General features: G+C 63.6%; 49 protein-coding genes and 7 pseudogenes (2 of these 56 cut by a window edge). 19 read left to right on the forward strand and 37 right to left on the reverse strand.

Features of this window, described 5'->3' with window-relative positions; all coding sequences use genetic code 11:
* The 4 genes from gmhB to ACHMW6_RS29995 all read left to right on the forward strand — a co-directional run.
* Positions 1-102 carry the final stretch of a D-glycero-beta-D-manno-heptose 1,7-bisphosphate 7-phosphatase gene (gene gmhB / locus ACHMW6_RS29980; RefSeq protein WP_395402508.1) on the forward strand. It extends 468 nt beyond the left edge of the window, so 102 of the gene's 570 nt are visible here — the last part of the coding sequence; its start codon lies beyond the left edge, outside the window; it ends in the stop codon at positions 100-102.
* A gap of 17 nt (positions 103-119) precedes the next feature.
* The gene (locus ACHMW6_RS29985; protein WP_395402510.1) at positions 120-848 is read left to right on the forward strand and encodes a lysophospholipid acyltransferase family protein; all 729 of its coding nucleotides are present in this window, start codon (positions 120-122) and stop codon (positions 846-848) included.
* 86 nt (positions 849-934) lie between these two features.
* On the forward strand, positions 935-1,378 hold the full coding sequence (locus ACHMW6_RS29990) for a YgjP-like metallopeptidase domain-containing protein (RefSeq protein WP_395402512.1): 444 nt from the start codon (positions 935-937) through the stop codon (positions 1,376-1,378).
* Positions 1,273-1,767, forward strand: a complete 495-nt coding sequence (locus ACHMW6_RS29995) for a M48 family metallopeptidase (protein WP_395402514.1) — start codon at positions 1,273-1,275, stop codon at positions 1,765-1,767. The genes ACHMW6_RS29990 and ACHMW6_RS29995 overlap by 106 nt, the downstream gene beginning before the upstream one ends.
* Positions 1,768-1,869: 102 nt before the next feature.
* Here the strand turns inward: ACHMW6_RS29995 and ACHMW6_RS30000 are convergent, their stop codons facing one another.
* The 10 genes and pseudogenes from ACHMW6_RS30000 to rfbB form a co-directional block, all read right to left on the reverse strand.
* Complete coding sequence (locus ACHMW6_RS30000) at positions 1,870-3,699, reverse strand: CIA30 family protein (protein ID WP_395402516.1); 1,830 nt, start codon at positions 3,697-3,699, stop codon at positions 1,870-1,872.
* A gap of 247 nt (positions 3,700-3,946) precedes the next feature.
* Positions 3,947-5,230, reverse strand: a complete 1,284-nt coding sequence (gene waaA / locus ACHMW6_RS30005; RefSeq protein ID WP_395402518.1) for a lipid IV(A) 3-deoxy-D-manno-octulosonic acid transferase — start codon at positions 5,228-5,230, stop codon at positions 3,947-3,949.
* Between the two features lie 3 nt (positions 5,231-5,233).
* Positions 5,234-6,199, reverse strand: a complete 966-nt coding sequence (waaC, locus tag ACHMW6_RS30010) for a lipopolysaccharide heptosyltransferase I (protein ID WP_395402520.1) — start codon at positions 6,197-6,199, stop codon at positions 5,234-5,236.
* A gap of 13 nt (positions 6,200-6,212) precedes the next feature.
* Positions 6,213-7,592, reverse strand: a complete 1,380-nt coding sequence (locus ACHMW6_RS30015) for a phosphomannomutase/phosphoglucomutase (protein ID WP_395402522.1) — start codon at positions 7,590-7,592, stop codon at positions 6,213-6,215.
* A 101-nt stretch (positions 7,593-7,693) separates the two neighbouring features.
* Positions 7,694-7,741: pseudogene (locus ACHMW6_RS30020) on the reverse strand (hypothetical protein); the annotation flags it as partial.
* A gap of 329 nt (positions 7,742-8,070) precedes the next feature.
* Positions 8,071-9,164, reverse strand: a pseudogene (locus ACHMW6_RS30025) (glycosyltransferase family 4 protein).
* 252 nt (positions 9,165-9,416) lie between these two features.
* Positions 9,417-10,268, reverse strand: a complete 852-nt coding sequence (gene rfbD / locus ACHMW6_RS30030) for a dTDP-4-dehydrorhamnose reductase (RefSeq protein ID WP_395402524.1) — start codon at positions 10,266-10,268, stop codon at positions 9,417-9,419.
* Complete coding sequence (gene rfbC / locus ACHMW6_RS30035; protein ID WP_395402526.1) at positions 10,265-10,810, reverse strand: dTDP-4-dehydrorhamnose 3,5-epimerase; 546 nt, start codon at positions 10,808-10,810, stop codon at positions 10,265-10,267. Before rfbC ends, rfbD begins: the two co-directional genes overlap by 4 nt.
* Positions 10,807-11,706 carry a glucose-1-phosphate thymidylyltransferase RfbA gene (gene rfbA, locus ACHMW6_RS30040; RefSeq protein ID WP_395402528.1) on the reverse strand — a complete coding sequence of 300 codons (900 nt, stop codon included), beginning with the start codon at positions 11,704-11,706 and terminating at the stop codon, positions 10,807-10,809. The genes rfbC and rfbA overlap by 4 nt, the downstream gene beginning before the upstream one ends.
* Positions 11,706-12,773, reverse strand: a complete 1,068-nt coding sequence (gene rfbB / locus ACHMW6_RS30045; RefSeq protein ID WP_395402530.1) for a dTDP-glucose 4,6-dehydratase — start codon at positions 12,771-12,773, stop codon at positions 11,706-11,708. The genes rfbA and rfbB overlap by 1 nt, the downstream gene beginning before the upstream one ends.
* Before the next feature lie 94 nt (positions 12,774-12,867).
* On the opposite strand from rfbB, the pseudogene ACHMW6_RS30050 reads away from it, so the two are divergent.
* A pseudogene (locus tag ACHMW6_RS30050) lies at positions 12,868-13,726 on the forward strand (symmetrical bis(5'-nucleosyl)-tetraphosphatase).
* Between the two features lie 296 nt (positions 13,727-14,022).
* Here the strand turns inward: ACHMW6_RS30050 and ACHMW6_RS30055 are convergent.
* Genes ACHMW6_RS30055 through ACHMW6_RS30080 form a run of 6 tightly spaced genes read right to left on the reverse strand, consistent with a single transcriptional unit; the run spans position 14,023 to position 18,680 of the window.
* Entirely contained in the window at positions 14,023-14,868 is an 846-nt protein-coding gene (locus ACHMW6_RS30055) for a lysophospholipid acyltransferase family protein (RefSeq protein WP_395402532.1), read from the reverse strand.
* A complete protein-coding gene (locus tag ACHMW6_RS30060) occupies positions 14,849-16,150 on the reverse strand; it encodes a dihydroorotase (protein ID WP_395402534.1) in 1,302 nt (433 codons plus the stop codon). The genes ACHMW6_RS30055 and ACHMW6_RS30060 overlap by 20 nt, the downstream gene beginning before the upstream one ends.
* A gap of 10 nt (positions 16,151-16,160) precedes the next feature.
* A complete protein-coding gene (locus tag ACHMW6_RS30065) occupies positions 16,161-17,126 on the reverse strand; it encodes an aspartate carbamoyltransferase catalytic subunit (protein WP_395402536.1) in 966 nt (321 codons plus the stop codon).
* A 4-nt stretch (positions 17,127-17,130) separates the two neighbouring features.
* A complete protein-coding gene (gene pyrR, locus ACHMW6_RS30070) occupies positions 17,131-17,643 on the reverse strand; it encodes a bifunctional pyr operon transcriptional regulator/uracil phosphoribosyltransferase PyrR (protein WP_395402538.1) in 513 nt (170 codons plus the stop codon).
* Positions 17,630-18,028, reverse strand: coding sequence for a Holliday junction resolvase RuvX (gene ruvX, locus ACHMW6_RS30075; protein ID WP_395402540.1), 399 nt, complete (start codon positions 18,026-18,028; stop codon positions 17,630-17,632). The genes pyrR and ruvX overlap by 14 nt, the downstream gene beginning before the upstream one ends.
* On the reverse strand, positions 18,021-18,680 hold the full coding sequence (locus ACHMW6_RS30080; protein WP_395402542.1) for a YqgE/AlgH family protein: 660 nt from the start codon (positions 18,678-18,680) through the stop codon (positions 18,021-18,023). Before ACHMW6_RS30080 ends, ruvX begins: the two co-directional genes overlap by 8 nt.
* Positions 18,681-18,816: 136 nt before the next feature.
* Here ACHMW6_RS30080 and ACHMW6_RS30085 point away from each other — a divergent pair, with 136 nt between their 5' ends.
* The gene (locus tag ACHMW6_RS30085) at positions 18,817-20,247 is read left to right on the forward strand and encodes a cryptochrome/photolyase family protein (RefSeq protein ID WP_395402544.1); all 1,431 of its coding nucleotides are present in this window, start codon (positions 18,817-18,819) and stop codon (positions 20,245-20,247) included.
* On the opposite strand, the gene ACHMW6_RS30090 is transcribed toward ACHMW6_RS30085, so the two are convergent.
* From ACHMW6_RS30090 to ACHMW6_RS30115, 6 genes are all read right to left on the reverse strand, one after another.
* Positions 20,219-26,323: an Hpt domain-containing protein gene (locus ACHMW6_RS30090; protein ID WP_395402546.1), complete on the reverse strand. Its 6,105-nt coding sequence runs from the start codon at positions 26,321-26,323 to the stop codon at positions 20,219-20,221. The two genes, ACHMW6_RS30085 and ACHMW6_RS30090, sit on opposite strands and share 29 nt — an antisense overlap.
* 7 nt (positions 26,324-26,330) lie before the next feature.
* On the reverse strand, positions 26,331-28,628 hold the full coding sequence (locus ACHMW6_RS30095) for a methyl-accepting chemotaxis protein (RefSeq protein ID WP_395402548.1): 2,298 nt from the start codon (positions 28,626-28,628) through the stop codon (positions 26,331-26,333).
* A 52-nt stretch (positions 28,629-28,680) separates the two neighbouring features.
* Positions 28,681-29,232, reverse strand: a complete 552-nt coding sequence (locus tag ACHMW6_RS30100; protein ID WP_395402550.1) for a chemotaxis protein CheW — start codon at positions 29,230-29,232, stop codon at positions 28,681-28,683.
* A gap of 3 nt (positions 29,233-29,235) precedes the next feature.
* Positions 29,236-29,601, reverse strand: a complete 366-nt coding sequence (locus ACHMW6_RS30105) for a response regulator transcription factor (RefSeq protein WP_395402552.1) — start codon at positions 29,599-29,601, stop codon at positions 29,236-29,238.
* Positions 29,602-29,606: 5 nt separating this feature from the next.
* On the reverse strand, positions 29,607-30,005 hold the full coding sequence (locus tag ACHMW6_RS30110; protein ID WP_395402554.1) for a PleD family two-component system response regulator: 399 nt from the start codon (positions 30,003-30,005) through the stop codon (positions 29,607-29,609).
* A 148-nt stretch (positions 30,006-30,153) separates the two neighbouring features.
* Positions 30,154-30,306, reverse strand: a complete 153-nt coding sequence (locus ACHMW6_RS30115) for a rubredoxin (protein ID WP_028104578.1) — start codon at positions 30,304-30,306, stop codon at positions 30,154-30,156.
* 95 nt (positions 30,307-30,401) lie between these two features.
* Between ACHMW6_RS30115 and ACHMW6_RS30120 the strand changes: the two genes are divergently transcribed.
* Positions 30,402-31,217: a hydroxymethylpyrimidine/phosphomethylpyrimidine kinase gene (locus tag ACHMW6_RS30120; protein ID WP_395402556.1), complete on the forward strand. Its 816-nt coding sequence runs from the start codon at positions 30,402-30,404 to the stop codon at positions 31,215-31,217.
* Positions 31,218-31,224: 7 nt separating this feature from the next.
* Entirely contained in the window at positions 31,225-32,511 is a 1,287-nt protein-coding gene (gene hemL, locus ACHMW6_RS30125) for a glutamate-1-semialdehyde 2,1-aminomutase (RefSeq protein ID WP_395402558.1), read from the forward strand.
* Positions 32,512-32,533: 22 nt separating this feature from the next.
* On the opposite strand, the gene ACHMW6_RS30130 is transcribed toward hemL, so the two are convergent.
* The 11 genes and pseudogenes from ACHMW6_RS30130 to mpl form a co-directional block, all read right to left on the reverse strand.
* A complete protein-coding gene (locus ACHMW6_RS30130) occupies positions 32,534-33,088 on the reverse strand; it encodes a sensor histidine kinase (RefSeq protein ID WP_395402560.1) in 555 nt (184 codons plus the stop codon).
* A 13-nt stretch (positions 33,089-33,101) separates the two neighbouring features.
* The gene (locus ACHMW6_RS30135; RefSeq protein WP_395402562.1) at positions 33,102-33,626 is read right to left on the reverse strand and encodes a hypothetical protein; all 525 of its coding nucleotides are present in this window, start codon (positions 33,624-33,626) and stop codon (positions 33,102-33,104) included.
* A 100-nt stretch (positions 33,627-33,726) separates the two neighbouring features.
* Complete coding sequence (gene corA / locus ACHMW6_RS30140; protein WP_395402564.1) at positions 33,727-34,692, reverse strand: magnesium/cobalt transporter CorA; 966 nt, start codon at positions 34,690-34,692, stop codon at positions 33,727-33,729.
* Between the two features lie 105 nt (positions 34,693-34,797).
* The gene (locus tag ACHMW6_RS30145) at positions 34,798-35,148 is read right to left on the reverse strand and encodes a DUF4124 domain-containing protein (protein WP_395402566.1); all 351 of its coding nucleotides are present in this window, start codon (positions 35,146-35,148) and stop codon (positions 34,798-34,800) included.
* A gap of 9 nt (positions 35,149-35,157) precedes the next feature.
* Positions 35,158-35,867: pseudogene (gene mtgA, locus ACHMW6_RS30150) on the reverse strand (monofunctional biosynthetic peptidoglycan transglycosylase).
* Positions 35,864-36,682: pseudogene (gene aroE / locus ACHMW6_RS30155) on the reverse strand (shikimate dehydrogenase). Before aroE ends, mtgA begins: the two co-directional pseudogenes overlap by 4 nt.
* Positions 36,682-37,563 carry a TonB family protein gene (locus tag ACHMW6_RS30160; protein ID WP_395402568.1) on the reverse strand — a complete coding sequence of 294 codons (882 nt, stop codon included), beginning with the start codon at positions 37,561-37,563 and terminating at the stop codon, positions 36,682-36,684. Before ACHMW6_RS30160 ends, aroE begins: the two are co-directional and overlap by 1 nt.
* 102 nt (positions 37,564-37,665) lie before the next feature.
* Positions 37,666-39,674, reverse strand: a pseudogene (locus ACHMW6_RS30165) (ribonuclease catalytic domain-containing protein).
* A gap of 3 nt (positions 39,675-39,677) precedes the next feature.
* The gene (locus ACHMW6_RS30170; protein WP_395402570.1) at positions 39,678-40,340 is read right to left on the reverse strand and encodes a chorismate--pyruvate lyase family protein; all 663 of its coding nucleotides are present in this window, start codon (positions 40,338-40,340) and stop codon (positions 39,678-39,680) included.
* A complete protein-coding gene (locus ACHMW6_RS30175; RefSeq protein ID WP_395402572.1) occupies positions 40,337-40,915 on the reverse strand; it encodes a YqiA/YcfP family alpha/beta fold hydrolase in 579 nt (192 codons plus the stop codon). Before ACHMW6_RS30175 ends, ACHMW6_RS30170 begins: the two co-directional genes overlap by 4 nt.
* Positions 40,916-42,292, reverse strand: a pseudogene (gene mpl / locus ACHMW6_RS30180) (UDP-N-acetylmuramate:L-alanyl-gamma-D-glutamyl-meso-diaminopimelate ligase). It lies immediately after the preceding gene.
* Between the two features lie 153 nt (positions 42,293-42,445).
* Between mpl and ACHMW6_RS30185 the strand changes: the two are divergent.
* From ACHMW6_RS30185 to ACHMW6_RS30230, 10 genes are all read left to right on the forward strand, one after another.
* Positions 42,446-43,060, forward strand: coding sequence for a hypothetical protein (locus ACHMW6_RS30185; RefSeq protein ID WP_395402574.1), 615 nt, complete (start codon positions 42,446-42,448; stop codon positions 43,058-43,060).
* Positions 43,057-43,230, forward strand: a complete 174-nt coding sequence (locus ACHMW6_RS30190) for a hypothetical protein (RefSeq protein WP_395402576.1) — start codon at positions 43,057-43,059, stop codon at positions 43,228-43,230. Before ACHMW6_RS30185 ends, ACHMW6_RS30190 begins: the two co-directional genes overlap by 4 nt.
* Positions 43,202-43,606 (forward strand): TlpA family protein disulfide reductase, encoded by a 405-nt coding sequence (locus ACHMW6_RS30195; RefSeq protein ID WP_395402577.1) that lies wholly within the window; start codon positions 43,202-43,204, stop codon positions 43,604-43,606. Before ACHMW6_RS30190 ends, ACHMW6_RS30195 begins: the two co-directional genes overlap by 29 nt.
* An 85-nt stretch (positions 43,607-43,691) precedes the next feature.
* Entirely contained in the window at positions 43,692-44,129 is a 438-nt protein-coding gene (aroQ, locus tag ACHMW6_RS30200) for a type II 3-dehydroquinate dehydratase (protein WP_395402579.1), read from the forward strand.
* 94 nt (positions 44,130-44,223) lie between these two features.
* Entirely contained in the window at positions 44,224-44,700 is a 477-nt protein-coding gene (accB, locus tag ACHMW6_RS30205) for an acetyl-CoA carboxylase biotin carboxyl carrier protein (protein WP_395402581.1), read from the forward strand.
* 96 nt (positions 44,701-44,796) lie between these two features.
* On the forward strand, positions 44,797-46,155 hold the full coding sequence (gene accC / locus ACHMW6_RS30210) for an acetyl-CoA carboxylase biotin carboxylase subunit (protein ID WP_395402583.1): 1,359 nt from the start codon (positions 44,797-44,799) through the stop codon (positions 46,153-46,155).
* Between the two features lie 2 nt (positions 46,156-46,157).
* Complete coding sequence (prmA, locus tag ACHMW6_RS30215) at positions 46,158-47,093, forward strand: 50S ribosomal protein L11 methyltransferase (RefSeq protein ID WP_395402585.1); 936 nt, start codon at positions 46,158-46,160, stop codon at positions 47,091-47,093.
* An 18-nt stretch (positions 47,094-47,111) separates the two neighbouring features.
* A complete protein-coding gene (locus ACHMW6_RS30220) occupies positions 47,112-47,561 on the forward strand; it encodes a zinc-ribbon domain-containing protein (protein WP_395402587.1) in 450 nt (149 codons plus the stop codon).
* 82 nt (positions 47,562-47,643) lie between these two features.
* The gene (locus ACHMW6_RS30225; RefSeq protein ID WP_395402589.1) at positions 47,644-48,738 is read left to right on the forward strand and encodes a DUF3426 domain-containing protein; all 1,095 of its coding nucleotides are present in this window, start codon (positions 47,644-47,646) and stop codon (positions 48,736-48,738) included.
* A gap of 7 nt (positions 48,739-48,745) precedes the next feature.
* On the forward strand, positions 48,746-49,690 hold the full coding sequence (locus ACHMW6_RS30230) for a carbohydrate kinase family protein (RefSeq protein ID WP_395402591.1): 945 nt from the start codon (positions 48,746-48,748) through the stop codon (positions 49,688-49,690).
* Positions 49,691-49,753: 63 nt separating this feature from the next.
* Here the strand turns inward: ACHMW6_RS30230 and ACHMW6_RS30235 are convergent, their stop codons facing one another.
* Positions 49,754-50,266, reverse strand: a complete 513-nt coding sequence (locus tag ACHMW6_RS30235; RefSeq protein ID WP_395408750.1) for a YggT family protein — start codon at positions 50,264-50,266, stop codon at positions 49,754-49,756.
* A 210-nt stretch (positions 50,267-50,476) separates the two neighbouring features.
* Here ACHMW6_RS30235 and ACHMW6_RS30240 point away from each other — a divergent pair, with 210 nt between their 5' ends.
* Complete coding sequence (locus tag ACHMW6_RS30240) at positions 50,477-51,331, forward strand: hypothetical protein (RefSeq protein WP_395402593.1); 855 nt, start codon at positions 50,477-50,479, stop codon at positions 51,329-51,331.
* 887 nt (positions 51,332-52,218) lie between these two features.
* Here ACHMW6_RS30240 and ACHMW6_RS30245 read toward each other — a convergent pair.
* The 3 genes from ACHMW6_RS30245 to ACHMW6_RS30255 all read right to left on the reverse strand — a co-directional run.
* Positions 52,219-53,700, reverse strand: a complete 1,482-nt coding sequence (locus ACHMW6_RS30245) for a chemotaxis protein CheW (RefSeq protein ID WP_395402595.1) — start codon at positions 53,698-53,700, stop codon at positions 52,219-52,221.
* Positions 53,701-53,702: 2 nt separating this feature from the next.
* Positions 53,703-55,403 carry a methyl-accepting chemotaxis protein gene (locus ACHMW6_RS30250; protein ID WP_395402597.1) on the reverse strand — a complete coding sequence of 567 codons (1,701 nt, stop codon included), beginning with the start codon at positions 55,401-55,403 and terminating at the stop codon, positions 53,703-53,705.
* A gap of 292 nt (positions 55,404-55,695) precedes the next feature.
* On the reverse strand, positions 55,696-56,680 hold the 3' portion of the coding sequence (locus ACHMW6_RS30255) for an IS110 family transposase (RefSeq protein ID WP_395402598.1). It continues 239 nt past the right edge of the window; 985 of the gene's 1,224 nt are visible here — the last part of the coding sequence; its start codon lies beyond the right edge, outside the window — the gene reads right to left on this strand; its stop codon occupies positions 55,696-55,698.

Genomic DNA, 56,680 nt, shown 5'->3' on the forward strand with positions numbered 1-56,680 from the left:
AAGACCAATGCCACCGGCGGCCTGCCGCCCGGCACGATGGTGTTCCCGGATCTGGCCGGCGCCGTGACCCATATCCTGAAATCGGCGTCCCACGCCGCCTGACCGGAGATTTCTGATCAATGCTGTTCCTGCGTTCGCTGCTGTTCACGCTGATGATGGTGGTTGCCACCGTCATCTGGTCTGGGGTCTGCATCCTGGCCGCCCCGCTGCCTTATAACAAACGCTATTTCGTCACTTCGCGCTGGAACGTGTTCGTGATCTGGGCCGCGCGTGTGGTCTGTGGCATCGAGTACGAAATCAAGGGCCACGAGAACCTGCCGGATAGTCCTGTCATCCTGCTGTCGAAGCACCAGTCGGCGTGGGAGACCATCTTCCTGTTGGCGAATATGCCACGCCCCCTGGTCTTCGTGTTCAAGAAGGAGATCCTGTACATCCCCTTCTTCGGCTGGGGCATCGCCCTGCTGCGCATGATCCCGATCGATCGCAAACAGGGCAAGAATGCATTCAAGTCCGTTGTAATGCATGGTAAGCGGCGACTCAAGGACGGCCAATGGATTATCATGTTCCCTGAAGGGACCCGTACGCAGGTCGGCTCCCAGGGCAAGTACAAGAGCGGCGGCACGCGCCTGGCGGTGGAAACCGAAACGCCGGTGGTGCCGATAGCACTGAATTCCGGCGAATGCTGGCCAAAGAATTCCTTTATCAAGAAACCGGGGAAAATCACGGTTTCGATAGGCAAACCGATTTCGTCCGAGGGGCAGACGCCCGACGGCTTGATGGAGCAGGTGGAACAGTGGATCGAATCAGAAATGCGCGTCATTTCGCCCCACGCTTACAGCGCTGGCTAGCCGACCAGGCCAGCTCAAGGCAGTCAGCGGACCCCGGGGGCGGCAACGAGTCTTCCGCCGCGTGCGACAGCGCGGCGGTTCAGAGTATGCCTTCCTTCCCGATTCCCGCTCCTGCGGCAGTCAACCTGCTGCGGCCTCCGGTGCAATTGCGCCGCCCCGAACTTCCACCCATCACACCTACCGCCGGTCACGACAAGCGGCAACTACTGGTAGGCGAATACATCCTCGAATATGTGCTGCGCCGTTCCACGCGGCGCTCGATCGGCTTCACCGTCGATGACGACGGCCTGCACGTGACCGCGCCGCGCCGCTGCTCGTATGGCGATATTGAAAACGCGATCCGCGCCAAGCAGCACTGGATCCTGACCAAGCTCGATGAACGCCGTCAGCGCCGCGCCGCGCGCCTGGAAAAGCCGCCTGTCGTGTGGACGACGGCGCCCGCCTGCCCTATCTCGGTGGCGAGGTCACGCTGCGCCTGTACCACGCGCCGCGCAACCGCACGGACTTCGATCCGGAGACCATGGAGCTGAGCATGGGACTGGTGCAGGGGGCGACCGAGCACCTGCTGAAGGAGCGTGTGAAGAACTGGTTCAAGCAGCAGGCGGAGGGCCTGTTTGCGCAACGCCTGGACCTGTATGCGACGCGGCTGGGGGTGCAGTATTCGTCGTTCTCGCTGTCCAATGCGGATACGCGCTGGGGGTCATGCACGGTGCAGCGCGTGATCCGGCTGAACTGGAAGCTGATGCATTTCTCGCTACCACTGATCGATTATGTGGTGGCGCACGAGCTGGCGCATATCCTGGAGATGAACCACAGCCCGCGCTTCTGGGCGCATGTGGGGCGGATCTATCCTCAGTACGACGAGGCCAAGAACCTTTTGCGCCGCAGGGCACAGGAACTGACGCCGCTGTTCAATTAGCGGCGGATCAATGATCCGCCCTACGCACCCGGGCGGATCGACAATCGATGGCGTGTAGGGCGGATCATTGATCCGCCGTGCAAACCGGCCGGCGGCGCGCAACTACTCCGCCGTAATCAACCGCACATCGGCCAACTGGAACTGGTACTCGCCGGTCTTCGGCCCCGCGTTGAACCCGATCATGGTGATCGCGCTGGCGTCCACGCCCTTGAAACTATCGAGCGGCAAATTCACCTCGCGCCATTCGCCGTCTGCTGCGAACGACTGGCTGACCGGAATCGAGCCGCCCGTGGACATGATCGCCACCTGATACCGCTGCCCGTCGCCCTTCACGCGGAAGCGCAGGGACCTGGCGGCGCTCAGGTTGGCCGCGGCCATCGGCTGCACGCCCGGCATGAAGGCGATGCCCGCCCACGGGAAGGGGAAGCCCGCCTGCACGCTGGCCTTGACCTGCACCGCGTGCATGACGTCATCCTGATAATCCAGCTGCACGGACGATTTCCCGCCCAGGAAGGCATCATTGGACGGCATCCAGCCCGCGCCGAAGGGGCTGGCCAGCTTGTCGCGCGAGAACAGGCTGATACGGCCATCGGCAGGCAGCGCGAGCGGCGCATCCTTCGGCGCCGCCAGCTCCTGCGCCACGCGCTCCTGCTGCAGCTTGCGCTGCGGGGACACGGGCGCACCATCCTTCCACACTTCGATGATGCGGCGGGTCGCCAGGATGTCGCGTGTCGGGTCGCCTTCGACCAGCACCATGTCCGCCTTGAAGCCCTTGCCGATGCGGCCGCGGTTCGGCAGTTTGAAGGCGCGCGCCGGCGCCGTGGTGGCCGCGGTCAGAGCTTCTGCCGGCGTCAGGCCTGCCTTCGTCAGCGACAGCAATTCATGATGCAGGCTCACGCCATATTGCGTGCCGCTGTTGCCGGCGTCGGTGCCGGCCAGGATAGGCACGCCCGCCTTCTTCAGCGCAGAGACAACGGCGTTCGGCGCGGCCAGGCGGGCCGGTTTGGCCTCCTTGCCGTAGCTGGTCTTCAACGGCTCCAGCTGGTCCTTCGTCAGCAGCGCCGTCATCGCCTTATCGGACAGCACATCCTCTTCCTTCACGCCGGCGATGCTTTCCATCACGCTGAAAGTCGGGATGATGAAGGCCTTGCGCTCCTTCGCCAGCTTGACGAAGGCTTGCAGCTCCGCGTCGCTGATCGACTCGCCCGTGAACAGGTGCACCAGGCCGTCCGCCCCCAGTTCCAGCGCGGTGCGCGCGTCGGCGAAATTCGAGATATGGACCACGGCCAGCTTGCTGCGCTTGTGCGCGGCTTCGATCAGGGCCTTCACGGTCGACTTGTCCAGGCTGGGCATCTGGTGGCCGGGCCAGCCGGGCTCCATCACGATCTTGATGAAATGCGAACCTTCGGCGATGCGCGCATCCACCCAGCGCTGGGCTTCTTCCGGCTTGGTCAGCGTGGGGACAGGCAGGCCGTATTCGGTGCCGTGCCCGCCCGGCGCGGTGGCCAGGGTGCCGGCGGAAAAGATGTCCGGCCGGTCGCTGTTTTCATTGCGCTGCATGCGCGCGTTCATTTCCTGCATCAGCGGCACGGCGGTGAACATATCCAGCTCCGAGGTCACGCCGAACAGCAGCGGCAGCGACAGGTGCCGGTAGCTGTGGACGTGCGCGTCGATCAGGCCGGGGATCAGCGTCTGTCCATGCCCCTCGATGACCACCGTGTTTGCCGGCACACTGCCCTGGTACTCCATCGATTCGATGATGCCGTTGCGGACCAGCACACTGCGGTTCTGCAGCAGCTTCTGCCCGTCGAACACGCGCACGTTGCGGATCAGGTAGGGGTCGGGTTCGTTGACGCGGTCGGCGGCCATTGCGGGCATTGCTGCCACGAGTCCAGCTGCCAGCAGCGCGCTGGCGATAAGGCGGTTCGGCATCGTTGTCTCCATTGTAGATAGAAATAATGCAACGTTGCCGATTTTAAACTAGTTAAATCAGTGTGTGTTACCAAGGCAATTTGCCGTCAGCCAGCGCAGCAGCGGCGCGCCAGCGCGCCACGGAGTCGCTTGCAAAACGCGAGCAATGGCGCACGTGGCGCGCGGCCGGCGCAGCGGCAGGACGCGGCACCGGAGACGCGCAGCGGCGGGTGGCGCGCTGGGTGGGCGCGGGGGCGCAGGCGCGGCGTCAGGCGAGGGGCGGCAGGAGGTCGAGGGTGCGGGCGGTGGCGCCGCGGTGGCGGTTGGCGAAGACGAGGGCGCGCTGGCCCATGTCCTGGCGCGCGGCATCGTCGCCAAGCAGGCGCGCGGCTTCGGCGATCAGCGCGTCGGCGCTGGACACGCGCACTGCCCCGCCCTCCTGCAGGCAATCTTCCGTCGCCTGCGCGAAGTTGAAGGTATGTTCGCCGACGAGGATCGGCTTGCCCAGCGCCGCCGGCTCGATCAGATTCTGTCCGCCCAGAGGCTGCAGGCTGCCGCCGATGAAGGCCAGGTCGCAGGCGGTGTAATAGGCGAACATCTCGCCCATCGAGTCGCCCAGCACGACCGCGGTTTCGGGTGGCACGTCAGCGCCCGGCGCGGACAGCGACGAGCGGCGCAGGACGGACAGCCCGCGCTCCGCAATCATCGTTTCCACCTCGTCGAAACGCTGCGGGTGGCGCGGCACGATCAGCAGCAGCACGTCAGGCGGCAGCGCAGTGCGGGCGCGGGTGAAGGCATCCAGGATCATGCCCTCCTCGCCTTCGCGCGTGCTCGCGCACAGGAACACGGGACGCGGCCCGAACTGGCGACGCAACTGCGCGCCGGTGTCGAGCGCGGCCTGCGGCACGACCACGTCGAATTTGATGCTGCCGGTCACGCCGACATTGGAAACGCCCAGCGAGCGAATACGCGCGGCATCCGCTTCGGTCTGCGCCGCAACGACGGAAATGCCCTGCGCGGCATCGCGCATCAAGCCGCCGAAGCGCTGGCCGCGGCGCAGCGAGCGCTCGCTCAGGCGCGCATTGGCCAGCGCCACCGGCACATTCTGGCGATTGCACTGCGCGATCAGGTTCGGCCACACTTCGGTCTCCATCAGGATGCAAACAGCCGGATGGAAATGCGCAATGAAGCGGCCCACGAGCGAAGGCATGTCGTAAGGCAGGTAGGACTGCACCACGCGCGCACCATGCTTGCCGAATACGGACTTGCCGGTTGCGCGGCCGGTCGGCGTCATGCAGGTCAGCACAATGCGCGCCTGCGGATAGCGCTTCAGCAGCGCATCGACCAGCGGCTCCGAAGCGCGCGTTTCGCCGACGGACACCGCGTGAACCCAGATCGTCAGCGGCCCATCATTGGCCGCGCGCTGGCCGTACAAGCCGAGACGTTCATTCCAGTGCCGGCGATAGCCCGGTTCCTTGCGTCCGCGCCACCACAGGCGCCCCAGCACAAGCGGCAGCGCCAGCCACCACATGAAGGTATAGATAAGGCGCATCGCTCAGAGCAGGCTCTTGGCCGCGGCAGCCACTTCGGCCACGCCCGGCGGCGAACCCTTGTCGCCCAGGTTGATGATGCGCGGCGACCAGTTGCCCTCGGTCTTCCAGCGCGGCGAATCGGCGTAGATCTCGACCACGGGACGCGAGAACGCCGCCGCAATATGGGTCAGCCCCGTATCGACGCCAATGGCCAGGGCGGCGCGGCGCGCCAGCACCACGGCATCGGCCATGGACAGCTTGGGCAGCACGCGCGCATTGGGCAGCTGCGCCGCCAGCGCCTCGGCTTCGGCTTTCTCCTTGTCCGAGCCCCAGGGCAGCAGGATGGGCATGGGCGACAGCTGCCGGCCCAGATCAATCCAGTTGGCAGGCGCCCACTTCTTTGCGTCGCGCGCCGTGCCGTGGAAGTAAACGGCATAAGGCTGCTCGCCCATCCACGCAGGACGCGGCTCGCTCGAAGGAATTTCCGGCAGGCCGAAATCGGCCGGCGTATCGACCGTGTAGCCCAGTGCCGCAGCCACCACCAGGCGGCCGCGCGCCACCGCGTGCGTGCGCGGATCGAGCGGAATGGATTTGGTATGGAAAATGCGCGAGATGCCTTCGTAGCCGGAGCCCTCGCTGCCGTTGGCCAGGCCAACTTTATGTTTTCCGCGCGCGGCGCCCATGATGATGCCGGTCTTCAGCAAGCCCTGGGTGTCGAACACATAGTCATACCGGACTTCGCGCAGCTTGCGGAAGAAGGCGCCGATCTCGGCGCGCACCGCCTTGTCGCCCAGGTTCTTACGCCAGCGGCGCAGCGACCACGGGATGATGTTGCGCACCATGGGATTGAGGCGGACCAGGCTCACATAGCCCTCCTCCACCACCCAGTCGATATTCGCATCCGGGAAGTGGCGCTTGATGTCCGCCACGATGGGCATGTTATGCAGCACGTCTCCCATCGAGGAGACGCGGACCAGCAGGATGTTCATCAGGAACGGCGAATCAGAACGGCAGTTCGGCGTCCGGCTTGGCGGCCAGGATCACGTCGCGGAACTGGCCCTGGATGCGCGCCAGCGCCTCCGGCGTTTCGGCTTCGAAGCGCATCACGATCACCGGCGTGGTGTTCGAGGAGCGCGCCAGGCCGAAGCCGTCCGCGTATTCCACGCGCAGGCCGTCGATATCGATGATGCGTTCATTGCCCGGGAATTTGGCGTCGCTGCGCAGCTTGTCCATCAGCGCGAAGTTCTCGCCTTCCTTCAGGTGCAGGTGCAGTTCCGGCGTGCTGTCGGACTTTGGCAGGGCGTTCAGCAGCGCGGACGGGTCGGCGTGCTTCGTCAGGATTTCCAGCATGCGCGCGCCGGCGTACAGGCCGTCGTCGAAGCCATACCAGCGATCCTTGAAGAAGATATGGCCGCTCATTTCGCCGCCCAGCGGGGCGCCGGTTTCCTTCAGCTTGGCCTTTACCAGCGAGTGGCCGGTCTTGTACATCAGCGGCACACCGCCGGACTTCTCGATGTAAGGCGCCAGGTGACGGGTGCACTTCACGTCGTACAGGATTTGCGCGCCCTGGTGGCGGGTCAGCACTTCTTCCGCGAACAGCATCATCTGGCGGTCCGGGAAGATGATCTGGCCATCCTTGGTCACGATGCCCAGGCGGTCGCCGTCGCCGTCAAAGGCCAGGCCGATTTCAGCGTCGCTTTCCTGCAGGCAGCGGATCAGGTCCTGCAGGTTTTCCGGGTGAGCCGGATCGGGGTGGTGGTTCGGGAAATTGCCGTCCACTTCGCAGAACAGTTCGATCACTTCGCAGCCCATGCCGCGATACAGGTCGCCCGCGAAGGCGCCGGCCACGCCGTTGCCGCAATCGACCGCAATCTTGATCGGACGGGAAATCTTCACGTCGCCAATGATGCGCTCCAGGTAGGCGGCACGGATATCGTGGGTGCGGTAGCTGCCCGGCTTCACGGCCGGCATCAGGCCCGCAACAATCGCGTCGTGCAGGGCGGTGATGGACTCGCCGTGGATCGCCTCGCCCGCCAGCACCATCTTGAAGCCGTTGTAGTCAGGCGGATTGTGGCTGCCGGTGACCATGATGCCGGATTTCGTTTCCAGCACATTGGTGCCGAAGTAGACCATCGGCGTGGCCACCACGCCCAGGTCGATCACATCCACGCCGGCCGACTGCAGGCCCTGCGCCAGCGCCACCGACAGTTCGGGGCCGGACAGGCGGCCGTCGCGGCCGATCACTACAGCCTTCTCTCCTTTCGCTGCCGCGGCGAGGCCGAAAGCGTGGCCGATTGAACGGGCAACGCCCGCATCCAGGGTTTTACCGACGATGCCGCGGATATCGTAAGCTTTGAAGATCGATTTGGAGAGGGAAACCATAGGAAGAAGAAGATATGAAGCCGGGAGCCCGGCAGGACAAACGGTATGGTAAGTGCGATGCGGACGGCAGGCAAGCCCTGCCGCCGCGGTAAAACTTCAGGTCAGATGCGCAGGTCGTCCAGTGATTTGCCGGTGTCCACCCAATCCTTGACCCACTTCGGCTGGCGGCCACGGCCAGTCCATTCTGGCTTCCATCGGCCGGGTTGCGGTAGCGCGCTTCAACCTTGCTGCCCTTGCCCGATTTCGGCAGGCTGCCCAGCAGTTCCTTGAGCGGCACACCGACCGCCTGCGCGATGGCGAAAATCTGTTCACGTGCTTTCTGCTTATCTGTGCCTTCGCGATTTTTCAATTCGCGCTTGATCTGCTCCTGCAGGCTGCGCAATTCGCTGGACGACATATTCGACAGATCCATCTTCATTCCTTTAGAAATAAATAAATGAGAGCGTTTCCGATCGAAATATACACTAATTTCCTGCCGTTAGCCTTTCTTATGTCGAATCATCCAGCGTGGCGCTTTAAATCGGACAATTCGCACATAAAGCCAGACATAACTGACAATAAATAGCAAGCAGAAAAGCATCAGCACCCAGGTATGGCGCCAGAATACCGTGGCCGGAATCACCGCCATCAGCGAAAACATCCAAAGATAGGGGAAGTAAGCGAATTGCGGCGCATCAGCGCGCGCGCATCCTTGCGTCCGACAGCCCATTGCACGATGCGGCGGAAAATCAGGCTATGCAAATGAATACCGTCCGGCATGGCAGGCGATTTACCGCGAATAAACATGCGGCGATATACCGAGAACAGGGTTTCAAATGCAGGATATATTAAGAGCAACGCGGCATACCAAGTAGAAACCTGAGGATTTCGCATTACGAGAAGCAGAGCCAATTCACCTAGCATGAATCCAATAAAATAAGCGCCGCCGTCGCCCAGGAAAATCAGGCCGACGGGATAATTCCAGATCAGGAAACCCGCCGTGGCGCCGGCCACCATCAGGGCGGCCACCAGCACGAATACATCGTTGACCTGCAGGGCCACATAGCCGAGCGAGAGCAGCATGCAGATAGTAACCACGCTGGCCAGGCCATTGAAGCCGTCGATGATATTGATGGCGTTGGCGATGCCGGCTACGGCCAGCACCGTCAGCGGCAGGGTGAACCAGAGCCAGGGCATGGGGAAAGGCGCAAACAGCCAGTCGATCCGGTCGATGCGGGCGTCCAGCAGGAAATAGCCCAGCAAGGCAGCGAACATGGTCAGCAGCAGGCGTCGCAGCGCACTCACCCGCCCCGTGTAATCCTCGACGATGCCGCCGGCGAATGCGCACAGCGAACAGGCCATCAGGGATAGCATCCAGCTCGTCATCGCCGGCACCCGCCACACGGAAATGCAGGCGGACAGCGCCACGGAAAGGAAGATCGACAGCCCGCCAATGCGGGCCACGAGGTGAGCGTGCACTTTCTGCACGCCATTGAAATCGGAATCGAGCGCCGGGCCGTGCAGCCTCGCCTCCTTGATGACCAGCAGGGTCAGCAGGGCGGAAGCGATGAAGCTTACGAGAAATGAAAACATCTGTGGTGTCGGTAGCGCTTTTTAATCTTTTCGCAATGCAGCAATAAACGTTGTCAGCACGCTAACCGGCGATTGTACCGGATTAATGAAGGGAAACAGGAAAATTGATGCGGAGGTGTTGTTGTGGTGAATGATTGTAACAAACGGGCTGGACAGGGGCTGGAGTTGCTTACCAATAGATACAAACTTAAAACCCACGGCGTAACCCAGGTGTCAGCCACGATGTGGCTGACACCAGTTTTGGGCCTCGGGTTATTGCATGCAGAGCCGCAGCGCTTCCTGCCAGGTCGGCAGGCGGCAGAATTTGTCCATCAGGCGCTGGGAGGATAGGACGGAGAACTCCGGCCGCTTGGCCGGGACCGGGTATTCGGCGCTCGTGATAGGCACTACGCGGCATGCGCTGCCGGCCTGTTCGAGGATGGCCTGGGTAAAGCCGAACCAGGTGGTCTGCCCCTGGCTGCTCAAATGATAGATGCCGCTGTTCTCGGCCCACCACTCTGCGCCGCCGGCCTGCGCCAGCACGAGAGCGGTGGTGTCCGCAATGGTGCGGCTCCAGGTCGGTGCGCCGTGCTGGTCGTTTACTACGCGTAGTTCTTCGCGTTCCTTGGCCAGGCGCAGCATGGTCAGGAGGAAGTTCTTGCCGCGCATGCCGTACACCCAGCTGGTGCGGAAGATCAGGTGCGGCACGCCGGCAGCGGCAATCGCCTGCTCGCCCGCCAGCTTGCTGGCGCCGTAGACATTCATCGGCCCCGTGGCATCCGCCTCCACGCGCGCACCCGGATCATCGCCGGGGAAGACGTAGTCGGTCGAATAGTGGACCAGGGCCGCGCCCAGCTTCTTCGCCTCTTCCGCCATCACGCCCGGCGCTTCGGCGTTGATGCGGAAGGCGAGGTCCGGTTCGCTCTCCGCCTTGTCCACCGCCGTGTAGGCAGCCGGATTGACGATCAGCTGCGGCTTCACTTCACGGATCACGCTGCGCACCTGGTCCAGGTTGGCCAGGTCCATGCGGCTGCGGTCCACGGCCACGACCTCGCCCAGCCCTTGCAGGCTGCGTTCCAGTTCATAGCCGACCTGGCCGGTGCTGCCTGTCAGGAGGATCTTCATGGGAATGCGTCCGCTTCGGCCAGCAGCGCGCCTTTCTGGTCCTTCCCGGACAGCAGCGGCTCGCCCTGCAGCGGCCATTCGATGCCGATGGCCGGGTCGTTCCACAGGATGGCGCGCTCGTGCTGGGGCGCATAGTAATCGGTGGTCTTGTACAGGAACTCGGCCGCGTCGCTGGTAACGAGGAAGCCATGCGCGAAGCCGGGCGGGATCCACAACTGGCGCTTGTTCTCGGCGGAGAGCTCGATGCCGAACCATTTGCCGAAAGTCGGCGAGGACTTGCGCAAGTCCACCGCCACGTCGAATACGGAGCCGGCGGTCACGCGCACCAGCTTGCCCTGCGCCTGTTCGATCTGGTAGTGCAGGCCGCGCAGCACATTCTTTGCGGAGCGCGAGTGGTTATCCTGCACGAACTCCGCTTCCACGCCGGTCAGCTCGGCGAAGCGGCGCGCGTTGAAGCTCTCGAAGAAGAAGCCGCGATCGTCGCCGAAAACGTTCGGCTCGACGACCAGCAGGCCGTCGATGTTGGTAGAGATGACTTTCATCGGTTGATGACCTTGTCTTGCAGGATCTGCAGCAGGTACTGGCCGTAGCCATTCTTTTTCAAGGGTTCGGCCAGGCGCGCCAGCTGCTCATGGTCGATATAGCCCTTGCGGTATGCAATCTCTTCCGGGCAGGCCACTTTCAGGCCCTGCCGGCGTTCGATGGTGGCGATGAATTGGGAGGCATCGAGCAGGGAATCGTGGGTGCCGGTGTCCAGCCAGGCCATGCCGCGGCCCATCAGCTCCACCTTCAACTGCTTCGCGTCCAGGTAAGCCTTGTTCACGTCCGTGATTTCCAGCTCCCCGCGCGCGGAAGGCTTGATGCTGGCCGCGATATCGCACACCTGGTTGTCGTAGAAGTAGAGGCCCGTGACCGCGTAGTTCGACTTCGGCGCCTGCGGCTTTTCCTCGATGGTGATGGCCTGGCGGTTGCCGTCGAATTCCACCACGCCGTAGCGCTCGGGATCCTGCACGTGGTAGGCGAACACGGTGGCGCCTTCGGTGCGCTGGGCGGCGCTGCGCAACAGGGCATCCAGGTCATTACCGTAGAAGATGTTATCGCCCAGGATCAGCGAGGACGGGTTATTGCCGACAAATTCCCGGCCGATGATGAACGCCTGCGCCAGTCCGTCCGGCGAGGGTTGCACGGCATAGCTCAGGTTCAGACCCCACTGGCTGCCGTCGCCCAGCAGCTCCTGGAAGCGCGGCGTGTCCTGCGGGGTGGAGATGATCAGGATATCGCGCATCCCGGCCAGCATCAGCACGGTCAGCGGATGGTAGATCATCGGCTTGTCGTGGATCGGCAGCAGCTGCTTGGAGACGGCCTTGGTGATCGGATACAGGCGCGTGCCGGAGCCGCCCGCGAGGATGATGCCTTTACGGTTCGAGACTGCGTTCATTACTGCTCCCGTTTGCTGTAATTGGTTTCCACCCATTTAGCGTAGGCGCCGGACTGCACATCCGCCACCCATTCCGGATTGTCCAGGTACCACTGCACGGTCTTGCGGATGCCGGTTTCAAAGGTTTCGGCCGGCTTCCAGCCCAGTTCCCGCTCCAGCTTGCGCGCATCGATGGCGTAGCGGCGGTCGTGGCCGGGACGGTCCTTCACATAGGTGATCTGGGTGCGGTAGCTGCTGCCGTCCGCCTTGGGTTTCAGGCTGTCGAGGATCTCGCACAGCGTGTGCACGACGTCCAGGTTGGCTTTCTCGTTCCAGCCGCCCACGTTGTACGTTTCACCGAGGCGGCCATCCTGCAGCACGCGGCGGATAGCGGTGCAGTGGTCGCTCACATAAAGCCAGTCGCGGATCTGCTGGCCGTCGCCGTAGATCGGCAGCGGCTTCCCGGCCTGGGCGTTGGCGATCATCAGCGGGATCAGCTTCTCGGGGAAGTGATAGGGACCGTAGTTATTCGAGCAGTTGGTGGTCAGCGTGGGGAAGCCGTAGGTGTGGTGATAGGAGCGCACCAGGTGGTCGGACGCAGCTTTCGATGCCGAATAAGGGCTGTTGGGCGCATATGGCGTGGTCTCGCTGAATGGCGCGTCCTCCGGACCCAGGGTGCCGTATACTTCGTCAGTGGAGACATGCAGGAAACGGAAGGCTGCTTTCTCTGCTTCCGGCAGCTCGTTCCAGTAACTGCGGGCTGCTTCCAGCAGGCTGAAAGTGCCGTTGATATTGGTGTTGATGAAGTCCGCCGGGCCGTGGATCGAACGGTCCACGTGGCTTTCAGCAGCGAAGTGCAGGATAGCCCGCGGTTTATGCTGCTTTAACAGCGACAACACTTGTTCCTTGTCGCAGATGTCGCCCCGTACGAAGATGTGGCGGGCATCGCCCTGCAGGGAGGCGAGGTTCTTCAGATTGCCGGCGTAGGTCAGCTTGTCGAAATTGAGCACAGCTTCATCCGACTGAGCCAGCCATTCCAGCACGAAGTTCGAGCCGATGAAACCGGCACCACCAGTAACGAATATCATTTGGTATCCTGTCCTGCTTGTTAAGTTGTGATCATGATTGTATGTGAAAGCGGCAGAGTTCCGCCAATTTCAAGTCAATCGTGTCGGAGAGATAATGAATACTTATGCCATCGGAGATCTGCAAGGCTGCCACGGCGAGACTGTGGCGCTGGTGGAGCGCATCCTGGAACATGAACAGGCCGCGGGGCGCGAGCCGCCTTCGCTGCTGTTTTGCGGTGACCTGATCAACCGCGGTCCCGATTCGCTTTCCACGCTGCGCTATGTGCAGGCACTGGCCCAGGGCAGCGGCGGCCGCATCGACGCGGTATTGGGCAACCACGACCTGCACCTGCTGGCCGTGGCCAATGGCATCCGTCCCGAATCGAGTTCGGACACCATCGAGCATATCCTGGCGGCGGCCGATCGCGACGCACTGCTGCACTGGCTGCGCATGCGTCCCATGGCGATCATGGCCAAGGGCCATTTGCTGGTGCACGGCGGCGTGCTGCCGCAATGGACGGCGCAGCGCACTCTCGAGCTCGCGGGCGAGGTGGAGTTCGCGCTGCGCCATGACGAGTGGGTGGACTTCCTGCGCGATATGTATGGCAATCAGCCGGACCGCTGGGATGAGTCGCTGACCGGCACGGCGCGCCTGCGCTGCATCGTCAATGCCCTGACACGCATGCGCTTCTGTTCTGCTGAAGGGGTGATGGACTTCAAGATGAAGGAGTCGGCACGGGCCGGTGCTTCTTCGGGCTTGATGCCGTGGTTCGAAGTACCCGGGGCGGCGCACGGCCGGCACGCCGGTGGTGTTTGGACATTGGTCGGCGCTTGGCTTGAAGATTACGCCGGAGTGGATTGCGCTCGATAGCGGGTGCGTCTGGGGCGGGGAGTTGTCGGCCGTCTGCCTCGATGACCGGTCCTTGTTGCAGGTCGAGTGCCCGGAGTACCGGAAGGCCAAGGGCAAGGGTTAGCGCCGCGGGCGAGGGAGGCACGGCGGATCAATGATCCGCCCTACACGCCGCCTGGCGACGGCGCCGCCCGCCCCGTCAACGCCGCATGGCGAGGGCGATGGCCGATCCGTCCACACCGCATCGCGACGGTCACACCCGAACCCGCCAATGCCGCATGGCGAGAGCGATGGCCGATCCGTCCACACCGCATCGCGACGGTCACACCCGATCGGCCAATGCCGCGCGGGCGAATATTGATCCACCAATGCAGCGTAGGGCGGATCATTGATCCGCCGTGTGTGCGCCGTGTTGGCTTGTTATGCGCCGGTTGGCTCCGGTGTTGCCGCGTCGCCGTCGGCGGCCGCCGGTGCCGGCTCAGCTTCGGCCGGCGCGGAAACAGCATGAATGCCGAGCGCAGCGCCGATGGCGTCATGCGCGGCCTGCGCCAGTTCGCGGCGATGCGCGCCCTCCCCTTCCATCACCGGCAGGCACGCGAGCTGCGCGCGCACAGGCTTGCCCTCCAGGATGGCGATCACGCTTTCCACAAACGTCATATCCCCGATGAAGTCCACCGAAGGATGGTTGCGTCCCTTCTCGTCCACATAGGACAAAGCGAAAGGCTGCACCTTCACCTTCGCATCCACCGCAGCCTCGAACAGGTTGGCGTGGAAAGGCAGCAGCGTGCCCTGCGCGGCAGTCGTCCCTTCCGGGAAGAACGCGACGCGCTGGCCGCTGTGCAGGGCCGTGACCAGTCCCTTGAACACATGGCGCAGCTCGCGGCGGTTGCCGCGTTCGATGAATACGGTGCCGGCCTTCTCCACCAGCCAGCCCGCCAGCGGCCAGGCGCGGATCTCCGACTTGGCCACGAAGCGGCAGGGATACAGGGCGTTAATGACGAAGATGTCCAGCCACGAAACGTGATTGGCCACGATCATGCCCTGCTTCAGCGGCACTTCGCTGTCCTGCGTCATCTGCACGCCCACATTGCACATGGCGAGCAGCTGGCGCGACCAGCGGCGGATCTGCAAATTGCGCGAATCGGCCGAGATCCACGGGAAGATGAAGGCGCAAGTCGCCATGCCCTCGAACATGTGGAGGACCACACGCGTCAGGCGCAGGATCAGGCGCAGGTCGAGGCGTTTCTTAGCGGACGTTGCGTTCATATGCGACACGGCCCGCTACGATGGTTGCCTGCACCTGGCCGGCCAGTTCATAACCAAGGAATGGAGAATGCTTGCCCTGGCTGGCCAGGGCGGATGCCTCGACGGTCCAGCGCGCGGCCGGATCGAAGACCACCACGTCCGCCACGGCGCCAACGCCCAGCTGACCCGCTGCCAGGCCTGCCACGCGGGCCGGCTCCGAAGTGACGCGGGCCAGTGCGCGCAGCAGCGGCGAGCCGCCGGGGTGCTGCGATGCGTAATCGTCCGCCCACTTCACCACCAGCGACAGCAGCAGTTCCAGGCCGGTGGCGCCCGGCGAAGCCTCGCCGAAAGGCAGCAGCTTTTCATCGTCGTCCACCGGCGTGTGGTCGGAAACGACAGCGTCGATGGTGCCATCCAGCAGGCCGGCGCGGATCGCTTCGCGGTCGCGCTGGCTGCGGAATGGCGGATCGACGCGCGCGTTCGAATCGAAGAAATTGATGTCCGCATCGGTCAGGTGCACGTGATGCGCGCCCACGTCGCAGGTCAGCGGCAGGCCCTCGGCCTTGGCGGCGCGCACCAGCTCGATGCCGGTAGCCGACGACAGGCGGCACAGGTGCACGCGCGCGCCCGAGGCGCGCATCAGTTCGAAGATCGTGTGCAGGGCGATGGTCTCGGCCATCACCGGCACGCCGGACAGGCCCAGGCGCGAGGCGAGAGGACCGCTGTGCGCCACGCCGCCACGGCCGATATAGGCATCCTGCGGGCGCAGCCACACCGTGTAGCCGAAAGTCTTCGCATACTGCATCGCGCGCAGCAGCACGGTGGTGTCGGTGACCGGCACTTCCGCCTGCGAGAAGCCGATGCAGCCCGCTTCGGTCAGCTCGGCCATCTCGGTCAGCGCTTCGCCCTTCAGGCCCATGGTCAGTGCGCCCAGCGGATGCACGTTGGCCTGGTTCAGGCCCTTGGCGCGGTGCTTCAGCATTTCCACCAGGCCCGGCTCGTCCAGCACGGGATCGGTGTCCGGCGGGCAGACCAGGGTAGTCACGCCGCCCTGGATGGCCGCCTGCATTTCGGATTTCAGCGTGGCCTTGTATTCGAAGCCCGGCTCACGCAGGCGGGCGGACAGGTCCACCAGGCCCGGCGCCACCACCTTGCCGCCGGCGTCGATCACGCGGTCGGCATTGAAGCCGGCCGGCGCGCTGCCGATGGCGGCCACTTTGCCGTCCACGATGAAGAGGTCTTGCTGTGCGTCGATCTTGTTGGCCGGATCGATCAGTCGGCCGTTCTTGATATGGATATTCATGCGTGCTGTCTTATGCTTGCGTGCCTGCGACGATGCTCATCACCGCCATGCGGACGGCGATACCGAAGGTGACCTGGGACAGGATCACCGCCTGCGGGCCGTCGGCCACGGCGGAATCGATTTCCACGCCGCGGTTCATCGGCCCCGGGTGCATCACGATGGCGTCCGGCTTGGCCAGCGCCAGGCGTTCCGGCGTAAGGCCGTATGCCTTGAAGTATTCGCCGGAGGACGGCAGCAGCGCGCCGTTCATGCGCTCGTTCTGCAGGCGCAGCATGATGATCACGTCCACGCCCTTCAAGCCTTCATCCATGTTGGTGAAGGTGCGCACGCCCAGTTGTTCCAGGCCACCCGGCAGCAGCGTGTGCGGGCCGATGGCGCGGATCTCGGGCACGCCGAGGGTAGTCAGCGCGTGAATGTCGGAACGGGCCACGCGGCTGTGCAGGATGTCGCCCACGATGGCCACGGTCAGGTTGCTGAAGTCCTTCTTGTAGTGGCGGATGGTGTACATGTCCAGCAAGCCCTGCGTCGGGTGCGCGTGGCGGCCGTCGCCCGCGTTCACCACGTGCACGTGGTTTTGCTTCGTATCGTGCAGGTGCTTGGCGATCAGGTAGGGCGCACCGGACTGCGAGTGGCGCACCACGAACATGTCCGCATGCATGGCGGCCAGGTTGTCGATGGTGTCGAGCAGCGACTCGCCCTTGGTGGTCGAGGAAGCCTGGATGTTCAGGTTAATCACGTCCGCCGACAGGCGCTTGGAGGCGATCTCGAAAGTGGTGCGGGTGCGGGTGGAATTCTCGAAGAACAGATTGAACACGCTCTTGCCGCGCATCAGTGGGACTTTCTTCACTTCGCGGTCGGACACGGACACGAAGGAAGAAGCGGTATCCAGGATCTGGTTGATGATGGCCTTGGGCAGGCCTTCGGTCGTCAGCAGGTGCTGGAGCTCGCCGTGTTTGTTCAGTTGCGGATTAAGCATGGTTTCATTCGATAGTCAGGGTGAATCGTCGGCCCTCGTCCGCCTGCTTCAGGCGCAGGGCCGTGCCGGGCGCGCAGCGGGTGTGCGCGGCCACGAAATCGGCGGCGACCGGCAGTTGGCGCTCGCCGCGGTCGACCAGGGCGGCCAGCATGATGCGCGCCGGACGGCCGTAGTCGAACAGCTCGTTCATGGCGGCGCGCGTGGTGCGGCCGGTGTACAGCACATCGTCCACCAGCAGGATGGTGGCGCCGTCCACGTTGAACTTGATGTCGGTCGGTTTCACTTCGGCGGGCAGGCCCTTCTTCGCGTAATCGTCGCGGTAGAAGGACACATCCAGCACGCCGCAGCGCGCTTCCAGGCCGAGGTCCTTCGCCAGGCGCTCGGCAATCCAGGCGCCGCCGGAGTGGATGCCGACAATCGCCGGCTCGTGGGCGTCGGCCAGGCCCGCCTTCACCTGCTCGAGCAGGCTGGCGTAGAGCACTTCCGCGTCCAGTTGGTTGGGGTCAGTGTGGGACATATTCGTCAAAGTATTGTTGCAGGATGATGGCGGCGGCGCGGTCGTCGATCACTTCGCCTCGTTTCGCGGAAATCATCGCGGAGGAATAGCGTTCGTCGACCAGCACCACCGGAATATTGAAGCGGCCATTGAGCTGGTTGGCAAAACGGCGGCAGCGTGCGGTCATCTCGTGTTCCGCCCCGTCCGGGTGGAAGGGAAGGCCGACCACGAACCGGGTTGGGGCCCATTTGTCGATCAGGGCCTTGATGTCCGCGAAGCGCGCGTCATTGCCCACCGATTGAATGACGGCCAGGGGACTGGCCTGGCCGATCATTGTATTGCCCATTGCGACGCCGATGCGTTTGATGCCGAAGTCGAAGCCAAATACCGTTTCTGGACTATGCATGGCCCGCTTCAGAGGTGAGCATCCAGGGATCGATGCCCAGCAGTTTCATCGCAGCGGCGTAGCGGTCTTCAACCGGCAGGTCGAACAGGATGCGCGGGTCCGCCGTGACGGTCAGCCAGCCGTTGCGGCTGATTTCATCTTCCAGCTGGCCCGGGCTCCAGCCCGAGTAGCCGATCGAGACCAGCATGCGCTCCGGCCCCCTGCCGCGGGCGACGGCTTCCAGCACGTCGATCGAGGTGGTGAAGGCCACGTCGTTGGTTACCGTCAGCGAAGACGAGTAATGCGCGCCGGGCGTATGCAGCACGAAACCGCGGTCGTCCTGTACCGGGCCGCCAAACATGATAGGCTCGGATTCCATGTGGCGGTCGGCGGCCGAACTCACTTCCAGATCGATGCGCTCGAACAGCACTTGCATGGTCATATCGGTGGGCTTGTTGATGACGACGCCCAACACGCCGTTTTCGTTGTGCTCGCAAACGTATACCACCGTGCCGCCGAAGATCGGATCTTGCATGGATGGCATGGCAATCAGGAAGTGATTGGCCAGATTGAGCGCAGGGGCAGTCTTAGGCACCATCCACTCCTTCAGTTCGCTAGTATCCGGTAACAGACCAGGCACAGGCAGGCTCTTGCTGACTTTGCTCTTTTTCATAAGTTGCTCTCTATGCAGGGCTGTTTTGTGTTCTTTACTGTTAATATCCTCGTCGCAACTCTCGGGGATATATCGACAGTTTACTATGAATTGACGATCCGGCCATTTAAAGCCTGCCCAAATTTGACCTTGAACGATGAAATCCGCTCTTGTATGGTTCCGCCGCGACCTGCGGCTTTTTGACCACGCCGCCCTCCATCATGCCTTGAGCTCAGCGGAACAGGTGTCCTGTTGCTTTGTTTTCGATACGGCAATCCTCGCCGGCCTGCCGCGGCGCGACCGGCGGGTGACGTTTATTCACGACTGCCTGCAGGAATTGATTGCCGAGCTGCACGATGCCGGTGGGCACTTGATCGTGCGTCACGGCGATGCGCGCGAGATCCTGCCGGCGCTGGCGGCTGAGCTGGGCGTGGAGGCAGTGTTCTGCAACCATGATTATGAGCCGGCGGCCATTGCGCGCGATGAGGCGGTGGCGGCGGCGCTACAGGCGGAGGGACGCCAGCTGCGGTCGTTCAAGGATCAGGTGATCTTCGAGCGCGACGAAGTACTGTCCAAGGGCGGCACGCCGTTTTCGGTATTCACGCCGTACAAGAATGCATGGCTGAAGAAGCTCGACGCGGAGCCGGGCGCCTTGGCGCCGTGGGGCGCGGCGGGTGGGCATGGAGCGGGCAGGTTCGCGCCGGATGCGCGGGGCGGGTCGCGGCTGCCGTCGCTGGAGTCGATGGGCTTCGAGCGGGCGGAGATGTCTATCCCGGCCGGCATGTCCGGTGGCGCCCGGCTGTTTGAAGACTTCCTGACGCACATCGCCGACTACGGCACGGCGCGCGATTACCCGGCGGTGGATGGCTGCTCGCGGCTCTCGGTCCACCTGCGCTTCGGCACGGCATCGATCAGGCACGTGGTGCGCACGGTGCGCGAACTGTCGATGCGCGGGCAGACGGGCGACGGTGGCGCCGTCTGGCTGTCGGAGCTGATCTGGCGCGAGTTCTACAAGATGATCCTCTACTTCCACCCGCATGTGGTGGACAACGCCTTCAAGCCGGCCTACGACGCCATCGCATGGGAAACGGGCGAGGAAGCCGACGAAGCGTTTGCAGCCTGGTGCGAGGGCCGCACCGGCTATCCGCTGGTGGATGCAGCCATGCAGCAGATCAACACCACCGGCTATATGCACAACCGCCTACGCATGGTCACGGCCAGCTTCCTGGTGAAGGACCTGGGCATAGACTGGCGCCGCGGCGAAGCCTATTTCGCGGAAAAGCTGAACGATTTCGAGCTGTCGTCGAATAACGGCGGCTGGCAGTGGGCGGCGTCCAGCGGCTGCGATGCGCAGCCCTACTTCCGCATCTTCAACCCGGTCACGCAGTCGGAAAAATTCGATCCGGACGGTAACTTCATCAGGCGGTACCTGCCGCAACTGGAAGACCTGTCGCGCAAGGAAATCCACGCGCCGTGGGACATACGCGGGCTGGATTATCCCCCGCCCATCGTGCAGCACGACGAGGCGCGCAAGCAGACGCTCGCGCGCTACGAAGTGGTCAAGCGGCAGGCAGCAGGCCGGCAATAGCGCCGAGCAGGATAGTGTCCTGGTAGGGCTTGCCGAAGTAGGCATTCACGCCCAGCTGCATCGCGTAGTTGCGGTGCTTGTCCGCCGAACGCGAAGTGATCATGATGATCGGGATTTCCCTGGTGCGGTCGTCGCCGCGCACATTGCGCGTGAGGTCGAAGCCGTCCATGCGCGGCATCTCGATATCGACCAGCATCAGGTCCGGCTGGCGGTCCTGCATCTGCTCGAGGGCATCCACGCCGTCCTTCGCCAGCATCACGCTATAGCCTTCGCGTTCCAGCAGGCGCTGGGTCACCTTGCGCACGGTCAGCGAATCGTCCACCACCATGATGGTGGCCATCGCCGCACGCGCTTCCGGCGAGCCTGCTGCGGATGTTGCGCGCTGGGTGGCCTGCGCCAGTTCCGGATTCGCGTCGATATGCAGCTGCAGCGCGACCGGATTGAGGATCAGCACGATCTCGCCCGAACCCAGCACCGTGGCGCCGGCGATGCCGGGCATGCGCGCCAGCTGCGGGCCGATATTCTTGATGACGACCTCGCGGTTGCCGACGATTTCGTCCACATGCAGGGCGATGCGCGCGCCGCCGCTGTGCAGCATCAGCACGGGCGAGGAACGCTGCTGCACGGGCTGCGCCTCGCGGTCGCCCAGCAGGTTGGGCAGATAACGCATGCCGATGTGCTGGCCCTGCAGTACTACGGCGCCCTTGGTGGTGGCTTCGGCCAGCGCGCCCTCCTTCATCTGCAGCACCTGCTCGACCATGCCGGCCGGCAGCGCATGGGTGCGGCCGCCGGCGGAGACCAGCACCACCTGGGTCACGGCCAGCGTCAGCGGCAGGCGGATGGTGAAGCGCGTGCCCTTGCCCGCTTCGGTTTGGGTTTCGACGCGGCCGCCCAGTGACTGGGCTTCGGACTGCACCACGTCCATGCCCACGCCGCGGCCGGCCAGTTCGGTCAGCGTGTCGGCAGTGGAGAAGCCGGGTTCGAAGATCAGCTTGACCGCTTCCGCGTCGCTGACGTCCTCGTTGCCGATCAGGCCCACCTTGCGCGCCTTGGCGCGGATGCGCTCCAGGTCAAGGCCGGCGCCGTCGTCGCTGAATTCCAGCACCACTTCATTGCCCTGCTGGCTCACTTGCACCAGCAGCTCGCCCGTTTCTTCCTTGCCCTTGGCGGAGCGGTCGCTGCGAGCTTCCACGCCGTGCACGATGGCGTTGCGCAGCAGGTGCTCGAATGGCGCGGCCATGCGTTCCAGCACGCTGCGGTCCATTTCCACAGCGCCGCCGCGGATGTCCAGGTTTACGCGCTTGTCCACTTCCTTGGCGCTCTGGCGCGCGACGCGGAACAGGCGCTCGGAGATGCTGGCAAACGGCACCATGCGCACGCGCATCAGGTCCTGTTGCAGGTCGCGCGTCATACGCGCCTGCTGGTTAAGGTCGGCGTTGGCGCTGTCCACGGTGCGCAGCAGGCCTTCGTGGAAGGAGGCCACGTCGTTCACGCTCTCCGCCATCATGCGGGTCAGTTCCTGCAGGCGCGTGAAGCGGTCGAATTCCAGCGGGTCGAATTCACGCTCGCCGGCGATCGACATACGCGAGGCGATCTGCGATTCGGCCTGCATTTCCACTTCGCGCAGCTGGCGGCGCAGGCGGGCGAGGTTTTCCTGGAAGTCGTTGAGCGAGGTACGCAGGTTGTTTACTTCGTTTTCCAGACGCGAGCGGGAGATCGAGACTTCACCGGCCTGGTTCACCAGGCGGTCGAGGATGTCGGCTCGCACGCGGACCAGCGGGGTCTTGGAACTGGCGGCTTCGGCGTCCTCGGCGCGGCGGTGGCGGACTTGCGGCGCGGCTGGCACTTGGGCCGGCACGGCTATCTGCGCTGGCGCCGGCGCGGCGGCGGGGGTGGCCGGTGCCAGGGCTGGCGCTTTGGCGGGCGCGGCCTGGGCTGCGTGAGCTTCCGGGTTCTGCAGCTGCTCGAACAGCAGCAGCGCGTGGTCGTAGTGGGCCAGCAGTTCGTCGAAGGCGTGCGGCGAGGCGCTGCCTGCGTGGACCATGTTTTCGATATGCGTCTCGATTTCGTGCGCGTGCTGGCCAAGGCGCATTGCGCCGGCCATGCGCGCGCTGCCTTTCACGGTATGCAGCACGCGCTGCAGGCTGTGGGCGTGGCTGAAGTCGGACGGCTTGCCTTGCCAGGCGCGCAGCGCTTCGCCCACTTGCGGCAGCAGGTCGGCGCCCTCTTCCAGGAACACCGGCAGCAGGTCGGGGTCGAGTTCGTCGGTGAAGCTGGCGGCGCCGGCGCCCAGCAGGTGCTCAGTGGCGGGAATCGACAGCAGCTGCACTTCGCTTTCCGGTTCCACACTGGCGTCCAGCGCCGCTTCGGTGGCTTCGATCGCGTCCACTTCCATCGATTCTTCGGCGATGGCGGCGTCTTCCTGGGCGTGCAGGGCCAGCGCGTCGGCGGTCTCGTAGTGCTCATGCACTTCGGCGGCTTGCGGCGGCGCTTCGATGGATTCGACCAGGGCGCCGGACGCTGCGGCGGCGGCTTCATCGTCGCCTGCTTCCAGCGCGCCGGTCAGTTCGGCGGCGAGGGTTTCGGCAGCGAGCGTGTCGGTCAGTTCGGCAGGGACGTGCACGTCTGCTGCTAGCGGCTCGGCGATCGCGGCCAGCTCGTCGGACGTCGCCGGCTCAGCGAAGGCGGCCAGTTCGGCGACGGCAGACGGCTCGTCGGCGGCTTCGGCAGCGGAGGCGTCGGTGGCGTCGGTGGCGTCGGTGGCGTCGGTGGCGTCGGTGGCGGACGGCTCGGCGGAGGAGGCGGAGGAGGCGGCGGCGGTGGCGTCTTCGGCAGCGGACTCGGCGGAGGCGGATGGGACGGGGACCAGGCGGTGGGGCTCGTCGTGGATGGGAGCGGCCTGGGTCAGCGGCGGCGCGGCGAAGGCGTCGTCGAAGGCGGTGTTGAACAGGTCGTCGATGTTCTCGTCCTGGTCGGCCATTTGCGGCTTGGCCGCAGGCTCGGCACGATCGGGGCCGGCGGGCGGACTGGCGACCAGGCTGTGATAGGTGTCGCTGAACAGCGCCTCGAGGCGGGCGGCCAGCGGATCGGCGGCGGGCTCGGACGGCGCGATCTCCGGAGGCGTGCCGAACATATTGTCCATGCGCGCTTCGATGTCCTCATGCGGCTGCGACAGCTCTTCCTGCATCTTGTGCAGGGCCGCGATCAGCTCCGGCTGCTCGGGCGGCATTTCGCCGGCGGCAAAGCTGGACAGCATCTGGCGCACGCGCTCGATGGTGAAGTCGAACAGGTCGTGCTGGGCGGCGTCCAGCTCGGGCGCCGGGGCCTGCAGGGACTGCAGCGTGGTTTCCAGCGCATAGGCCAACTCGCGCAGGTTCTTGAAGCCGACCGTGGCGGAGGTGCCGGTGAGCGTGTGCGAAGCCTTCAGCCCGTCCGCGCTTACCGGACGCTTTTCGTGGCGCCATTCGCCGAAGTCGCTGGACAGCTTGCGCACCAGTTCATCGGTTTCGGCCAGGTAGATGTTGTACAGCGGCAGCGGGATCGCCAGGCGGCCGACGTACTTGATGTTGTCTTCCGGCGGCGGCGCGGGCACGGTGGGCGCGGTGGATGACGGGAATTCGATCACGTTGCCGGCGCGCGCGGGGCGCTGGGATTCGCCGGCCGGCTCTGGCGCTGACGCGGCCAGTTCTTCGGCGGCGGAATCCTCCGCGGCTTCGTGCGCGGCGGCGTCAGAGGCGGCGGTCGTGTCGGCGGCGGCGCGCGCGGCATCGCTGGCGGCCGGCGCGGCGGACGCGGGCGCCGGCTCGGGCATGCTGAACGCCTCGCCGTTCTGCACGCGCAGCGCAGCGGCGACGAGGGCGTCGGAGTTGCGGGCCGAGCGGCCAGTGACGGCCAACTCATCGACCCAGGCCGACAGATCCGCGGCCGCGCGCGACAGCAGCGCGAAGAGAGCGTCGGTCGGCGAGCGCTCCTCGCCCAGCCACACGTTCATGACTTTCTCGATGCCGTAAGCGCCTTCGGCAAAGTTGTTCAGGCCGACCATGCGCCCGCTGCCCTTCAGCGTATGGAAGGAGCGGCGCAGCATGGTCATATTGTCGACAGTGGCCGACTCGGAACGCGGCAGCGCCAGGGTCTCGCGCACGAAGCCCAGCACCTCCTGCGCCTCGCCGATGAAGATTTCCAGCAGCTCGGCTTCGACCGCCTCTTCGCCGGACACGCCCTCCGCCGCGGCAGGCGGCGCAATGGTGGCTGGTTCGGGCACCGGCTCCGGCGCCGGCAGCGGCTCGTCCAGCACGGGGATCGACTCAGGACCGGCAATCTTCTTGAACGGCACCGCGCGGAAGGTGCCGTGTTCCGCGTCGAAGGCAAAGCGCTCGCGCGCGCCGGCCGCATTCTGCGCCAGCATGTCGACAAAGAAGCCCAGTGCGCCCACGTTCTGCGCGATTTCGTCCAGATGGCGCGGCTCCTGGGCCGGATCATCGAGGCCGGCCACCAGCTTGTGGATCTCCTGGCGCACGTGCTTCGCGGCGCGGGTCGCGTCTTCCTGGTCGAGGATGGCCAGCGCACCTTCCAGCTGGTGCACCACACCGTCGAGCGAAGCCAGATCCGAGCGCCGGGACGGATCGGCATAGTACTCGTCCAGCACCTTCTCGATCTGGCGCAGGCCCGTCTTCAGCTCCATCGACAGCGCGACGACCGTATCGTTCTCGTGCATCTGCTGCGCCAGGCTGCCCTGCCACTGCGACGGTTCCGGGGCCTGGGCGCCGGACACCAGCGCCTGCAGTCGCGCGCCGATCGTATCGGCATGCACATTGAAGTCATCCGGCAGGTGGCGGATCTGGTCGATGCCATGCTCTGCAAACAGCAGCGCCGTCGCCATTTCCAGGCCCAGCGCCTCGCTGCGGCCGGAATCGACGGCGCGCGCGGCCACATCGGACAGCTGGCGCATCAAGCCGGCCAGCGCCTGCAGCCCAAGCTTGTCGCTGGCAACAGCCACCTGCCCCAGCGCATCGCGGAATTCCGCATCCAGGTCCGGATTGATCTCGGACTGTTCCAGCCGGTGCCAGGCGCCGCGGGCACGGGCAACACCCTCGCGCGCCGCCGTCAGTGCATCCGCATCGATCCTGCCGTAGCGGCGCTGTTCGTAGTCGCGCGGCACCATGGCCGTCAGCGCATAGGACTTGCGCAGCTGGCGCGCCAGCGGCGGCAGGCTCGCCTCGTCCGCTCCGGCGATGAAGAACAGGGCTTCGCGCAGCAGGGCGTCCGGCAGTTCCTGCGAACCCTGCGACAGCCGGCGCAGCTGCAGGTTGATCAGGCCGAACAGCTGCTTCACGTATTTGCCGCTTTCCAGCTGGCCGCCGACCACCAGCTCGGAAAACGCCTGCATGGTGCGCCAGAACACGCGCGCCTTCGGCTCGCGCTGCAGGTCGGCCACATCGGTCACGGCAGCCTGCAGGGCGGCGGCGTGGATGGACTGGCTGGCCGGATCGCCGGCTTTCAGATAGGGCAGCAACGCGCGCTCGAAGCGCTGGCGCAGCGCGGTGTAGGCCTGGGCCGGCGCTTCGCCAGCCGGTGCAACGCCCGCCACGGCGGCCGGCAGCTCAGGCACGTGGGTCAGCTCGGGGAAGAACAGGTCCGCCGGGTGCACGCGGTCGATGCCCAGCAAATCCTGCACGTCGCGGAAATAAGGGAAGAGGCGCACCGGCTGGAACGGTGCACCGGCCAGCAGCTCTTCCAGGAATTCGACCAGCGCCTGGTACAGGTTGGCCAGCACCTGCGCATGGTCGGGCGTGTATTTGAGCGAGCCATCCTTGAAACGGTCCAGCACCACCTCGGCCAGTTGCGTCAGCAGCACAACGCCGTCCACATCGACCATCTGCAGCGCGCCGTGCGCCTGGTGCAGGTGGGACTTGGCGTGCTGCAGGGAGGTGGACTGATCTTCCGGGTCACGCCCGCCCGCCTCGAACAGCGCGGTGCGGGAGCGGGCCAGCGCCTCGCGGATTTCCACCATGACCCAGGACAGCGGGCCCGTGTCGAAGTGCGGCGAAGCGGTGTGCGGAAAATCAGTTTGGCTCATTTATTCCTCAGGCAGAAATTCGGAATCGCGACACGGAGTTCTTCAGCTCCTGTGCCAGCACGGACAGCTTGCGCACGGACTGGGCGGTCTGCTGCGTGCCGTCCTGCGTTTGCTGCGTCACCTGCAGGATGTGCTGGATATTCTGTGCCACGCCGCCAGCCGACGTAGCCTGCATGCCGGTCGCATACGCCATGCCCTGGATCAGTTCGGCCAGACGGTTCGACACCTGCTCGATGTCTTCCAGCGCGGTACCGGCCGCATCGGACAGTTTCGCTCCCTCCACCACACCCTGGGTGGATTTTTCCATAGCTGCGACCGCATCGTGCGTATCGGTTTGAATCGTGCGCACCAGGGCGCCGATCTGCTTGGCCGCTTCGGCCGAGCGTTCCGCCAGGCGCTGCACCTCTTCCGCCACCACCGAGAAGCCGCGGCCGGCCTCGCCGGCCGATGCCGCCTGGATCGCGGCGTTCAGCGCCAGCACGTTGGTCTGTTCGGTAATGTCGGAGATCAGCTCGGTAATTTCGCCGATCTCCTGCGAAGATTCGCCCAGGCGCTTGATGCGCTTCGAGGTTTCCTGGATCTGCTCGCGGATCTCGTCCATACCCTTGATCGCGTTCTGCACCGCCGTCGAACCCTGGCGCGCTGCGGCCACGGACTGGCGCGCCACGTCCGCCGATTCGGAAGCGGACTTGGACACTTCGGTAATCTCGTTGGCCATCTTGGTCACGGTGGCCGACGCGTCCTGGATCTCGCGCGACTGCTGCTGGGATGCGTTCAGCAAGTCGCTGGAAATGCCGGACGCATGGGTCGATGCCGCCGTCACCTGCTCCGCGGTGACCGTCACGCGCCCCACCAGGCCGCGCAGCTCTTCCACCGTATAGTTCACCGAGTCGGCGATGGCGCCGGTGATGTCCTCGGACACGGTGGCCTGCACGGTCAGGTCGCCGTCCGCCACTTCCTGCAGTTCATTCATCAAGCGCAGAATCGCCGCCTGGTTCTGGTCATTCATGGCTTTCGCCTCTTCCTCCTGCTTCTGCGCCTGGGCGCGCATCGCTTCCGCTTCCTGGCGGCGGCGTTCCGAAGCGCGGCTGCGCGCCTGGGAATCCTGCAGCAGCACGCGGCCGATGGCCGCTGCGACGACCAGGGTCAGCAGGCCGGCCACCACCATCAGCCAGAAGGCCAGTCCCAGCGAGTCCTGGGCGTCGCGCAGGGAAGTCTGCAGACCGGCCAGACTCTGGCGCAGCGGTTCGTTTTCGGCGAACAGCAGGCGTTCCGCGCTCTTCGCGGCGGAGAACTTTTCCAGGCGGTCGAGCACGAAGGTCACCAGCTTCTGGTAAGACTCGAACTGCTTCTTCAGTTCCGCCACTTTTTCGCGCGTTTCGGCGTCGCGCACCGGGGTCACGCCGAGGCTCTCATTGCCGCTCAGCAAGCCATCGATGGTGTTGCGGAACACGGTGGTGTCGCGGCCCAGCTGGAAGGCGGTTTCGGAACTGATGCCGCCTTCGGTCAGGAAGGCGCTGGCGTTGCGGCTCATGCGCTGGGTCAGCATGGACATCTTGCCCAGTGCGACCATTTCGCGGGCGCTGGCGCCCTGCTTCGCCTTGGTGGCGATGATGTCTTCACTCAGCGCCAGCAAGTCCGGCGACATCGAATTCAGCTTGGTCAGCGTTTCATCCAGGCCGCCCAGGTCCAGGCGGTTGCGCACGATGGTGCCGGCCGCCTTGTCCGACGCGGCCCAGCGCTTGCGCGCCTCCTGCAGTTCGGTCAACACGGAAGTGGGGGCCGAGCCGACGCTGCGGTTGGCGTAGCGGCCGCCGTCCGACAGCACGTTCAGCGCGCGGTTCATCTCATTGCGCGACTCCTCCAGCTGGCGCGAGGCTTCCATATTGCCCTGCACCGCGTTGGGCGCCGCCTTGCCGATACGCTGCGAGTGCATCAGCGCGTCCGACGCGATCTGGGTGCGGGTCGAGGCCACGCCGGAGTTATAGGCGTTGAAGGCCACCAGGCCCACGGCGACCAGGATGCTGGCGCCCAGCACGGTGGACAGGGTGCTCAACTGGCGCTGCGGCGACAGGTGGCCGATCAGCGGCAGGCGGAAGCCGGCGTCGGCGGAGGCAGGCACGGGGGAGGCATCGGCGCCGCGGCCGCGCAAGGCGTCGCGCAGGCGCAGCGGCGTGACTTCCGCCTCATGGGCAGCGGCCGGACCGCTGCTGGCGATGGTCTCGCCGAAGCTCGAAAATGCCGAGTTCTGCTCCGCCTCCAGTGCGGCGCTACTGGCGGAGCGTGAGAACAATTTGAATGCCATTAACCTTCCCCCGATTGCTTTTGGATTGACGCCGCCTCGTGGGCGGCATATCTTACAAACCGACTTGCAGGAACCGCGCTTCGCGGACCAGCTGACTCAGGTCCAGCCGGGTCCAGGCCTGTCCTTCGCCGTCGCGGAACTGTTCGCTGCACCAGGCCGGCGCTTCGGCCTCCGGCTGGATCTCCATCTCGCCCAGCTGGCGCAGGCCCAGCACGCGCGACACGAGCAGCGCGCAATTGAAGCCCAGCCCGGCGGCAAAAGTGACGACGCGGCTGTCGGCCGCCGGCGCCGTGGCGGAACCGCCCAGGTAGCGCGCCAGGTCGATGACGCCGGTCAGGTTGCCGCGGATATTGGCCAGGCCCAGGTACCAGTCGCGCGCCAGCGGCACCGGCGTGACCGGCTGCCAGGACACGATTTCGCCGACCTGGGTGAGGTCGAGCAGGCAGCGCCGCTCGCCCACCAGCACGCCCAGTTCGCGTCCGGCCGCACTCTCGCCGCTGCGCGCGGCCATGCGTTCGAGCAACGCCACCTGGTACTGGCGCAGGCGGCTGCGGCGTTCGCCGCCGTCGCTGCCTGGCTGGAGATCCTGATCCGTGGTGGACATCGCTTAACCGAGCGCGGCGATCTTGGCCAGCAGCTCGGCGGCATCGACCGGCTTGACCAGGTAATCCTTGGCGCCCTGGCGCAGGCCCCAGATGCGGTCCGTTTCCTGGTTCTTGCTGGAACAGATGATGACGGGGACATCCTGCAATTCCGGGTCGCGCGCAATCGAGCGCGTGACCTGGAAGCCGTTGGCGCCAGGCATGACCACGTCCATCAGGATCAGCTGCGGCTTGTCGGCCTTGATCTTGACCAGGGCTTCCTCGCCCGTCTCGGCGGTGGAGACGGTAAAGCCGCTGCGCACCAGGATGTCGGTCAGGTAGTAACGCTCGGTAGGCGAGTCGTCGACGATGAGAATACGTTGAATAGCCATGGTATTTATGCGCCCGCGCCGGCGGCATGCTCGCGCACCGCGGCCAGCAGGCTGTCTTTCGTGAAGGGTTTGGTCAGGTAGGCGGACGAGCCGACCATGGCGCCGCGGGCGCGGTCGAACAGGCCGTCCTTGGATGAAAGCATCAATACCGGGGTGGCGTGGAACTTGGCGCTCTTCTTGATCAGGGCGCAGGTCTGGTAGCCGTCCAGGCGCGGCATCAGGATATCGCAGAAGATCAGGGAGGGATGGTGGTCGTTGATCTTGGCCAGGGCATCGAAGCCATCTTCGGCCAATACCACCTGATAACCGGCCTGGGTCAGGAAGATTTCAGCGGATCGACGAATGGTGCTGCTGTCGTCGATCACCATGATTTTCAAACCATTCGCTTGCGGCGTAGTCGTCATTTGAGGAAGTTCCACCCTGTAGTTCCGGTACGATAGCACAGCACACAGGCGAGTGGCGGGACCTGCTGCTTAAAAGAAACATTTATTTATTTGACTACCTTTTAACAGTCGATGACGTCGCTTTAACGCAATTGACGAAAACGCAAGATCAGATCGCCACCATCTCGAAATCGTCCTTGCGCGCGCCGCATTCGGGGCAAGTCCAGTTCATCGGCACATCGGCCCAGCGCGTACCCGGCGCGATGCCTTCTTCCGGCAGGCCGGCGGCCTCGTCATAGATCCAGCCGCAGATCAGGCACATCCAGCTTTGCAATTCCTGGGTCGTTTCATTGCTGCTCACGTTCAATCACCTTCTATAAAGTAAAATGCCGAATTAGATATCTTAATCTACCCGCCGTGCAAAACCAAACTTCTCCTCTTATCCTGACCTTTGGCGTCGCCGACCCGGTCGGCGCTGTGGGCGTGCATGCCGACTTGGCCGTATTTGCCGCACTGGGCTGCAGCGGCCTGGCCGCCACCACGGCGTTGCTGATCGGCGACAGCGCCCGCGTGGAAGACCAGCAGCATGTGGACCCGGACTGGGTGGCCGACCAGGCGCGCGTGGTGCTGGAAGACGTCGAAGTGCAAGCCTTCAAGATCGGTGCGCTGGACAATATGGAACATATGTCGGCGATTGCCGAGGTGGTGTCCGACTATCCGGACGCCGCCCTCATCCTCGACCCCTTCGGCTCCCAGCTGCCGGCGCTGGGCGAGGAGGAAGATCCTGAAGAGCACCTGACCATCGTGCGCCAGTTGCTGGTGCCGCAGGCGACGCTGCTGATGCTGTCCTATGTCGAATTGACGCATATGGCCGAAACCTGGCGTGACCTGGGCAATGGCGAAACGATGGCCGACGATGCCCAGCACCTGATCGATCTTGGCTGCGAATTCGTGCTGGTGACCGGCACGCCGGCCACTGCGCCGGGCCAGCGCGCGAATACCCTGTACAGCGCTGAAGGCGTGCTGCGCCACGAGCCGTGGCAGCACCTGTCCGGCCCCTTCGTGGGCGCGGGCGGCACCTTGTCCGCCGCCATTGCCGCCTACCTGGCGCGCGGCGCCTCCGTGGTGGAAGCGGTCGAACTGGCGGAGCAATACACTTATCAGGCGCTGGCCCATGCCCAGCGCTACGGCATGGGCCGCTTCGTGCCCAACCGTTTCTTCAAGACGAACTGAATAAAACATGACTACTTCCAAGAACGACATCCTGTTTGAACGCGCCCAGAAATCCACCCCCGGCGGCGTCAATTCGCCGGTGCGCGCCTTCCGCTCGGTGGGCGGCACGCCGCGCTTCATCACGAAGGCTGAAGGCCCCTATTTCTGGGATGCGGACGGCAAGCGCTATATCGACTACATCGGTTCCTGGGGCCCGGCCATTGTCGGCCACGCCCATCCGGACGTGGTGAAGGCGGTGCAGGAGGCGGCCACGCGCGGCCTGTCCTTCGGCGCGCCGACGGAAGCGGAAGTGGAGATGGCGGAAGAGATCTGCCGCCTGGTGCCGTCGATCGAGCAGGTGCGCCTGGTGTCCTCCGGCACTGAAGCGACCATGAGCGCACTGCGCCTGGCGCGCGGCGCCACCGGCCGCGACAAGATCATCAAGTTCGAAGGCTGCTACCACGGCCACGCCGATTCCCTGCTGGTGAAAGCCGGTTCCGGCCTGCTGACCTTTGGCAATCCGACGTCGGCGGGCGTGCCGGAAGACTTCGTCAAGCACACCCTGGTTCTGGACTACAACAATGTGGTGCAGATCGAGGAAGCCTTTGCCGCCTACGGCAAGGACATCGCCTGCGTCATCGTGGAGCCGGTGGCCGGCAATATGAACCTGATCAAGGCTACGCCGGAATTCCTGCAGGCGCTGCGCAAGCTGTGCACCGCCCACGGCGCCATCCTGATTTTCGACGAAGTGATGTGCGGCTTCCGCGTCGGCCTGGGCGGCGCGCAGGAACTGTATGGCATCAAGCCGGACCTGACCGCACTGGGCAAGGTGATCGGCGGCGGCCTGCCGGTGGCGGCCTTTGGCGGTTCGAAAGAGCTGATGTCGAAGATGTCGCCGGTGGGCGCCGTGTACCAGGCCGGCACGCTGTCCGGCAATCCGGTAGCCGTGGCCGCGGGCATGACTACGCTCAAGCTGATCCAGCAGCCAGGCTTCTACGACAAGCTGAGCGCGACCGCGCGCCGCCTGGCGGATGGCATGACCGCCGCCGCGAAGGAAGCGGGCGTGACTTTCTGCGCCGATGCGCAGGGCGGCATGTTCGGCCTCTATTTCAGCGCCACTCCGCCCAGCAATTACGCGCAGATGATGGCTGGCGACCGCGAGAAGTTCAACGTGTTCTTCCACAAGATGCTGGACGAAGGCGTGTATTTCGCGCCGGCCGCCTTCGAAGCGGGCTTCGTCAGCGCCGCGCACAGCGATGCGGTGATCGACGAGACCATTGCCGCCGCACGCCGCGTGTTCGCCACGCTGAAGTAATTCCCCGCGCCGTCTGGCGCTGTCAGGCGGCGGTTGGCGCGCCTTCGAAGGGTCGCGCGTCGACGGGCACGTCGATAAGGAACGTCGTGCCATTCTCCACGCTGCTGGTGACGATAATGCTGCCGCCATGGCTTTCCGCCACGCGGCGGGCATACGGCAGGCCGACTCCCCAGCCATCCTGATGCCCTTTTGCCGCCTGCGCCCGGCGGTAAATCTGGAAGATCGATTCCAGTTGCGAAGCGGGAATCGGATCGCCATCATTGTGTACGGAGACGCGCACCCGGCCGCCCTCCTCGCGCACCATCAATTCCACCGGATTGCCGTGCGTGCCGTATTTCATCGCATTGCCCAGCAGGTTTTCCAGCGCCCGCCGCATCGATTCGCGGCACCAGTGGCCGGGCACGGACTGCGCATCGACTTGCACTCCCGGCACCGCGACTTCCTGCGCCAGGTCCGCCATATCAAAAGCCACAATATCGAGCGGCAGATGCTCGCCGCTATTAAAGACGATGCAGTCCAGCAGGTCGCGCGTCATCACGTCGATGCGCGCCGTGTTGTCGATGATTTTCCTGGCCATCGTGCGCAGCGCATCATTGCTGGCCCGGCTTTCGATGATTTTGCGCCGCGATGCTGGCGTTCGACAAGGGCGTGCGGATATCGTGGGTGATCGCCGCGATGAACTGCTCGCGCAAGGCCGACTGCACCATCGCGAACGCCGTCACGCTTTCGCGGATCGCACTGTCGATGGCGCTGTCGATCGCCTGGCGCTGCTCGTGCGTCAGCGCGAAAGAGGCCAGGTGGAACTGGTCGAACAGGGCGCGGCGAAAGAGCTGGAATTCTTCGATCAGGGCCGTGGTGTCATAACCGCTGAGGCGGGCGCGTTCGCCGCCATGCTCCTGAGCGATGACGGACACCTCGGAGACACCGGAGGGGCATGTGAGCAGCTGCGCCAGGCTGTCGTAGAAAGCCGGAAGCGTGTTCAGCAGGATCGGATCTGGCAAGCGCCCGGCTTTGTTCAGGCTGGAGCGGGCCGCACTGGACCAGGCTGAAATGACGTTGGCCCGCAGCGCCACCATAGCTTGCGACGCGGGCGATCCATTATTATTTTCCGCCACTTCTGACCTCTCCGAAACTGTGAATTCCGAAAGGAAAGCATGTTACGCAGTGACTTTCTTGTCAAGCAGCGAAAATGAACTGTGGCCTACTTTTAGTTACTTATTTCAACCACCCGCGGTGACGGAAATACAGGAAGGGGGCGATCGCGCTGGTGATCATCAGGCCCCAGGCCCACGGGTAGCCGTAGGCCCATTTCAGCTCAGGCAGGAAGTCGAAGTTCATGCCGTAGACCGAGGCGATCAAGGTCGGCGGCAGGAAGGCGACGGACGCCACTGAGAAGATCTTGATGATCTTATTCTGGTTAATGTTGATGAAGCCGACGGTGGCATCCATCAGGAAGTTGATCTTATCGAACAGGAAGGAAGTGTGGCCGTCCAGCGATTCGATGTCGCGCAGGATTTGGCGCGCTTCCTCGAACTGCTCGGAATTGAGCAGGCGGCCGCGCATCAGGAAGGACACCGCGCGGCGGGTATCCATCATGTTGCGGCGGATACGGCCGTTCAAGTCTTCCTCGTGGGCGATGGCGCTCAAGGCATCGGCCGCGTCCTTGTCGGTGAACTGTTCCTGCAGCACACGGCCGGAGACGACCTCGAGCTGCTGGTAGATGCCCTCCAGCGCATCCGCCGAGTACTCGGCATCGGTGGCGTACAGGTCGAGCAGCACATCCATGTAATCGGCAATCGAACCGGGACGCGAGCGGGCGCGCATGCGCACCAGGCGGAACACCGGCAGGTCGTCCGTGTGGACGGAGAACAGCATTTTCTTGGCCAGGATGAAAGCCACGGTGACCACGCGCGAAGGGCCGTCATCCTCTTCCAGCAGGAAGTCGGTGCGCAGATGCAGGTCGCCGTTTTCCGCTTCGTAGTAACGGGCGGAAGCCTCGATATCCTTGACTTCGTCTTCGCCCGGCAGGATCACACCGTAGATGGTCTTGACCCAATTGCGTTCGTCTTCAGTCGGGTCGGTCAGATCCACCCAAACCGGATGGACCTGCTCCAGGTCTTCGCGGCTATCGATGGGGACCTGGTTCAGCCGGCCGTTCTGTAAGACGAAAACATTGATCATAGGCAATCTCAGCGATTCAGGCGCATAGAGGGAGGGCGATTTTCGAAACTTCGCAAGTGTACTCGGAAGCCCCCGCGCCGACCACCCCGCGCGGTCATTATTTTACTAATGAGTTGCCTTTTCGATCATTTTCGCGCGCATGTCCTCCGGCGTGGCTTCAGCCGGGGACGGCGCCTTGGGCGATTCGATGCCCTTGCTGTCGTGGATCCTGATGACCTGGCCGCTGTCCTTGCAGTCGCTGTTGGAAATCACGGTCTTGCCATTGATCGTGCACTTGCGCAGCGGTTCGGACGAAGCCGGGGCCGGCGCCGCGATCGTCGCCTGCACGGCGGCTGGCATGGCCGGCAGCTTGCCTTCATGGCGCATCGCGTACAGCCCAAACATGGCGGCGGCCGCCAGTGCGGCCATGCCGATGGCGACAGCAATCAGACTCAGACCGGATTGACGGTACAGCATGCAAGCTCCTTAAGGAAGGTCGGCGGAATTCATGCGGCGCATGATGATGTCCGTGCGCCGGCTCAGGTAGTTGGTATTGCGGTGGGCGTCGTAATAGCGCGGGTTGGGCAGCATCACGGCCAGCTTCGCCGCCTGCTGTGAATTCAGGCGCGCGGCGGGGATGCCGTAATAATGCCTGGCCGCCGCTTCGGCGCCGAAGATGCCTTTGCCGAATTCGACCACGTTCAGGTAAATCTCGAAGATGCGCTCCTTGTCCATCAGCGCTTCCAGCATATAAGTAATGACCAGTTCCTGGCCCTTGCGCCAGTAGCTGCGCGAACCGGACAGGAAGAGATTCTTGGCCAGCTGCTGGGTGATGGTCGAGCCGCCGTGCGTGACCTTGTGCTTTTTCTCGTTTTCTCGTAAGCCTTTTGCAGCGCTTCCCAGTCCACGCCTTCATGCTCGGCGAAATTGGCGTCTTCCGAGGCGATGATGGCGCGCTTCAGGTTGGGCGAGATCTGCTTATAGCTCACCCACTGCTGCTGGATGTTCGCTTTCGGGTTCTTCTCGCGCAGGGCCGATTGCTGGGCGCGCATGAAGGCTGTCATGGAAGGATTGTGGTCGCGCCACCACCAGATCTGCACCAGGAAGTACAGCTGCACGGCCAGGATGATGACGATGGGGACGATGAAGATCCACTTCACCCAGGCGAAGCGTCCCTTGCCACTCGCCTTGCTCATAATCTGGCACGCAGGGCGGACAGCACATCGGCCGTAGCGGGGCGCACGCCGCGCCAGGCCTGGAAGGCTTCGGCGGCCTGCTCGACCAGCATGCCCAGGCCGTCGCGCGTCTGCGCGCCGTGGGACGCGGCGAATTGCATGAAGACGGTGGGCTCTTTGCCATACATCATGTCCAGCGCCAGCGCGCCGGGATTGAAGGCGGATGGCGGGACGGGCGGCAGGTCGGCGCTCAAGCTGGCCGACGTGGCGTTGATGACGATGTCGAAGCCACCTTCAATTTCGGCAAAGCCGCAGGCGGACAGTACGCCCTCCCTGCCAGCGCGGAGAATTGCTGCACCAGCGCTTCGGCCGTGGCCACGGTGCGGTTGGCGATCACCAGCGCAGCCGGGCGGTGTTCCAGGATCGGCAGCACCACGCCGCGTGCGGCGCCGCCGGCGCCCAGCAGCAGCACGCGCTTGCCGGCAATCGGCGTTTGCGCGTTGTAGACGATGTCCGTTACCAGGCCGGTGCCGTCGGTGTTGTCGCCGATGATGCCTTCTTCGCTGAAGATCAGGGTATTGACGGCGCCTGCCGCCTGGGCGCGCACCGTCAGCGCGTTGGCCAGCTTGTGGGCTTCCAGCTTGAAGGGCACGGTGACGTTGGCGCCCTTGCCGCCTTCCGCCATGAAGGCGTGCACGGCATCGGCAAAACCGTCCACCGGCGCGAGGCGCTTCTCGTAAGCCAGTTGCTGGCCGGTTTGCGCGGCATAGGCGGCGTGGATCTCGGGGCGACTTGCTGTGGGCAATCGGGTTGCCGAAGACGCAGTACTTGTCCATTACTGGACTCCACTCAGGTTGGCTTCCATCTTTTCTTCGCGGGTGAATTTGAAGCGGGTGATGATGACCCACAGGTCGTCCTTGTCATGCGACAGCATATTCGGCGGGAATTTGCCGAAGGGCGCGGCGCGGCGCACGATGGCCAGCGCGGCTTCGTCCAGCGCCGGATTGCCGGAACTGCGTTCGACGCGGGCGCCGCCATCCTTCATATAGATGGTGCCGTCCTGGAAAATGGGGATATAGACTACCAGTTCGCCATACAGCTTGCGGCCGTTCTTTTGCGGGAAATTCAGCGTGCCGATTTCTTCCACGCGGCGCTGCAGGGTCTTGTAATACTCCGCATAACCCACTTCGCGCGTGCTCGGCGTAATGAAGGTTTTCTTGGGGCGCTTGTTCTGGTCGTCGATGGTCTGCGTGATTTCGGCAGACATGCGGGCGATGGCCTTGCTAGATTCGATCAGGTCGGCGCCGGTGGGATTGGGCTCGGGTCTTTCCTTTTCCGTGACCGGCGGCGCGGACAGCGGCGTCTTCCTGATCTGGGTCAGCAGGTTTTTCTGCAGCTGCTCCAGCTCTTCGATACGGCGGCGGCTGGCTTTGACGCTGTCGCCCGATTCCATCTTGCGCAGGTCGGGCAGCGGGGATTCGGCGCGGCCGGCATCGGCATTGCCGCCGCCTTCCAGGTTGGCTTGGGCCAGCGCCTCGGCTTTCAGGGGCTTGACGTCGTGCTTGGCGTTGACCAGGATGACTTCCAGGCCAGGATCAGTGGGCTCGATCTTGAAGTTCTTCGGCGCGACGAAATGCACCGTCAGCGCCAGCGCATGCACGACGACCGAGATACCAGTGGCAAATGCCAGAAAGCGGTTTTCTTGTAAAAACTTCACGCAGGGACGAGGGTTGGTGCGACAAGGAGTCTGCATTCTAAACCAAAGGCAACCCCTGGTGTCTGCCACATCGTGGCAGACACCAGCTTTTGCCGTGGGTTCTTATTGCGGCCCCGGCTCGGTAACAACCGTCTCGCTGGCCAGTTCCGCCTGCTCGGCTGCCGCAGGCTCTTCCTCTTCCTCCGGCTCCTCCACCGGCCCCGCCGGCAGCGCAATCGACCCTTCCTGCAGGCGCGTCTCGATCGAAAGGTCGACTTCATCCCAGCGCAGCACATCCAGTTTCACATGCGAGCCGCGGGCGACGGGCGGCATGCCCGGCAGGCGCAGCACCAGCGGGATCTCGGTCAGGCGCAGCACTTCATCCTTCAGCACCACGGCTTCCACTTCCCTGGCATCGTTCTGGCCCAGCCAGCGCAAGCACCAGTAGCGCTCCATATTGGCCTGGTGGTCGGCGTAGGCGCCGTAGGCCGCGTCGAAGGCGGAGACGATGGCGAACAGGTTGGCGTCCTTCTGTTTGAACGGGGCCACCAGCGGCGCGGTCACGCCGTTCTGGGCGCAGGCCAGGATCTGCCACTGGTTCACCAGGTCGGTATAGCGGCGCAGCGGCGAGGTGGACCACGCATACTGGTCCACGCCCAGGCCCTGGTGCGGCGCGGCGTGGGTGACCATGCGCACCTGCAGCTTGGCGTTCCAGCCGCCGGCGCCCGGGGTCTGGCTGCGGTAGATGCCCGGCACGCCGTGGTCGTGCATCATCTTGCCCCAGGTGCTGTTGGCGAAGATCATCAGTTCGGCCACGATCTTGTCCAGCGGCGCACCGCGCTTGCGGCGGCTGATAGTGACCACATCGTCTTCCACATAGAAGTTGAAGTCGACGCGGTTGTTCTGCTCCGGCTTCAGGCCGAAGGCTTCGCGCTTGGCCATGCGGCCTTTTTCCAGGTGCTGGGCCCAGCCCCACAGCAGGGTCAGTTCCGCCTTGCGCGGGTACTCGCCCGTGCCGGCGGCCAGCGATTCTTCGTTGACCACTTCATCCAGGTCGTTGTGGCGCAGGTTGTTGGCGATCGGCACCAGCTCGGCCTTCGTTTCGGTCGAGATCACGGACCAGTCGCTCGGGTCCAGCACGGCGTACAGCGACAGCGCCGGGCAGGTCTGCCCTCGGCCAGCGTGAAGGCATCGACGATGGAATCCGGCAGCATGGTGATCTTATCGCCCGGCATGTAGACGGTGGACATGCGGCCGCGCGCCAGCTTGTCGATGGCGTCTTCCGGCTTGATGCCCAGGCCCGGCGCGGCAATGTGGATGCCGATGCGGACCTTGCCGTCGTCCATGTGCACGACGGAGAAGGCATCGTCGATCTCGGTGGTGGTCACGTCGTCGATGGAGAAGGCTTCCACGGCGGCCAGCGGCAGCCCGGCCGGCGCCTGCGGCACGGGCAGGTCCGGGAAGGCGTGGCCCTTCGGGAAGTTCTCGAACAGGAACTTCGCCATGTGCAAGTCCTTCGGCGTGGCGATGCCGCCGGTGGTCAGCATCAGGCGCGCCGGCGAGGTATGCAGCTCGTCGCAGGCCGTTTCCAGGGCCTTCCACTCAATGGTGTTCTTGTCCGGCTTGAACAGCAGCTGCTGCACGATGTTCTGCATCGGGGCCGGCAGCTTGCCTTCCTTCAGCTCGTCCGCGTACTGGCGCTGGATGATGGCTTGCTGCTTTTTCTTTTCGATGCCCGCCAGTGCCGCCTTCAGCGTCTGCTCCGGTGCTTTCTTGTAGCGCCCGCGGCCCTTCTTGTGAAAGTAGATCGGCGAGGAGTGCAGGCTCAGGATCAGGCCCGCCGCTTCGGCCGGCTGCGGCGCGTGGCCAAAGTATTCTGCGCCCAGCTCGGCGAAGCCGAATTCCTCTTCGCCGGCCACTTCCCACAGGAAGTCCAGGTCCACGTCGGCGGAGATGGCCTTGGCCTGCTCCAGCAGTTCGGCCGGCGACGGCTTGTCGAATTGCAGCAGGATATCCTTGGCCTTGACCTTGTTGCGCTTGCCGCTGGCCATTTCCACCTGGTAGGCCTCGCCCGCCTGGCTCAATACGGTGCCGACCTTGAAATCGCCGGATTCTTCAAAAAATACATTCATCTCTTATTCCTGGTCTAGGCGGAGATTGGCTCCCACCGTGGGAGCGGGGCCCAGCTCCGCTTTGTGTGATTCCTTTTTGTCGGGGTCAGACCCCGCCATTTTTAATTCCAGGACCGTAGGCAAAAATACCTCGGTCACGAGCAGCGTGCCTTCGTTGCGGCGGTAAAGGCAGCGGCGTGCATACAGCAAGTGGTCGTCCGGCACGGCGCAGCCGTTTGCCGCCAGCGCCGCGCGCACGCGACGGGCCAGCGGATGCGTCGCGCGCAGGCGGGCAAATTCCAGCTCGCCGCGTTTCACCATCGGGTCGCCGAACAGCGTACTGCCGAGCGAGCGTTCGCCGAGGGCGCTGAACAGCGGCCAGTCGGAAGCGTCCGCGGACATCGGCACCACCGTGTGGCCAAACACCACAGGCGTATTATCACACCGCAGCAGCACCTCCCTCTCCACCACGCGCACCGGCCGGTGCTGGCCGATGGCATTGGCTTCGTCGGCCAGGCAGATGGACGGCTCCTGGTGCAGCACCTGCACGCGGAAGCTCGAACTGTGTTCTTTCAGCTTGGCGGTCAGCGAACCTTCGCCGGTCAGCCAGTGGCGCAGCGCGTGCGGCGGATTGGTGGCGAGCACATGACCATGCCAGTTCGCCTGATGCAGCGACTGGCCCTTCACTTCTTACCGCCTATGCCGCAGAAGGCCAGCACCTCGTCCACATAGTCTGCGTATTCGCTGATGGCGTGGTCGCTACCCTCGATCACGGTCTGCCGCGCACCCGGATAGTGAGCCACCATGTCGCGGTAGTCCAGCACTTCGTCGCCGGTGGCGGCGATCAGGAAGTAGCGCTCCGGCTGCGTGATCTGCGGGACGGCCAGTGCGTGCAGTTCATCTATATATTCACGCTTGAATTCGAAGGGCTTGTCCGAGTGGTATTCGGTAGTCACGCCCACATGCTGGTCGAGACTGATCTGCGGCACGATGGCGGGATTCAGCAGCACCGCGCGGCAACCGATCTGTTCGGCCATCCAGGTGGCGTAATAACCACCCAGCGAGGAACCGATGATGGACAGCTCCGCGGGCGGGATGCCCGCCACCAGCGCCATCGCCTGTTCCATCGCCAGCCTGGGCGACGCTGGCAGCTGGGGGCAGACATATTCGCCAGCCCGGCCGAGCTGCGCCATCCGTTCACCCGTCATACGCGCCTTCATGGACAGTGGGGAGGAACGGAAGCCATGCAGATACAGGATCATTTACTTCAGCGCCTCCAGCAGTTTCTGGTGCACGCCGCCGAAGCCGCCGTTGCTCATGACGACGATATGGTCGCCCGGCTGCGCTTTCGCCACAATCGCTTGCACCATCACGTCGATATCTTCATAGGCGGAGGCGATGTCGCCCATGGGCTTGAGCGCATCGCCCAGGCGCCAGCCCAGCGCCTTTTCGCTGCCAAAGCCGAAGACCAGGTCGGCGTCTTCAGGCTGCCGGGCAGCGCATCCTTCATTGTGCCCAGCTTCATCGTGTTGGAGCGCGGCTCCAGCACGGCCAGGATGCGGGCCTGGTTGCCGCCCGCGTTCAGCTTCTGGCGCAGGCCGCCGACGGTGGTTTCGATGGCGGTCGGATGGTGGGCGAAATCGTCATACACGGTCACGCCATTCACCACGCCGCGCACTTCCATGCGGCGCTTCACGCTCTGGAAGCTTTCCAGCGCCTTCGCGGCCACGTCGACCGGCACGCCCACGTGGCGCGCGGCGGCGATCGCGGCCAGCGCGTTGGAACGGTTATGTTTACCGGTCAGCTGCCAGTTGATGGTGGCGGCCCTGGCGCCCTTGAAGATCACGTCGAAGCTGCCGTCGGCATGCTCGCCCATCGTCCAGTCGGCGCCTGGCGCGCTGCCGAACAACTCTTTTTCGCTCCAGCAGCCGCGCTTCAGCACGCGCTGCAGCGACTCTTCATCGGCATTGGCGACCACGCGGCCGATGCCGGGCACGGTGCGCACCAGGTGGTGGAACTGGGTTTCGATGGCGCCGATATCGGGAAAGATGTCGGCGTGGTCGTATTCCAGGTTGTTCAGGATGGCCGTCTTGGCATGGTAATGGACGAATTTGCTGCGCTTGTCAAAGAAGGCGGTGTCGTATTCGTCTGCCTCGATGACGAAGAATTCGGACTGGGCGCCGGGGCCGGTAAGGCGGGCGCTGATGCCGAAGTTCATCGGGATGCCGCCGATCAGGAAGCCTGGCGCATAGCCGGCCTGCTCCAGGATCCAGGCCAGCATGGCCGAAGTGGTGGTCTTGCCGTGGGTTCCGGCCACGGCCAGCACCCATTTGTCCTTCAATATATGGTCGCCAATCCATTGCGGACCGGAGATGAACGGCAGATTGCGGTTCATGATCTCTTCGATCAGGGGATTGCCGCGCGAAACGACGTTGCCGATGACGTAAAGGTCGGGCTTCATGTCCACCTGCTCCGGGCCAAAGCCCTGGATCAGTTCAATGCCCTGGGCTTCGAGCTGGGTGCTCATCGGCGGGTAGACATTTGGCGTCGCAGCCGGTAACTTTGTGCCCGGCTTCTTTCGCCAGCACGGCCAGGCCGCCCATGAAGGTGCCGCAGATGCCAAGGATGTGAATATGCATGGTGGAACACTTCTGTAGTATCAAGAGCGGGATTTTACCTGAGGGCGAAGCTTAACCCGAACACCCAGTGCAACCCCTGGTGTCTGCCACGATGTGGCAGACACCGAGTAGGTGCCGCGGGCCAGCTTTTCCGGTTCGAGGTATGATTCGCCCATGATGCAAAACCCGAACGAAGAACTGCGCACCGAGATCGCCGCTGCGGCGGCGAGGCTGGTGGCGCAAGACGGCGCCGATTATGGCACCGCAAAGCGCAAGGCCGCGCGCCAGATCCTGGGCGAGGCGCAGGCGGCCGATTTGCAGAATTTGTTGCCCGATAACGCGCAGATCGAAGACGAAGTACGCCTCTATCACGCCTTGTTCAATGCGGACACCCAGCCCGCCCGCCTGTTCCGCCTGCGCACTCTGGCGCTGCAGGTGATGGAAATGCTGGAACGGTACAATCCCTTCCTGACCGGCGCCGTACTGAACGGCACGGCCGGTGAGCACAACGATATTCACCTGCAGCTGTTTGCCGACAGCGCGAAGGAAGTGCAGATTTTTCTGCTGAACAGGAACCTGCAGATCGAGATTTCCGAATCGCCCCATTTCCGCGGCCCGCGCTTCGATCCCGTGGAAACGGTCAGCTTCATGTGGCAGCGGGAAGGCGTGCATGTTGAGCTTTATGAAACAGACGATATTCGCGGCGCGAAACGGAAATCCGGCGACAAGCTGCTGCGCGCCGATATCGCGGAAGTGCGCACTTTATTAACTAACAGTAGTCATCAATGAACAAGAAAAACCTTCTCGCCTACGGCGTGATCGCGGTGCTGTTTGCTGCCGCCGGCGCCTGGTACGGCACCAACAAAGAAACAGGCGCCCGCCCCCATCACCGCCACCGCGCCGGCCGGCGTGACCGGCCCGGTGAAAGCCATGTTCTCCCAGACCTTGCCGGACGATAAAGGCGTGCAGCAAGCATTGTCGCAATGGCAAGGCAAGGCACTTGTGGTTAACTTCTGGGCGCCCTGGTGCGGTCCCTGCGTGGAAGAAATGCCGGAACTGTCTGACCTGCAAAAGTCGGGCGACGGCAAGAAGGTGCAGATCATCGGCATCGGTATCGATTCGCCATCCAACATTGCCGAATTTGCTAAAAAATTCAATATTGCCTACCCTGTCTACGTGGCTGGCCTGAGCGGCACGGAGTTGTCCCGCCAGTTCGGCAACACCCAGGGCGGCCTGCCATTCACCGTGCTGATCGGTGCTGACGGCCAGGTGAAGAAGACTTACCTGGGCCGACTTAAATTCGATCAGCTTCGCTCCGATCTGGCCGCGCTATAGCCTTTTTTGCAAGATAGTTTTCTCTTGCCATTGGCCGTACTTGGCGGCAAAATGCGGAACTTTCGCGGAAAATGGTCAGGGACACATGGCAAAAAAGCTGCTGCTTCTAAATGGCCCCAACCTTAATTTGTTGGGGACGCGCGAGCCGGAAATCTATGGCGCCACCACCCTGGCGGACGTAGAACAGGCGGCGCAAGCACAAGCTGCAGCAGCGGGCGCCCAGCTGACTTTTTTCCAAAGTAACCATGAAGGAGCGCTGATTGACCGCATCCACGCCGCGCGCGGCGAGGGCGTGGAGTTCATCGTGATCAATCCGGGCGGCTACACCCATACCAGCGTCGCGTTGCGCGATGCCTTGGCCGGGGTCGCCATCCCGTTTGTAGAAGTACATATTTCGAACATTTACCGGCGTGAGGAATTCCGCCACCATTCTTTCCTGAGCGCAATCGCGCAGGGTACGATCTGCGGCCTCGGCATCGAGGGGTACCGCTTAGCCATCGACTTTGCCCTAAAAAGCAGTTAATCTACGCGATCTGCGCTTAATTGGCGCGATGAGGCTCATGAGGCGGCATCGCACAAGAACAACCAAGATAACAAGATAGACAGGGAGCCCCAATATGGATCTACGCAAGCTGAAGACGCTGATTGACCTGGTCGCAGAGTCGGACATCGCCGAACTGGAAGTTACCGAAGGCGAGAGCAAGGTACGCATCGTCAAGTCCGGCGGCGTGGCGCACAACCAGATGGTCATGATGCAGCCGCAGGCGCCCGTGCACTATGCACCTGCCGGTGCCCCCATGGCCGCACCGGCTGCCGCTCCCGCCGGCGCCCCAGCTGTCGCAGCTGCTGCCGAACCGACTGGCCACGTGGTCAAGTCCCCGATGGTCGGCACCTTCTACCGCGCTTCCGCTCCTGGCAACCCTCCATTCGTTGAAGTGGGCGCCACCGTCAAGGAAGGCGACACCCTGTGCATCATCGAAGCGATGAAGCTGCTGAACGAGATTGACTCGGACAAAGCGGGCACCATCACCCAGATCCTGGTTGAAAACGGCCAAGCGGTCGAATTCGGCCAGCCGCTGTTCGTCATCGGCTAATACCGGGCTATGGCCGCCACCGACGCCGCGGCCAGCATCTCCTCTTCTTCATTGAGCGCCTAGCCGGACCGGGCGCCCGCAAACATAGAATCCGCCATGTTTGAAAAAATCCTCATTGCCAATCGCGGTGAAATCGCACTGCGCATTCAGCGCGCGTGCCGCGAAATGGGCATCAAGACCGTAGTCGTGCACTCCGAGGCCGACAAGGACGCCAAGTATGTGAAGCTTGCCGATGAATCGGTCTGCATCGGCCCTGCGCCTTCCGCCCAGTCCTACCTGAATATGCCGGCCATCATCAGCGCCGCCGAAGTGACGGACGCTGAAGCGATCCACCCGGGCTACGGCTTCCTGTCCGAGAACGCCGACTTCGCCGAGCGCGTCGAAAAGTCGGGCTTCGTGTTCATCGGCCCGCGTCCCGACAATATCCGCATGATGGGCGACAAGGTGTCGGCCAAGCAGGCCATGATCAAGGCCGGCGTGCCCTGCGTGCCGGGCTCCGACGGCGCCCTGCCGGACGATCCGAAAGCCATCGTGCAGATCGCCCGCAAGATCGGCTATCCGGTCATCATCAAGGCGGCAGGCGGCGGCGGTGGCCGCGGCATGCGCGTGGTGCACACCGAAGCAGCGCTGCTGAACGCGGTCACCATGACCAAGACCGAAGCCGGCGCCGCTTTCGGCAATCCGGAAGTCTATATGGAGAAGTATCTGGAGAATCCGCGTCACGTGGAAATCCAGATCCTGGCCGACGAGCACCGCCAGGCGGTGTGGCTGGGCGAGCGCGACTGCTCGATGCAGCGCCGCCACCAGAAGGTGATTGAAGAAGCGCCGGCGCCAGGCATCCCGCGCAAGCTGATCGAGAAGATCGGCGACCGCTGCGCCGAAGCCTGCCGCAAGATCAGCTACCGCGGCGCCGGTACTTTCGAATTCCTGTACGAGAACGGCGAGTTCTACTTCATCGAGATGAATACCCGCGTGCAGGTTGAGCACCCGGTGACCGAGATGATCACCGGCATCGACATCGTCCAGGAACAGATCCGCATCGCCTTCGGCGAGAAGCTGCGCTTCCGCCAGCGCGACGTGATGCTGTCCGGCCACGCGATCGAGTGCCGCATCAACGCCGAAGACCCGTTCAAGTTCACCCCGTCGCCAGGCCGCATCACTTCCTGGCATACGCCGGGCGGTCCTGGCATTCGTGTAGACTCGCATTCGTATGCAGGCTATTTCGTGCCGCCCAACTACGACTCGATGATCGGCAAGGTGATCGCCTATGGCGCCACGCGCGAGCAGGCGATCCGCCGCATGCAGATCGCGCTGTCGGAAATGGTGGTGGAAGGCATCTCGACCAATATCCCGCTGCACCGCGAGCTGATGGTCGATGCCCGCTTCATGGAAGGCGGCACCAATATCCATTATCTGGAACAACGACTGGCAGAAATGTCTAAAGTAGGTAAGTAAGAATGAGCTGGACTGAAATCGTCATCGAAGTTGCACGCGACCACGCCGAGGCCCTGTCCGACGCGCTGATGGAAGCGGGCGCGCTGTCGGTGTCGGTGGAGGATGCCGATGAAGGCACCGACGCCGAGAAACCCCTGTTCGGCGAGCCGGGCATGGAACCGAAGGAAGCGGCATGGGAACACAGCCGCGTCGTGGCGCTGACCGATGTCGATGCCGACCAGGCCGGGATTGTGGCGGCTGCCGCTGCCGCGATCCAGTTGGCGGACGTGCCCCGCTTCACCACCCGCAAGGTGGAGGATGAAGACTGGGTGCGCCTGACGCAGTCGCAGTTCGATCCGATTCACATCGGCAAGAACATCTGGGTCGTGCCGAGCTGGCACGATGTGCCCGATCCGAAGGCGCTGGTGCTGGAACTGGACCCGGGCCTGGCGTTCGGCACCGGTTCCCATCCGACCACCCGCCTGTGCATGGAATGGCTGGAGGCGCATCCGGCGCCGGGCCAGACCGTGCTCGATTACGGCTGCGGCTCGGGCATCCTGGCCATGGTGGCGCGCAAGCTGGGGTCTTTCCCGGTGGCCGGCGTGGACATCGATCCGCAGGCGATCGAGTCGGCGCAGGATAACGCCGTGCGCAACAACGTGGCCGATATCCAGTATTTCGTGCCGGACGATTTCGCCGAGTCGCCGTTTGCGACGGCCCGCTTCGACATCGTGGTCGCCAATATTCTCTCTTCGCCGCTGAAGCTGATGGCGCCGATGCTGTCCGGCCGCGTGGCCGACGGCGGCGCGCTGGTGCTGTCCGGCGTGCTGGCGCGCCAGGCGGACGAAGTGGCTGCGGCCTATGCGCCGTTCATCAAGCTGGGCGTGTGGGCCGAGCAGGATGGCTGGGTGTGCCTGTGCGGCCGCCTGGGCAGCGATACCGTTCCATCTCCACGTTAAGGTAGCACTCCGCTACGCATGGCGCTCGCCACCAAATGCCCCCACTGCAACACGATCTTCCGCGTCGCGGCGGATCAGCTGAAGCTGAGGGGGGGCATTGTCCGCTGCGGCGCCTGCAATGAAGTCTTCGACGGCAATGCGGCGCTGGTCGAGCCGGCCCGCCCCACACCCGTCATCCCCGACGTAGTCATCGCCCCCTCCCCTTCTTCGCCCGCCAGCAACTATGTGCACGGCGCGCCGGTGGATTTCGATCTCGATGCGCTGGATGCCGACGCGCCGCCTGGCGGCGAGCCCGCGGCTGCGGAAGGCGAAGCCGAGCCACCAGAGGACACGTCTTCCGTCGCCGAGTCCGCGCCCGCAGTCTGGCGCACCGCGGCCTTCAAGATGCCGCTGCAGGCGCCCGAGGCTGCGCCTCACCCTGCACCCGGAGCTTGCGTCGTCCGAGCCTGCGTCCGCGCCGGCACATGAGCCGACGCCCGAGCCGATGTCTGGTGCCGACGCCGAGTTTAGCCCCGCGCCGGAGCGTGCGCCCGGGCCGCCAGCTGAGCCGATGCCCGATGCCGAACCGGAACCGGCGTCCTGGCCTGAGCCGGAGCCTTTGGCCGCGTCCGCCGAAGAGCGCGAACCGGAGCTGGCGTCCTTCGCTGAGGCGCCCGACGAACCCGCGCCATTGGCTGCCGAACCCCAATCAGAGCTTGAGCACGACGATGCCTTCGCGCTGGACGAGCACGACCAGCAGGAAGCGCCCGCCGACGCGCACGGCCGCATCGAACCCAACTTCGATACGCCGCAAGAGCACATCGTCGCCGTCGCGCTGGACGACCTGCATCACTTCGACGACCTGGAAGCCGAGCCAACGTCCGAAGAACTCGAGCAGGCCGCGCTGGAAGAGTTGCACCACCTGGACGAAGAGCCGCAGGACGATACCGCCCTGCACGCCATCGCCGCCGTCAACACGGACGTGCCCGACGACGGCCCGTCGCTGCGGGCGGACGAGGAGGACGAAGACCTCCCCCCAGCCGAGCCCGTGTTACCTTTCGTGCCTGACCCCAAAACAGAAATGGCGGCGCGGATGCGGGCGCTGGCGGGCGTCGATGAAAGCGACAGCGCGGCGCTGGATCATGAGGAGCTAGGCTTCGTCAAACGCGCCAATCGCAGCGAGCGCTATGGACGCGCGGCAAATATCACGCTGGCCGTCGGCACGCCGCTGCTGCTGGTCGCCCTGCTGCTGCAAGGCGCCACGACCTTCCATAACACGCTGGCCGCCGACTATCCAAGCCTGAAGCCCACGCTGGCCACGGCCTGCGCCGTGCTGGGTTGCAAGATCGAGCTGCCGGCGCAGCTGGACATGCTGAGCATCGAGCAAGGCGAGCTGCAAACCGTGGCCGACAATACCTTCAGCTTCAGCACCCAGCTGCGCAACCAGGCGCGCACCGCGCAAGCCTGGCCGCATATCGAACTGATTCTGAACGACAGCTCGGACAAGCCGGTCCTGCGCCGCGTGTTCGCGCCGCGCGAGTATCTTGCCTCGCAGGCCGACGCCGACAAGGGCTTCAACCCGCGCAGTGAACAAACCGTTAAACTCTACTTCGAGCTGTCGCAGCTCAAAGCATCCGGCTATCACATCGCCATTTTCTACCCCTAAAAACACTATGAACAAAACCGCCCTGGTGTGTGGCTCCCTGGCCATCGACATCATCATGCAATACGAAGGCCGCTTCGGCGATACGCTGCTGGCCGACCAGCTGCACAAGGTGAACGTGTCCTTCCTGGTGCCGACCATGCGCACCGAATTCGGTGGCTGCTCCGGCAATATCGCCTACAACCTGAAGATGCTGGGCGGCGAGCCGCGCATCGTCGGCGTGCTGGGCCAGGATTGCGCGGCCTACCTGGAGCGCTTCCAGCAGCTCGGCCTGTCCACCGACAATATCCTGATCAAGAAGGATGCCTACAACGCGCAGTGCTTCGTCACCGCCGATGCGGACCATAACCAGATCAATGCCTTCCACCCGGGCGCCATGTCCTTTGCGCACGAGAACGACGTGGCCAAGGCCGGCCCCGCGCGCATCGCCATCATCTCGCCGGACGGCCACCTGGGCATGCTGAAGCACGCCGACGACCTGCAGCGCCTGGGCATCCCTTTCATCTTCGATCCGGGCCAGCAGCTGCCGATGTTCACGCCGGAACAGTTGATCGGCTTCATCGACAAGGCGTCCTATGTGACCTGCAACGATTATGAAATCGAACTGCTGATGGACCGCACCGGCCTGACTATTCCGGACATCGCTGCACGCCTGGATGCGCTGATCGTGACGCGCGGCGAGAAGGGTTCGGAGATCTATACCGAAGGCAAGCGCATCGACATTCCGGCAGTACCTGTGGGTGCCGAGATCGATCTTGACCCTACCGGTTGTGGCGACGCTTACCGCGCGGGCCTGCTGTACGGCCTGACCAATGAGCTGGGCTGGGAAAAGACCGGCCGCCTGGCCAGCCTGCTCGGCGCCATCAAGATCGTCAACAAGGGCGCGCAGAACCATGTGTTCACGCCGGAGTCGATTGCCGAGAAGTTTGAGTCCGCGTTCGGTATGCGTTTGTAAACCAAAGGCCCAAAAGCAAGTGCCAGGCACAACGTGCCTGACACTAGGGTCACGCCTTGGGTTTTAACGGCCGAACAGCATCCCCAGCAGGATCTGCGCGATCTGCAGGAGGATCAGGGCCACCAGCAGTGACAGGTCCAGATTGCCCACCAGTGGCACCACGCGGCGGATAGGCGTCAGCAGCGGCTCGTTGAGCGCGCGGATGAAGGGCGCCATCGGCGCGTGCGGGTTCACCCAGCTGAAGATCGCCTCGATCACCAGCAAGGCCATGAAGCCGAACAGGATCCATTCAAGGAAGCGGTGCAAGGCCGTGAGGAACACGATCTCCGGCGTGGCGCCGAAGAGGAACATCACCGACGTCGCCAGCACCACGATCAGGAAAGCGCCAATCAGGCTGGCCCAGTCATAACCGCCCATGCCCGGCACGATGCGGCGCAATGGGCGCACCAGCCAGTCCGAGAGTTGAAAAGTGAACTGCGCCACCGACGATGGCGGCCGCACGCGGATGGCCTGCATCCAGAAGCGCAGCAGCAGCACACCTCCGAGCAATCCGGCGATGGCATTGACGATCAACATGACGATACTAAACACAGGCGAGCTCCATAAAAAAAACCGCTGTGCGATTGTCTCACACAGCGGAGTTTTCGCCATCCGGCACTAAGCGCTAAGACTTAGGAAGGACGGGTGCTGGTCGGGAAAGGCCATGCAGCTGCAGGAGCGATCACGGTCTTGGCGGCCGGAGCGGCTGCAGGAGCTGGAGCAGCGGCCGGTGCCGGTGCTGCCGGCTTGGCGGCTTCTTTCTTCGGAGCTGCTTTTTTAGGAGCGGCTTTCTTAGGCGCTGGTTTAGCCGCAGGTGCGGCAGCCGGTGCTGCGGCTACTGGCGCAGCAGCTGGCTTGGCTGCTGGCTTAGCCGAGGCTTTTTTTGGGGATGCGGCCTTTTTAGCAGCTGGCTTGGCGGCAGCTTTCTTGGCAGCTGGCTTGGCGGCCGGCTTGGCAGCAGCTTTCTTGGCTACAGGCTTGGCGGCCGGCTTCGCAGCAGCTTTCTTGGCTGCTGGCTTGGCGGCGGCTTTCTTGGCTGCTGGCTTGGCGGCGGCCTTCTTGGCAGCTGGCTTAGCTGCCGGCTTGGCGGCGGCTTTCTTCGCTGCTGGCTTGGCTGCTGCTTTAGCGGCGGTCTTCTTGGCTGCCGGCTTTGCTGCGGCTTTCTTAGCTACTGGCTTGGCTGCTGCCTTTTTAGCGACGGCCTTCTTCGCTGCCGGCTTGGCTGCTGCCTTCTTCGCTACTGGCTTGGCTGCTGCTTTCTTTGCTGCTGGTTTTGCTGCTGCCTTGGCGGTGGTCTTCTTCGCTGCTGGCTTAGCTGCTGCGGCTTTCTTTGCAGCTGGCTTGGCTGCCGGCTTGGCGGCGGCCTTCTTAGCTACTGGCTTAGCTGCGGCTTTCTTGGCAGCTGGCTTAGCTGCCGGCTTGGCGGCGGCTTTCTTGGCAGCCGGCTTAGCAGCTGCTTTCTTTGCGGCTGCCGGTTTAGCGGCAGCGGTCTTTTTAGCTGGAGCTGCTTTAGTAGCAGCTACCTTCTTTTCTTTCTTAGCGGCGGTAGCCATTTTTATTTCTCCTTCATCTGGGATGGGAAAATTCACGCACAAGATGTAAACCCGTCCGGCCCTGCGGTGGACCAGGCGAATTATTCATCGGCACAAACCCGCTTGCGGTTTGCGCTAATGAATTCGGTACCCAGCTGAACTGCTGCACCTCCTCACAAGTGCAGCGCTTCAGCCATCGAACCCGCCGCCGTATGCTGGGCGACGAGTCAGAAATCTTGTTCGAGATGTGTCGGGCGGGCGTGTACTCAGCTCCTTCACCCCATCATCGCGCCACGGTCCTCTTATCAGCGTCAAAGAAAAAACCGCCCGGCCTGAGCTTCGATCAGGCGAGCGGCTTCGCTGAAATCGGTGTGGACTTATGCATACTTATGCGTTTGTGCTTCCCATGTTTTTCGATTTTTGCGGTAACAACACACTCCAAAAAAGAGCGCTTGCAAATTCACGCGTTTTCAAGTTCGTAAAGTACACGAAAACCTTACCGTTGCGCAACCAGCACGATTGATTTTCTCGCTCTTTTTTTGCATTCATCTGCGAGATGGCGCACATTGAAGCGCGCATCGCATGCCAGTTTGAGCTCGCATCGATGCACCCACACGCGCTTCGCTTTTCACTTCGCTTGGCATACGTCCTTTATCTAAAGGCCGTATGGAAAGCAGAGGGATACGTGATGCGATCATCGATGCCCCAACGAAGCACTGCGATCATCACCGCGACTTTTTTCGTCGCCATTACGCTACATGACGCGTTAAAGCGCCTCTTGCGCTTCATCGCGCGGCAGCAGCGACGATGTCTTCACACACTCAACGAAAACTGAAGGCGATCAGTAAGGCATCGATGCGGTGCGCTGCCAGCATGCGCGCCGCCGTGTCGACGGCGTGGACCAAAGTCATAGGACAGCATATTCCGCTGTCCGTCCGGATGCAACTGGAGGGAGAGTCAGGCGAGTTTGCGCAGCAGGCTTTCGGCGTCGAGCAGGCAGATGGTGTGGCCCTCTCCCAGCTCCAGCACTTCGCTGGACTCGGCGTGCATGCCGTGTTCGCCGGGCTTGCGCATCAGGGATGGGGTGGCGAAGCGCTTGGCATCGTCGACGGTGACGATGTCGCACACGGCGTCGGCGATCAGGCCGAAGCGCTCCTCGCCGCGTTCGATGACCAGCACTTTCTGCTGTCCTTCGCCGGCCGGCGGCATGCCATACAGCCGACGCAGGTCGACCAGGGTCACCAGCTGCTGGCGCAGGTTGAGGATGCCGTGCACATAGCCGGGCATGCCCGGCGCCTGCGTAATGTCGCCCGTGAGATCGATGATCTCGCGCACCTGGCGCAGTTCCAGCGCATACAACTCATCCACGCGGAAGGTCAGATAAACCTTGCGGCCGCCGGACTTGCGCGCCGCGACCGCGCCGCCTTCGTCCGGGAACAGGTTGCGGTGACCCTGGTGCAGTTCGCCGATCTCGGACTGGGAGAAGATGCCTTCGTGATCGAGCAGGATCACATCGTCCTGGCCCGGCCGCGCCACGCAGCCGGCAAACATGGCGCTGCGCGATTTGCTCAACAGCGGGATCGGCATCACGTCATCGCCGCCGAAGTGCACGATGCTTTCCACCGCATCGACCAGAAAGCCGATGGTAGCGCCACCGATGCGTGCCACCAGTACGCGCTGATCTTCCTGCGCCCCGCCGGCACATGCGCCACCGGCCAGCGTGGCGAAGTCCACAACCGCCACCTGGCTGCCGCGGAAGGCCATGCGGCCCAGGCAAAGCTTGCTATTCAATACAGAAGACTGCAGCTCCGGCACGCGGATGATTTCCTGGATGGCCTTCATCTCCAGCGCGAAGTGGGCGCCTGCGGCGCGGAAGCTGATGGCGTGGCGGCGCTCGCCCACCGCGCGCAACTGGCGCTGGCGCGCTTCGCCGGCCGGCCCGCGCATGGCCAGCACCTGCGGCACGTTCTCGATGCGCACCAGGCGCTCGACGTCCAGCACCTGGATCAGGCGCCGGCCCTGGTCGAGCAGGATGGTGCCCGCCACCACGCCGGCCGCGCCCTCGGTATAACGCAGGGTGCTGCGCTGTTCGGGGCGCACGCGCAGCACGTCGCCGATTGCATGCACCAGCAGCCCGACCAGCACATCCTGGTGTTCGATGATGGCGATCTTGTGGCTCGCCTCACCCGCCGGCGCCGACGCATCGAACAGGCGCGCAAGATTGACCACAGGGATCACGCTGCCGCGCAAGGTGAACATGCCTTCTAAATAGTATGGAGCGAGCGGCACGACCGTCATGCGTTCGGGGAAGTTCACCACTTCCCGGATGCACATGGCCGGCAGCGCGAATTCGTCCGTGCCCAAAAGAAAGGAGCCGAACAGCTCCACGGCCGGCTGGGCGATGGCGTCCGGCGCCGCAACAACGCGCAAGGCTTCCACGCTTACACCACGAAGCCGGCGACCAGCTTGTTCAGGTCGGCTGCGAGCTGGTTCAGGTTGCCGGTGGAGGCGGCAATGCTGTCGCAGCTGCCGGCCGATTGCTCGGTGGCCTCGGCGATGTGCTGGATGGCCGAGCTGACTTCGCGCGCGGTCAGCAACTGTTCGCGCGCTTCGCTGGAAATGTCGGCAATGGCCTGGCTGGTCTTGCCCACGCCCTGCACGATCTTGTCGAAGGCTTCGCTGGCCTGGCGCGAGATTTCGCTGCCGGTGTTGACGCGCTTGACCGACTCGTTGATGAGCTTGGAGATTTCCTTGGTGGCCTGCGAGGAGCGCTCGGCCAGCTTGCGCACCTCGTCCGCCACCACCGAGAAGCCCAGGCCATGCTCGCCGGCACGCGCCGCTTCGATGGCCGCGTTGAATGCCAGCATATTGGTCTGGTTGGCGATGTCGCTGATCACCTTGACGATTTCGCCAATGTCTTCAGACGAGCGGTTGATCAGGTCCATGGCTTCGATTGAGCGCGCCACGGCCTTGGCGCCCGCCTCCGCTTCGTCCTGAGTGCTCTTGGCCAGGTCGTTGGCGCTGGACGTGTTGCCGGCGATGGCGTCGATCGAGCGGGTCAGGCCATCGACGGCGGCATTCATTTCTTCCACGGTGGCGCCCAGCGCCTGGGCGCTGCTGGCAACGACGCTGGAACGGCTGGCAATCGCTTCCGCGTCGTCTGCGAAGGCAGTGGCGGAGGTGACGACCTCGCCGATCACGCCACGCAGGTCGGCCATCATCTTGGCGATGCCGGCGCCGAGGTGGTCGATCGCTTCATCGCCTTCCTGCTTCAGCTGGGTGGTCAGGTCGCCCCTGGCGGCCTTGGCGACGGCGTCCAGCAATTGCTCGATCTTGCGCGCATCCGCTTCGGCCTTGGCCTTCACGCTCTCTTCCATCATCACCTGCTCGGTGATGTCGATGGCGAACTTGACGATCTTACAGGGCTTGCCGTTCAGGTCGAGGATAGGATTGTAGGTGGCCTGGATCCAGATCACCTTGCCGCCGTTGCCGACGCGCTTGTAGCGGCCGCTGTCGAATTCGCCGCGGTTCAGCTTTTGCCAGAAGCGTTTGTAGTCGATGCCGTTGGCGTAATCGGCATCGCAGAACATGCGGTGGTGCTCGCCCTGGATATCGTCCAGCGAGTAGCCCATGGTGTCGAGGAAGTTGTTGTTGGCGGTCATGACATGGCCGCCCATGTCGAACTCAATCACGGCCTGGGCCTTGTCGATGGCGCTGACCTTGCCTTCGTATTCGGCGTTGCGCAGCTTGCTGGCGGTAATGTCGGTGGCGAACTTGATCACCTTGTAGGGACGGCCCTCGGCATCGAACACCGGGTTGTAGGAGGCGTTGATCCAGATTTCGCGGCCGCCCTTGCCGATGCGCTTATAGTCGCCCTGCTCGAAGTGGCCGGCGCGCAGGCGCTCCCAGAACTGGCGGTAAGCTTCGCTGGCGACCAGCGAGGGTTCGCAAAACATCGCGTGGTGCTTGCCCTGCACTTCTTCCAGCGTGTAGCCGACCGCCTTCAGGAAGTTGTCGTTGGCGTGCAGGATGGTGCCGTCCAGCTGAAACTCGATCAGGGCTTGAACCCGGTTCAGTGCAGTATTGATGGCCTGGAGCTCGAGCTCCTGCAGCTGGCTTTCGTGAGTGGCTGGGCTGTTCATTGAGGATTTCCTTATGGGGTCGTAGGATGTTTCCTACCGGAATCTCAAGTATAGTCACCGTGCACCGCCGCAAACTCACCAATTATCACCGCACCCTGAAATCGTTGTCTATAGCCAACGGCAATTGACACTTAGAAATTGATAGTCGTTACCTCCCCCATCAGCTCGCGTCGAACTGCGCGTATAGGGAGGGGTACTTGATTTTTCGGTTTTTAGCGTGAAAGAATCAGGTATCAGGGCGAGCTAGTACCTGACTCACCAAAGGCCAGTGTGGTATTAACTCGGACGGCAATCAGGCTTGAACTGGCTTGATGTATCCAAATTTGTTGAGCGCCTTGAACCAGCGCGGGGCATTGCGCTGCACCGACATGGCCTCATAATCGGCACTGCTATCGCGATAAGGTTGTTCGCGCCTGAGGATGTAATAGATGGTGCGCAGCATCTTGTGAGCGACGGCGACGATAGCGCGCTTATACCCTCGTCGCAATTTCATGGCTTGGAACTTCAATTTGAAGACGCATTTGGTGCGGCTGGCAGCATGTGCAAACTCGCACAGCAGGCGACGGATGTAGTTGTTGCCTTTGCCGGCCTTGCCAGTTTTCCGCTTACCAGCAGATTCGTTATTGCCCGGACAGATACCCACCCAGGAGGCAAGGCGGTCAGCGCTGTTGAACAGCGACATGTCAGTACCGATTTCTACCAGCAGCATGGCTGCGCCTATTAGATCGATACCGGGCATGGTCTGCAGCAATTTTAGCTTGGGCTGCTCATTGGCCAGTTCGCTGAGCAGGCGTGCGTCGAAGCGAGCGATGCGTGCCTCAATTTCGTCGATATGTCGCATTAGCTCATCCAGTACAAAGCGGTGACTCCGGCTCAAGTCTCCTTGCACAGCGTCGAACAGTTCTTCTCTGCTGGCTTTAAAGCGGCGCCCAGCCAGATCGAGTATTTCATGGGGCGCCTTACCTACAATAATGGCTTTGACCATGGCACGGGCCGATTGTCCAAACACATCGCTGACGACGACACTCAGGCGGATGCCGCCATCGCTCAGTATTTTATGCAGGCGATTCTTTTCCGAAGCTAGTTGGCCAACCAGTTTTTGTCGTTGTCGCGCGATAAGACGCAATTCGCGCAATGCAGTGGGTGGCACGAAAGAGGCGCGTAGCAGGCCTGCCCGCGCCAGCATGGCCAGCCAATGCGCGTCTGCCACATCGGTTTTTCGCCCAGGGACATTCTTGACGTGACGCGCATTGACCACTTTGGCCTGAATGCCCACC

Origin of the sequence: Pseudoduganella sp. UC29_106 (assembly GCF_044055365.1) — a bacterium.
In the GTDB taxonomy this organism is placed as follows: Bacteria; Pseudomonadota; Gammaproteobacteria; order Burkholderiales; family Burkholderiaceae_D; genus Rugamonas.

Excerpts from the sequence above, each read along its gene's own strand:
- prmA (WP_395402585.1), top strand. The coding sequence starts at position 46,158 with ATGAGCTGGACTGAAATCGTCATCGAAGTTGCACGCGACCACGCCGAG.
- accB (WP_395402581.1), top strand. The coding sequence starts at position 44,224 with ATGGATCTACGCAAGCTGAAGACGCTGATTGACCTGGTCGCAGAGTCG.
- rfbD (WP_395402524.1), bottom strand. The coding sequence starts at position 10,268 with ATGAAGATCCTCCTGACAGGCAGCACCGGCCAGGTCGGCTATGAACTG.
- ACHMW6_RS30225 (WP_395402589.1), top strand. The coding sequence starts at position 47,644 with ATGCCCGATGCCGAACCGGAACCGGCGTCCTGGCCTGAGCCGGAGCCT.
- waaC (WP_395402520.1), bottom strand. The coding sequence starts at position 6,199 with ATGAACATCCTGCTGGTCCGCGTCTCCTCGATGGGAGACGTGCTGCAT.
- ACHMW6_RS30230 (WP_395402591.1), top strand. The coding sequence starts at position 48,746 with ATGAACAAAACCGCCCTGGTGTGTGGCTCCCTGGCCATCGACATCATC.
- ACHMW6_RS30130 (WP_395402560.1), bottom strand. The coding sequence starts at position 33,088 with ATGGCCAGGAAAATCATCGACAACACGGCGCGCATCGACGTGATGACG.
- ACHMW6_RS30015 (WP_395402522.1), bottom strand. The coding sequence starts at position 7,592 with ATGGTTTCCCTCTCCAAATCGATCTTCAAAGCTTACGATATCCGCGGC.
- rfbA (WP_395402528.1), bottom strand. The coding sequence starts at position 11,706 with ATGAACGCAGTCTCGAACCGTAAAGGCATCATCCTCGCGGGCGGCTCC.
- pyrR (WP_395402538.1), bottom strand. The coding sequence starts at position 17,643 with ATGTCCCACACTGACCCCAACCAACTGGACGCGGAAGTGCTCTACGCC.
- ACHMW6_RS30250 (WP_395402597.1), bottom strand. The coding sequence starts at position 55,403 with ATGAACAGCCCAGCCACTCACGAAAGCCAGCTGCAGGAGCTCGAGCTC.
- accC (WP_395402583.1), top strand. The coding sequence starts at position 44,797 with ATGTTTGAAAAAATCCTCATTGCCAATCGCGGTGAAATCGCACTGCGC.
- aroQ (WP_395402579.1), top strand. The coding sequence starts at position 43,692 with ATGGCAAAAAAGCTGCTGCTTCTAAATGGCCCCAACCTTAATTTGTTG.
- ACHMW6_RS30080 (WP_395402542.1), bottom strand. The coding sequence starts at position 18,680 with ATGAAAAAGAGCAAAGTCAGCAAGAGCCTGCCTGTGCCTGGTCTGTTA.
- ACHMW6_RS30065 (WP_395402536.1), bottom strand. The coding sequence starts at position 17,126 with ATGCTTAATCCGCAACTGAACAAACACGGCGAGCTCCAGCACCTGCTG.
- ACHMW6_RS30085 (WP_395402544.1), top strand. The coding sequence starts at position 18,817 with ATGAAATCCGCTCTTGTATGGTTCCGCCGCGACCTGCGGCTTTTTGAC.
- ACHMW6_RS30060 (WP_395402534.1), bottom strand. The coding sequence starts at position 16,150 with ATGAATATCCATATCAAGAACGGCCGACTGATCGATCCGGCCAACAAG.
- ruvX (WP_395402540.1), bottom strand. The coding sequence starts at position 18,028 with ATGCATAGTCCAGAAACGGTATTTGGCTTCGACTTCGGCATCAAACGC.
- ACHMW6_RS30105 (WP_395402552.1), bottom strand. The coding sequence starts at position 29,601 with ATGGCTATTCAACGTATTCTCATCGTCGACGACTCGCCTACCGAGCGT.
- ACHMW6_RS29985 (WP_395402510.1), top strand. The coding sequence starts at position 120 with ATGCTGTTCCTGCGTTCGCTGCTGTTCACGCTGATGATGGTGGTTGCC.
- corA (WP_395402564.1), bottom strand. The coding sequence starts at position 34,692 with ATGATCAATGTTTTCGTCTTACAGAACGGCCGGCTGAACCAGGTCCCC.
- waaA (WP_395402518.1), bottom strand. The coding sequence starts at position 5,230 with ATGCGCCTTATCTATACCTTCATGTGGTGGCTGGCGCTGCCGCTTGTG.
- ACHMW6_RS29990 (WP_395402512.1), top strand. The coding sequence starts at position 935 with ATGCCTTCCTTCCCGATTCCCGCTCCTGCGGCAGTCAACCTGCTGCGG.
- ACHMW6_RS30195 (WP_395402577.1), top strand. The coding sequence starts at position 43,202 with ATGTTCTCCCAGACCTTGCCGGACGATAAAGGCGTGCAGCAAGCATTG.
- ACHMW6_RS30145 (WP_395402566.1), bottom strand. The coding sequence starts at position 35,148 with ATGCTGTACCGTCAATCCGGTCTGAGTCTGATTGCTGTCGCCATCGGC.
- ACHMW6_RS30115 (WP_028104578.1), bottom strand. The coding sequence starts at position 30,306 with ATGTGCCTGATCTGCGGCTGGATCTATGACGAGGCCGCCGGCCTGCCG.
- ACHMW6_RS30235 (WP_395408750.1), bottom strand. The coding sequence starts at position 50,266 with ATGTTGATCGTCAATGCCATCGCCGGATTGCTCGGAGGTGTGCTGCTG.
- ACHMW6_RS30090 (WP_395402546.1), bottom strand. The coding sequence starts at position 26,323 with ATGAGCCAAACTGATTTTCCGCACACCGCTTCGCCGCACTTCGACACG.
- rfbC (WP_395402526.1), bottom strand. The coding sequence starts at position 10,810 with ATGAAAGTCATCTCTACCAACATCGACGGCCTGCTGGTCGTCGAGCCG.
- ACHMW6_RS30185 (WP_395402574.1), top strand. The coding sequence starts at position 42,446 with ATGATGCAAAACCCGAACGAAGAACTGCGCACCGAGATCGCCGCTGCG.
- ACHMW6_RS30175 (WP_395402572.1), bottom strand. The coding sequence starts at position 40,915 with ATGATCCTGTATCTGCATGGCTTCCGTTCCTCCCCACTGTCCATGAAG.
- ACHMW6_RS30190 (WP_395402576.1), top strand. The coding sequence starts at position 43,057 with ATGAACAAGAAAAACCTTCTCGCCTACGGCGTGATCGCGGTGCTGTTT.
- ACHMW6_RS30000 (WP_395402516.1), bottom strand. The coding sequence starts at position 3,699 with ATGCCGAACCGCCTTATCGCCAGCGCGCTGCTGGCAGCTGGACTCGTG.
- hemL (WP_395402558.1), top strand. The coding sequence starts at position 31,225 with ATGACTACTTCCAAGAACGACATCCTGTTTGAACGCGCCCAGAAATCC.
- rfbB (WP_395402530.1), bottom strand. The coding sequence starts at position 12,773 with ATGATATTCGTTACTGGTGGTGCCGGTTTCATCGGCTCGAACTTCGTG.
- ACHMW6_RS30055 (WP_395402532.1), bottom strand. The coding sequence starts at position 14,868 with ATGAACGCAACGTCCGCTAAGAAACGCCTCGACCTGCGCCTGATCCTG.
- ACHMW6_RS30100 (WP_395402550.1), bottom strand. The coding sequence starts at position 29,232 with ATGTCCACCACGGATCAGGATCTCCAGCCAGGCAGCGACGGCGGCGAA.
- ACHMW6_RS30095 (WP_395402548.1), bottom strand. The coding sequence starts at position 28,628 with ATGGCATTCAAATTGTTCTCACGCTCCGCCAGTAGCGCCGCACTGGAG.
- ACHMW6_RS30220 (WP_395402587.1), top strand. The coding sequence starts at position 47,112 with ATGGCGCTCGCCACCAAATGCCCCCACTGCAACACGATCTTCCGCGTC.
- ACHMW6_RS30110 (WP_395402554.1), bottom strand. The coding sequence starts at position 30,005 with ATGACGACTACGCCGCAAGCGAATGGTTTGAAAATCATGGTGATCGAC.